This is a genomic window from Serratia sp. HMSC15F11, from assembly GCF_001808215.1.
GTDB classification, from domain to species: domain Bacteria; phylum Pseudomonadota; class Gammaproteobacteria; order Enterobacterales; family Enterobacteriaceae; genus Serratia; species Serratia nevei.
In genome coordinates this window covers 1-55,023 of record NZ_KV792450.1, presented here as the reverse complement: position 1 = coordinate 55,023, position 55,023 = coordinate 1, and the positions used below count along the sequence as shown (strand labels likewise).

Sequence of the window (55,023 nt, the reverse complement as noted above, 5' to 3'; positions counted from 1 at the left end):
GTTTTATCCAAATAAATGACCATTTTGTTGAATGCATGCATCTCGGTACTCAGGTTAATCCAGATTGACATCATCTGCGGAGGCAGCTTCATCGTAGGTTTAAAATCTTTTTCCTCTCTATGTTCCTGAGTGTTTGTATTTGGGCTGTTATAAATGGCCTCATAATAATGCGTGCCGGTCTGTGCCTTTTCCTCTGTCGACGACTGATGGTTCTGTACATATATTTGGGTGCGAATCAATGGCATACTCACCATCAACAGAACGACGGAGAACAACGTGACTATGCCGGTAATCAATAGCGCTGATTTATTTTCTTTTGCAACATAATATTGAATGAGTACATAGAATAAACTGGTAATGACAGGGATGAAGATATTTATTCTTCCCCCTAACAACATCAGTAGGCTTAAGTATGCGCAACTGAAAATAAGATATCCGTATTTTCTCGATTCAGTAACGTAAATGGTATTGAAAATGATAAAGAAAGTGGGAAGGACCATCAGCGTCATCAAATAATTGCTGATTACTTTGGGCATAATGTTCGCGCGAATATTGTCGTCAAATAAAGGAATGCCGCCAATTTTATGGATAGCATACCAATAAATAAACACTTCGGTCACGATGCAGATGACATTGGACCAGAAGAGGGTACGCGCGGCGATTCCAGAGCGAACGTTTGTTTCACGATTAAGCGTGATGCGTCCTCGTCGCAGCACAAAGGTGGCAACCACCATGTAAAAACAGGCGATAACGGCGAACAAAGCCATCCATGTTGAGTGACTGAAATCGTCTTGCTCAATCAGTGTCAATTTCGCCTGGCTGCAACCAATCATGAATAAGAACATACTCATGAAGATCGAAGCCGGATTGTAAATATTTTTGAAGAAATAGGTGAAGAAGACAAAGTTTGCAACCGCAGCAATGGCAAAGCTTTTACTTACCCCATTCACGGGAAGCAAAATAATGCATATCAGGCAAACAATACCGAAACCGGCGAGTGGTAAGTGCCTCAGTATTCCATTATTACCCATTTTTATTCTCCCTCACCTGTTTTCCCAGCCGTGGCAGTTGTTTCATGCATGTTTTATTTACGCCTCTGCGTTCTGCGTCAAAAAACCAACCCCATTTATTGAAATACGTAATTGCCGATCGAATGTGGTAGCCCATTAACTTCAGGTTCTTGTATGAGCCTTTGGCAAAGGCATGTGTCACCGTCGCTTCGGAACAAAACATAGGTTTTTCATATTGAAGCACTTTACGGCAGAGGTCGACATCTTCAAGATACATAAAGTAACGTGAATCAAAACCCTGTAATTGCTGCAACAAACGCGACTCTACGAACATAAAGCAGCCGGAAATTGTCGGTGCAAAGAAGTTCTTGTTGTAATCGGCATCTTGCAACTCATAGTTCTCATCGAGATACTTGGATAAAAAAGGAATGAATCTGCGCAAGAACAGATGAGCGGGAGTCGGCAATAAACGGCAGACGCGCTGAGCTTCGCCGTTCGGGTAAACAATCTTGGGCGCGATGAATCGGTGATTGCCGCTTTCCGCAAAGTTATACAAATTTTTCACCGTGCCTGCACTAAACTCGATATCTGGATTGCAGATAATAAAATATTTGCATTTGCTCAGATACTTACTCATGGCTTGATTGTGTCCATGGCCATAACCGCCATTGAAATCCGACTTGATATAAGCAATTCTCGGATTGTTTAACTGGCTCGCCCATTCGCTACCTGCATTGTCAACTAACACGATGGTTTCTACCAGCGGCTCGGCTAACAGAGAGTCGATAGTGGGTTGAATGTCCTCTTGCTTGTGTTGGTACAGTACTATGGACGCGACAACGGGCACTTTATGTTCAACTGCACTCATTTTGAGCTAATTCCGTCTTTAACCGCACGGCACCAGGTTGCCAGATGCGTTTTTTTATTCGGTTGCGTAGCAATCAACAATACTTGATGGATGGCATTAAAAACGTTTTCACGTACTTTTATCAATGGTGGGATGTGTTTCATCCTTGCCAGCAACAGCCCGTTGCGCAATCGGTAGTATCTGCGGAAAGCCGAGTGCACCGGCACATGCCAAGCCAGTACTTTGATTGCCTTGTCACCGATAGCGTGCGACATCTTGGCCGAGGTCGCCGCATAAACTTTGTAACCTTTGGCGATGGCGCGCAGGCACCATTCGGTATCCACGTAGTCAATGAACAACGACTCATCCATATCCCCCACATCACTCAAGACCGCGACGGGGATCAATGAGCCAGAAGAGATGATCATGCTGACTTCAAAAGGCGCGTCTTGGAATTGCGGGCGTACTTTGCTGCGCCAGCCTAGTTTGTTCACGCGGATCAATGGATAGTGGAAACCGTAGCGCGAATCGGTAAAGATCGGACCTATAGCCGCGAGCCTCTCGGTGGCTGAGATCTGGGCATAATCTTTGAGCAACCCGGTCATAAAGTGTTCGTCAATGTGGCTGTCTTGATCGAAAAAAACGATCAGTTGGGCACAATGTTTCTCGCGAGCGTACTCAATGCCGATATTCTGCGCTTTGGCGATACCGACGTTTTCCGGCAAACGCACGACGGTGGCGAGCTCGGAAAGCGATTCGACGGCGGATGCTTCTAGTGAACCATTATCAACGAGAACGCTGGAAACCTGTTGACGCTTAAGTTCTTTGATTAAGGTAGTGAGGTTACCCAATTCCGGATGATAAGAGACTATTACTGCTGCGATTTTCTGACTGTTAACATGCTCATCGACGGTCGCAGGAGTATGGTTAATGGCTTGATGCTCGGACACTACATTCTCCAATTCAATACAATATCAATGCTGGCATGTCCTCGCCCCTTGGACAGAAGCGCATTGCATTAATTAAGCCGTCAATTTTAGCAGTCATGGGAAATCGCGCAATCAGGAAAACCTAAATTGTCGATAAATCTTACTTTTATGGTGTAAGGTATTAATACATTGAAATAAAAGGGTTAACTGAATTTTATTGGATAATCCAGAGAGGAGTTGGGGGGATTCTCTCATAAAGTGGTGAAGAAGCGTTCCCGCGGTTTGTCTATCGCACCAATCACTACCCACCCGGCTCAATCCTGAGTTAACATGTGTGCCACATCACAAAACCTGCTGGCCGACGTTGCCAGCAGGGTCATCCTCAGACAGGAGTTCCTAAATGTCCAAGCAACAAATCGGCGTTGTCGGCATGGCGGTAATGGGCCGCAACCTCGCGCTGAACATCGAGAGCCGTGGTTACACCGTTTCCATTTTCAACCGTTCTGGCGACAAAACTGACGAAGTGATCGCTGAGAACCCGGGCAAGAATCTGGCGCCGTATTACACCGTTGAAGAGTTTGTTGAATCGCTGGAAAAACCGCGCCGCATCCTGCTGATGGTGAAAGCGGGCGAAGCAACGGATAAAACCATTGCCTCGCTGACTCCGCACCTGGACAAGGGCGATATCCTGATCGACGGCGGCAACACCTACTATCAGGACACCATCCGTCGTAATCGCGAACTGTCCGACCAGGGCTTCAACTTCATCGGCACCGGTGTTTCCGGCGGTGAAGAGGGCGCGCTGAAAGGGCCTTCCATCATGCCTGGCGGCCAGAAAGAAGCGTACGAGCTGGTGGCGCCAATCCTGGAGAAAATCGCGGCGGTCGCGGAAGGCGAGCCTTGCGTAACCTACATCGGCGCAGACGGTGCCGGCCACTATGTGAAGATGGTGCACAACGGCATCGAATACGGCGACATGCAGCTGATTGCTGAAGCCTATTCTCTGCTGAAGCAGGCGCTGAATCTGAGCAACGAACAGCTGGCCGAAACCTTCGCCGAGTGGAACAAGGGCGAGCTGAACAGCTACCTGATCGACATCACCAAAGACATCTTCACCAAGAAAGACGAAGAGGGTAAATACCTGGTCGATGTGATCCTGGACGAAGCTGCCAACAAAGGCACCGGCAAGTGGACCAGCCAGAGCTCGCTGGATCTGGGCGAACCGCTGTCGCTGATCACCGAGTCAGTGTTCGCACGCTACCTGTCCTCGCTGAAAGACCAGCGCGTTGCTGCCTCTAAAGTGCTGACCGGCCCGAAAGTGGCGCCGTTCACCGGCGACAAGGCCGAGTTCATCGAGAAAGTGCGTCGCGCGCTGTATCTGGGCAAGATCGTGTCCTACGCGCAGGGCTTCTCTCAGCTGAAAGCCGCTTCTAAAGAAAACAACTGGGATCTGCACTACGGCGAAATCGCCAAAATCTTCCGCGCCGGCTGCATCATCCGCGCTCAATTCCTGCAGAAGATCACCGACGCTTATGCGGCGGACGCCGATATCGCCAACCTGTTGCTGGCGCCATACTTCAAGCAAATCGCCGACGAATACCAGCAGGCGCTGCGTGACGTGGTGGCTTATGCCGTGCAGAACGGTATCCCTACGCCAACCTTCTCCGCCGCGATCGCCTACTATGACAGCTACCGCTCCGCGGTGCTGCCGGCGAACCTGATCCAGGCGCAGCGCGACTACTTCGGCGCGCACACCTACAAACGCATCGACAAGGAAGGCGTGTTCCATACCGAATGGATGGAGTAATCCCTTCTCGTTTCTGAAAAGCCGCCGCCAGGCGGCTTTTTTTTTGCCAAAACATCGAAAAATAGCATAACGCCTTCTCTACGCTGGGATGCACGATCCCTTACCCCTAATCTGGCACTATTCTTAATTTTTATTTTTTAATAATAAGAGCTGTATCGTATTATTGGGGTTGATGAAAGTATTTTTTTTGATTGAACTTGCCGAAATACTTATTTTTGCTAAGATAATTCCTAGTCGTGTTTTATCGCTTTTTTAGCCCATTCCAGCCGTGCTTTTGCTAATCGCTTTTGCTTTGATTTATTTGGTTTTTTTGTCTTTTTGATTGTTTGTAAATATGAGGGCGCTCGGGGTGGCGTTTTAAACATAGGTCGCTAAATTTTTATGGGGCTATTAAGTCCATAATGGGGTCTGATTTTCATTGTAAGGGATAAGGAAAATCTTAATTTTCGGCAATCTGCTAGCAATAGGTATTGGGGTACTTAGCCTGATTACTATGCGCAATGCATCTCTTTCTGGGGTAATCCTGGTTTATGGTGAACTTAATCCCTGTCATTCTGGCCGGTGGGAACGGCAGCCGCCTATGGCCTTTATCAAGAGAAGCATTCCCCAAGCAATTTCTTACGCTTGACGGTAGCAAGCATAGCCTGCTGCAGCAAACGCTGTTGCGCTTAGATGGGTTACAAGGGGTTAAGATCGCGGCACCGATTGTCATTTGCAATGAAGAGCACCGTTTTTTGGTGGCGGAACAACTGCAAGAGATCGATTGTTTGAACTCGCGCATCATTTTGGAGCCAGCCGGGCGTAATACGGCACCCGCGGTCGCTTTGGCTGCTCAGCATGTTCTACAAAACGAACCGGATGGTATGTTGTTGGTGTTGGCTGCCGATCACCTGATTACCCAATTGGGCGCTTTTCATGATGCATTGAACAAGGCTATCGAGTTTTCACTGTGCGACCGTCTGGTGACTTTTGGTATCATTCCCCAGCACCCCGAAACGGGCTACGGATACATCAAGCGTGGAACGCCGCTCTCCTCTTACTGTTTTAACGTCGAGCGTTTTGTCGAGAAACCGGGCTATCAGAAAGCGCAAGCATACCTAGAAAGTGGCGATTACTGCTGGAATAGCGGCATGTTTATGTTTACAGCTAAGAAGTATTTGTGTGAACTGAACCGATTTCGTCCGGATATTTTTCAAAAGTCACTTTTTGCGATGCAAACCAGTCGACTTGAACTCAACTTCATCCACATTGACGAAGAAACGTTTCTCCGTTGCCCCTGTGAGTCTATCGATTATGCAGTGATGGAGAATACTGCTGATGCAGTTGTGATGCCGGGTGATATAGGTTGGAGTGATGTTGGCTCTTGCGGAACTCTATGGGATTTGACCGAAAAAGATGCTCAAGGTAATGTCCATCGTGGCAATGTTATCGCGATTAACTCATTGAATAACTATGTTTCCTCAGGTAATAAACTGGTCGCCACGCTAGGAATAAACAACCTGGTTATAATACAAACTGACGATGCGCTATTGGTTGCTGCTCGTGAAGCAGTGCAAGACGTCAAACAGCTGGTAGGTGAGCTGAAGGCGCGAAAACTGCCGTTTTGATACGTGTGTAAAAATTTCGGGCATGAACCCATACCAAAGATTCCCACATCAGCGAGATAGTGATAAATGTAAGGAAGGCCGTACCAGTAATTGCGACCCCATCGCATTAAGCTCCAGGAAGGCAACAGAGCGTAAAGGTACACATAACAGAAGAATGTGACATGACTGAGTTGACTTGTTTTAAGGCTTACGACATTCGTGGCCAATTGGGGAATGAGCTGAATGATGAAATCGCTTATCGAATTGGCAGGGCCTTTGGTGAATATTTGCATCCTAAAGCCGTAGTTTTGGGCAGTGATGCCCGTTTGAGCAGTGAAAGCCTTAAACAATCCTTGGCTAAAGGCTTGCGGGACGTTGGAGCCAACGTGATTGACATCGGAGTGAGTGGGGCTGAGGAACTCTATTTTGCTACCGCTTTTTTGGCCGCCGATGGTGGTATAGAAGTCACGGGCAGCCATAATCCTGAAGATTACAACGGCATGAAATTGGTGTGCAAAGATGCACGGCCGATCAGCAGTGACTCAGGGCTTCAGGAAATCAAGGCGTTAGCGGAAAAAGAAACGTTTACGCACGCTGAGCATTCTCGCGGTAGCTATCGACAAACCGATACTCTGGACAGTTATGTCGACCATATTTTATCTTTTGTTGACTTGGCGCATTTCAAACCGCTGAAGCTGTTGGTGAACTCGGGGCATGGTACTGCCGGGCGGGTCATAGACGCTATTGAACTCCGTTTTCAGCAGCATAAGGTACCGTTGGAATTCATCAAGATTCAACATGAGCCCGATGGCAATTTTCCGCGAGGGGTTCCTAATCCGCTTTTACCCGAGCGCCGTCAAGACACGATGGAGGCGATATTGCACCATGGCGCGGATATGGGGATCGCCTTCGATGGCGATGCGGATCGCTGTTTTCTGTTTGATAGTAAAGGCCATTTTATCGAAGGCTACTATATAGTCGGTTTGTTGGCTGAGGCGTTTCTAGCCAAGCGGACAGGAGAGAAGGTCGTTCACGATCCGCGATTGAGTTGGAATACCGTTGAGATCGTTGAGAAAGCTGGCGGTATTCCTGTGATGTCGAAAACCGGGCACGCTTTCATCAAAGAACGAATGCGAGCTGAAGATGCGATCTATGGTGGCGAGATGAGTGCCCACCACTATTTCCGCGACTTCTATTACTGTGATAGCGGTATGATCCCCTGGTTAATGGTCGCCGAGATCATGTCTCTGAAAGATCGCTCGTTGGAACAGTTGGTTGCGGAACGTATCCGCGCCTATCCTTCTTCCGGTGAGATTAACATCGTCCGAGTTCCTGCGACACCCGCACTCGATATGATCGAGCGCCATTATCGAGATCAGGCCTTAGAGGTTGATAAGACGGATGGGATCAGCATGATCTTTACCGACTGGCGGTTCAATTTGCGAGCGTCAAACACGGAACCTTTGCTCCGTCTCAACGTTGAATCGCGGGGTAACCGCGACTTAATGGAGCGAAAAACAGAGGAAATTCTCGCGCTAGTAAACAGCCGAATATAAGGCTTCCCATTATCAGGGAAGCCTGTGTGCATTATTTCTGATGCCGCTCGCGCAGCCGGCCGATCACCGCGCTCAGATCCAGCTCCTGGTCCTGCAGCAGCACCAGCAGGTGATAGATCAGGTCAGAAGCTTCGTTGGTCAGCTCTTCGCGATCGTTGACCGTGGCGGCCAGCGCGGTTTCCACGCCTTCCTCCCCGACCTTCTGCGCGATGCGCTTGGTGCCGCTGGCGTACAGGCTGGCGGTGTACGAGCTGTCCGGGCTGGCGTGCTTGCGCTCCGCCAACAGCTGCTCCAGCTGATAGAGGAACGTCCAGTCGCTGGCGGCCGGGTGGAAGCAACTGCTGTTGCCGAGGTGGCAGGTCGGGCCGATCGGGTTGGCCAATACCAGCAGCGTGTCGTTATCGCAGTCCGGCGTGATGCTGACCACCTTGAGGAAGTGGCCGGAGCTTTCACCCTTGGTCCACAGGCGCTGCTTGGTGCGCGAGAAGAAGGTGACGTTGCCGCTCTGCTCGGTGGTCGCCAGCGCTTCCGGCGTCATATAACCCAGCATCAGCACTTCGCCGGAAACGGCGTGCTGCACGATGGCCGGCATCAGGCCGTCGGTTTTTTCCCAGTCCAGCTGGTTGCTCTGTTGTTCTGTCAGCACACGCGAATCTCCACGCCTTGTTCAACCAGGAACCTTTTCAGTTCGCCGATATTGATGATTTGTTTGTGGAATACCGATGCCGCCAGGGCGCCATCGACGTCCGCATCGCGGAACGCTTCCAGGAAGTGCTCCATGGTGCCCGCGCCGCCGGAGGCGATCAGCGGCACCTTGCAGGCCTCGCGCACCCGGCGCAGCTGCTGCAGATCGTAACCGTTGCGCACGCCGTCCTGGTTCATCATGTTCAGCACGATCTCACCGGCGCCGCGGCGCTGCACTTCCTGTACCCAGTCGAGGGTTTCCCACTGGGTGATGCGGGTGCGGCTCTCATCGCCGGTATATTGGTTGACGTGATACTTGCCGGTTTCACTGTCGAACCAGGTGTCGATGCCTACCACGATGCACTGCACGCCAAAGCGCTCCGCCAGGCGGCTAATCAGCTCAGGATCGGCCAGCGCCGGCGAGTTGATTGAAATCTTGTCGGCGCCGAAAGACAGGATCTGGCTGGCGTCCTCGGCGCTTTTAATGCCGCCGGCGACGCAGAACGGAATATCAATCACCTCCGCCACGCGCGATACCCAGCTTTTGTCCACCACCCGGCCGTCGCTCGAGGCGGTAATATCGTAAAACACCAGCTCGTCCGCACCTTCTTGCGCATAGCGCTGTGCCAGCGGCACGATGTCGCCGATGATTTCGTGGTTGCGGAACTGCACGCCTTTCACCACTTGCCCGTCTTTAACATCCAGGCACGGGATTATCCGTTTTGCCAGCATGCGATCGCCTCCTCAACGCTAAATTTACCTTCCAGCAGGGCGCGCCCCACGATCACGCCGGCAACGCCGCTGCCGCGCAGCTGGGCGATGTCGTCCAGATTGCCGATGCCGCCTGAGGCCTGGAAGGCCACTTGCGGATAGCGGCGGCCGATCGCCTGATACAGCGCCACGTTGGAACCGGCCAGCGTGCCGTCGCGCGAAATGTCGGTGCACAGCACGTGCTTCAGCCCGTAGGGCAGGAACTGCTCTACCACCTGTTCCAGCGTGGCGTCGGAGTCTTCCTGCCAGCCGCTGATGGCCACGCGCTTCACGCCCTGCGCGTCGATGCGCACATCCAACGCCAGCACCAGCGCGTCGGCGCCATAGCGTTCGAACCAGCTTTGCACCAACTGCGGCTGTTTCACCGCGGTGGAGCCGATCACCACGCGCGTGGCGCCGGCCTCCAGCAGGGCGCTGACGTCTTGCTCGTTGCGGATGCCGCCGCCGACCTGCACCGGCACGTTAACCCCCGCCAACAGCTTGCGCAGCAGCGGGATCTGGCGCGCGGCCGGATCTTTGGCGCCGGTCAGATCGACCAGGTGCAGCACCTGGGCGCCCTGTTGTTGATAGTCCTGCAGGCGCAGCAGCGGATCGTTGCCGTAGTCGCGCTGTTGGCCGTAATCGCCCTGATGCAAACGCACCACGTTGCCGTCGATCAAATCCAAAGCCGGAATAATCATGCTGCCTACATCTCCAGAAAGTTTTTCAACAGTTGCGCGCCGGCCGCTCCAGATCGTTCTGGATGAAACTGCACGCCGAAGAAGTTGTCTTTTTGCACGGCGGCGGTGAAGGGCTCGCCGTAGTTCGCCTGAGCGATGGTGCTGGGGCATATCGGCATCGCATAGCTGTGAACGAAATAGAAGTAGGCGCCGTCATCGATGCCGCGGAACAGATGGTGGCCCGCCTGCGCGGATACTTGGTTCCAACCCATGTGCGGCAGCGGCAGGCCGAAGTCGGTCATCTGCTTTACCGGCGTATCGATGAGGCCGAGCGTCGTTATGCCGCCGTTCTCTTCGCTGCTGGCCGCCAGCAGCTGCATACCGAGGCAGATGCCCAGCACCGGCTGAGTGCAGGCCCTGATCAGTTCGATCAGATCGCGTTCGCGCAGCTGATCCATCGCCGCCTGCGCGGTGCCGACGCCCGGCAGGAACAGCTTGTCGGCGCGCAGCACGATCTCCGGATCGCGGCTCACTTCCGGCTGATAGCCCAGGCGCCGCACCGCATAGGTGACGGAGGCCAGGTTGGCGCAGCCGGTATCCAAAATCACCACGTTCATCACAGCACTCCTTTCGAGCTCGGCAGGGTATTGCCCTCGACGCGGATCGCCTGGCGCAGCGTGCGGCCAAACACTTTGAACAGGCTTTCGACCCGGTGGTGGTCGTTTTTGCCTTTGGTCTTCAGGTGCAGCGTGCAACCCATGGTGTAGGAGAGCGAGCGGAAGAAGTGCTCGACCATTTCGGTGCTAAGATCGCCGACGCGCTGATAGTTGAACTCGGCCTTGTACTCCAGGTGCGGGCGGCCGGAGATATCCAGCGCGCAGCGCGCCAGACACTCGTCCATCGGCAGCACGAAGCCGAAGCGGGCAATGCCGCGCTTGTCGCCCAGCGCCTTGTTCAACGCTTCGCCCAGCGCCAGGCCGGTGTCCTCTACGGTGTGGTGATCGTCGATATACAGGTCGCCTTTGACGTCGATCTCCATGCGGAAGCCACCGTGGGTGGCGATCTGATCCAGCATGTGGTCGAAGAAGCCGACGCCGGTTTTGATTTTGCTGCCGCCTTCGCGATCCAGCCAGACGTTGACATCGATCTGCGTCTCTTTGGTCACGCGGTTAACCCGCGCATGACGGTCGCGCAGGGTCAGCTGGCGCACGATCTCTTTCCAGCCCAGCACGCCGCGCTGGTAGCGCAGCCCCTGAATGCCCATGTTTTCCGCCAGCTGCACGTCGGTCGGCCGATCGCCGATCACGTAGCTGTGGGCGGTATCGAGCACGCCGGGTTCGAGGTAACCCTTCACCAGCGCGGTCTTCGGCTTGCGGCAGTCGCAGTTGTCCGCCGGCAGGTGCGGGCAGATCAACACATCGGCGAACTGAATGCCCTGCGAGCTGAGGATCTGCATCATCAGATTGTGCGGCGGATCGAAGGTTTCCTGCGGGAAACTGGCGGTGCCGAGCCCATCCTGATTGGTGATCATCACCAGCTGATACCCCGCCTGTTGCAGCGCCAGCAGGGAAGGGATCACGTCCGGCTCGAGCGCCAGCTTGTCCAGGCGGTCAACCTGGAAATCTTCCGGTGGCTCGGCGATCAGCGTGCCGTCACGATCGATAAAGAGGATTTTTTGGCTCACATTGGCTCCTGGCGAGTCTGGTTGGCGCCGGGCAGGGTGGACAAGGCGTCCACCACGCGTTGACATTCGTCGCGGGTGCCTATAGTGATGCGCAGGCAGCCGGACAACCCGGGCTGTTTGTTTTGGTCTCGTAAGATAATGCCCTGATCCCACAAGCTTTTAAACACATTACTTGAGGCGGTGAAGCGGGCCAGCAGGTAATTGCTGTCGCTGGCGAAAACCTGCTCGACGCAGGCGCATTTCTCCAGCTGTTGCTGCAGCCAGCTGCGGGTGGCGGCGATGTCGGTGACGCGCTGGCGCATGGTGCGGATACCTTCTTCGCTCAGCGCCTGCGCGGCGATATCCGCCACCGGCGTCGAGAGCGGGTAAGGCGCGATCACCTTCAGCAGCAGGGCGATCAGATCTTCGTTGGCGAGCGTAAAGCCGCAGCGCAGGCCGGCCAGCGCAAAGGCCTTCGACAGCGTGCGCAGAATAGCCAGGTGCGGATAGTCGCTCAGCCACCCGGCCACCGAGGCCTGCGGGCAAAACTCGATATAGGCTTCGTCCACCGCGACGATCGCTCTGCCTTTGGCCATCTCCAGCAGGCTGCGCAGAGAGTCCGGGTCAATCAGGTTACCGGTCGGGTTGTTCGGGCTGCAGACGTAGATCAGTTTCACGTTGTCCAGGCTGTCCGCGATGGCCGGCAGATCCAGCTGCCAGTCCTCTTTGGCGGCTACGGTGCGGCGCTCCACGCCAAAGGTTTCGGCGCTGACGGCGTACATGCCGTAGGTCGGCGGGCAGAACAGAATGGCGTCTTTGCCCGGCTCGCAGAAGGCGCGGATCAGCAGCTCGATGCCTTCATCGGCGCCGCGGCTGACCAGCACCTGCTCTTTCTTCACCCCGGCATAGGCGGCGTAGCGTTCGATCACCTGCGCCGGCTGGCACTCCGGATAGCGGTTGAAGGTTTGCGCGGTCAACTGGAATTCCGGGGCGATCGGGTATTCGTTGGCGTTCAGCCATACGTCGCCCTTGCCGCCGAGGCGGCGCGCCGATTGATAAGGGGTCAGCTCGCGAACGTTGGCGCGCGCCAGTTTTTCGATGCTCATGCTTGCTCCTTCAGGGCGGCGACGCGCAGGGTCACGGCGTTCTTGTGGGCGATCAGCTGCTCGGCGGCAGCCAGCGTCTCGATGGTGGCGGCCAGGTTGCTGAAGCCCTGCGGCGTCAGCTCTTGCACCGTCATGCGTTTTTGGAAATCGGCCAGCCCAAGGCTTGAGCAGGTAGCGGTGTAGCCGTAGGTCGGCAGCACGTGGTTGGTGCCGGAGGCGTAATCGCCGGCGGACTCCGGCGACCAGTCGCCGAGGAACACCGAGCCGGCGCTGGTGATGCCGTCCACCAGATCGCGCGCATTGCGGGTCTGAATGATCAGATGCTCCGGGCCGTAACGGTTGCTGATGGCCACGCACTCCGGCAGATCGCGCGCCACGATCAGGCGGCTGCTCGCCAGCGCCTGGCGGGCGGTCTCGGCGCGCGGTAGCTCGGCCAGCTGGCTTTCCACCGCGTCGGCCACCGCCTGCGCCATCGCCGCGTCCGGCGTCAGCAGGATCACCTGCGAATCCGGGCCGTGTTCGGCCTGCGACAGCAGATCGGAAGCGACAAACGCCGGGGTGGCGCCGGCGTCGGCGATCACCAGCACTTCTGAAGGACCGGCCGGCATGTCGATGGCCGCGCCGTCAAGGCGCTGGCTGACCTGCCGCTTGGCTTCGGTCACGAAGGCGTTGCCCGGCCCGAAGATCTTCGCTACGCGCGGCACGCTTTCGGTGCCGAACGCCAGGGCGGCGATCGCTTGCGCGCCCCCGACCTGAAACACTTCCTGCACGCCGCACAGCTGCGCCGCATACAGGATCTCATCGGCGATCGGCGGCGGCGAGCACAGCACTACCCGGCGGCAGCCGGCGATGCGTGCCGGCGTCGCCAGCATCAGCACGGTGGAGAACAGCGGCGCCGATCCGCCGGGAATATACAGGCCCACCGAGTCGATTGGGCGGGTCACCTGCTGGCAGCGCACGCCCGGTTGCGTTTCGACGTCCACCGGCGGCAGTCGCTGCGCGTTGTGGAAGGTTTCCACGTTGGCGACGGCCACCGCCATCGCCTGTTTGATGTCGTCGCCCAACCGCGCGGCGGCGGCGGCGATCTGCTCGGCGCTAACGCGCAGCGCCGAGACTTCCGCCTTGTCGAAACGGGCGCTGTAGTCGCGTAACGCCCGATCGCCGTTGGCCTTCACGTTGTCGAGGATCTCGTTCACCGTGCGGGTGATGCTGTCGGAAGCGGCGATCGCCGGACGCATCAGCAGCTTGGCCTGGCGTTCGGCGCTGCACGTCGCCCAATCGATCGGCGTGTTGAAGGTCGACATGGCGTTACTCCATCATCTTTTCAATCGGCAGCACCAGAATCGAGCTGGCGCCGAGCGCTTTCAGTTTTTCCATGGTTTCCCAGAACAGGGTTTCGCTGCTGACCATGTGCATCGCCACGCGGTTCTGCGCGCCGGCCAGCGGCAGAATGGTCGGGCGTTCGGCGCCCGGCAGCAGCGCGACGATCTCGTCCAGCTTCTCGCTCGGCGCGTGCAGCATGATGTATTTGGATTCACGCGCCTGGATCACGCCCTGAATGCGGGTCATCAGGCGGTCGATCAGCTGCTGCTTGGCTTCCGGCATTTCGCCGTCGCGCTGAATCAGGCAGGCCTTGGAGCGGTAGATCACTTCCACTTCGCGCAGGCCGTTGGCCTCCAGCGTGGCGCCGGTAGAGACCAGATCGCAGATGGCGTCGGCCAGGCCGGCGCGCGGCGCCACTTCCACCGAGCCGTTCAGCAGGCAAGATTTAAAGCGCACGCCCTGCTTGTCGAGGTATTGCTTCAGCAGGTGCGGGTAAGACGTGGCGATGCGGGCGTCCTGCAGGCTTTGCGGGCCGGTATATTCGGCGTCGAGCGGGGTGGCCAGCGACAGGCGGCAGCCGCCGAAATCGAGGCGGCGCAGGGTGAAGTAGCGCGGGTCTTCGCCCTGAGCGCGGCGGCTGAGCAGCTCTTCTTCCAGCACGTTTTCGCCGATGATGCCCAGATCGACCACGCCGTCCATCACCAGGCCCGGAATGTCGTCGTCGCGCACGCGCAGGATATCGATCGGCATGTTTTCCGCGAAGGCGATCAGGCGCTGCTGCTGCAGGTTGATCTTGATGCCGCAGCGCGCCAGCAGCTCCTGGGATTCATCGCTCAGGCGGCCCGACTTCTGCATTGCGATCCGTAAACGTGTCTTGTCCAGCATGGTAACCTCTGTTTAATCTGTAATTTTATGAATTTATTGTAAAAACTATTCTTTTCTGTCTGTCCGGAGCCAAAAAAAAACCCTCGGAAGAAATCTTCCGAGGGCTCTCTCTTGCGTTCTGCGCGCCACTGGAAGATTAACAAACCGTCTTCCAGCACTCATCGCCTGAAAGACTAGTCAGGGTGATGGTGATGATGGTGGTTGAACTGAACGCGTGTCATGGTGTTTTTCTCTAATCAAAAGCCGGTAAAAACCGTATGCCAATTAAGCTAAACTATCCGCTGTCCACCGCGCAACCCTTTTTTAACGTCATAAATTTAATTTATTGAAACAGGTTAGGTTATTAGCCGCAGACGGCTTTACCTAACCTTAAGCCGGGCAGATTGTATCGCTGTGCGCAGTGGCGTAGCCTTAGGGGTAGGGCGCTGCGATCTTCAGGAGAGGAAGAGGATGAAAAAGGTAGCCATTATTGGTTTGGGTTGGCTGGGCATGCCGTTGGCGTTAGCGCTGATGGGCCGCGGGTATGACGTGGTCGGCAGCAAAACCACGCCGGACGGCGTCGAGGCCGCGCGCATGAGCGGCATCGAATGCTATCAACTGGAGCTGACGCCGGAGCTGGTGTGCGATCCGGACGATCTGGAATCGCTGCTGCGCGTGGATGCGCTGGTGGTGACGTTGCCCGCACGCCGCACCGTCGAAGGCAGCGAGAACTATTTCAATGCGGTGCGCATGCTGGTGGACAGCGCGATGGCCTTCGGCGTGCCGCGGGTAATCTTTACCAGTTCCACCTCGGTGTACGGCGAAACCGCCGGCACGTTGCGCGAAGAGTCGCCGCTGCGGCCGGTCTCGCCGTCGGGCCGGGTGCTGGCCGAGCTGGAGCGCTGGCTGCATGAATTGCCGAACACCTCGGTGGACATTCTGCGGCTGGCGGGGCTGGTGGGCGTCGATCGTCACCCCGGCCGCTTCCTGGCGGGCAAGCTCGATGTGAAGGGGGGGGCGCAGGGGGTGAATCTGGTGCACCAGGACGACGTCATCGCCGCCATCCAGCTGTTGCTGAAGCTGCCGAAGGGCGGTCACGTGTACAACCTGTGCGCGCCGCGTCATCCGGCCAAACGCGAATTTTATCCGGCGCTGGCCGAGCAGCTGCACCTGGAGCCGCCGCAGTTCGCCGACGAAGCGGAGCAGGATGAGCGGCTGGTGGACGGCAACCGCATCTGCAACGAGCTGGGTTTTGAGTACCAGTATCCCGATCCGGCGCGCATGCCGGTCAGTTAAGGCAGCATACGTCGTTTAAAGCGGGAAAAGGTGGCTCGTCACAAAGTCGACGAACAGCCTGATTTTGGCAGACAGGTGGCGGCCCGACGGCCAGAGGACATGAAAAACCATGTTCTCGCGGTCGTATTCATCCAGAACCGTCACCAGGCTGCCTTGTTCCAGCTGTCTGCGCACGGCGATCTCCGGCAAATAAGCGATGCCGAGCCCTTGTTCCGCGAAGCACACCTGCGGATCGAGGGTATTTGTCACCATGCTGGCCGGCCGTTCGGGGAGCATCTCCGTCTTGTCCCCCAGCGGCCAGACATCCAGTTTGCCGGAGCTGGGAAAGCGATAATGCAAACGGGCATGGCTTGTCAGATCCTCGGGCTTGCTCGGCATACCCGCTTTGTTGAAATAGCCCGGCGCGCCAACGAAAACCTTGCGGCAGGTGCCCAACCGGCGGGCAACCAGCCGTGAATCGCTCGGGGTTCCGCTGCGGATAACGGCATCGAAACCTTCCTCAATCACGTCAACCAACCGATCCGAATAATCAATATCCAGCTCGATCTCAGGATAGCGGCGCTTGAAGTCCCCCAGTTTTGGCATGAAAAGCGTGCCCAGCGACGGGAGACTGATGCGCAGCTTACCCTGGGGCGTTCCCCGCGTTTGCAACAGTTCGGCTTCCGCGTCTTTCACCTCGCTCAAAATGCGTCGGCACCTTTCCAGGAACAAGGCGCCTTCCGGCGTCAGGTTGACCGTGCGGGTGGAGCGGTGAAACAACCGCACGCTGAGCCGTTCCTCCAGCCGGGCGATGGTTTTGCTGACCGCCGACGCGGAGATCCCCAGCTGTTGCCCGGCCGCCGTGAAGCTGCGGCTTTCACTGACCCGCACGAAAACGTCGAGAGAACCCAAGCTTTCCATAGGCTTCCATTCTATTGATGACCTTTACGTCATGAGTGTTGTTCACTTTAGCCTGTTTTTCTTTTATCGGCGAGTGGGCAGCATGATGCAAACGTCATCCGCAATGGGCGGAAACATCTTTGAATGGGGAGTGATTGATGAATCAAACGACGATATCTGCGCCTGCCGGGAGCAGCGAACGGTTGCCGCTGGGGAGCCTGCTGGCGTTGGCGATGGCCGCTTTCATCACGCTGTTGACCGAGATCATGCCGGCGGGCGTGCTTTCTTCGATCGCGGGCGATTTGAAGGTGTCTGAAAGCCTGGCGGGGCAGTTCATCACCGCCTATGCGGTGGGGGCGTTGGTCGCCGCCATTCCGCTCACCGCATTGACGCAGGGCATGCGGCGCCGCCCCTTGCTCTTGAGTGCGATCTGCGGTTTTGCCATCGTCAACCTCGTCACGGCGCTGTCGCATGATTACCACGTCTCATTGGCGACGCGTTTCTTCGCCGGCGTTTTCGGCGGCATCGTTTGGTCCTTGCTGGCCGGTTACGCCGTGCGCATGTCACCGGCCCATCTTGGCGGCCGCGCTATTGCGATCTCCGGCGCCGGCGCCACCCTGGCGCTGGTGCTCGGCGTACCGCTCGGCACGTTGCTTGGCCGAGCCATCGGCTGGCAGGGCGCCTTTGGCCTGATGACGTTGATGGCGGTGATGCTCGTGGTGTGGATCATCGCCATCGTGCCGGATTTCCCCGGCCAGGCTAAGGCGCATCGCCCGTCTCTGAGCGGCGTATTCTTGCAATGCGGGATCCGCGCCGTGCTGTTCGTGGTGTTCACCTTCATCGTTGCCCACAACATTCTGTATATCTACCTGGAGCCTTTCCTCACGCCGTCGGGGTTATCCGAGCGGGTCGATATCGTGCTGTTTATCTTTGGGCTGGGGGCGATTGCCGGATTGGGCGTCGCCGGGATGCTGGTCGATCGGCGAGTCCAATCTCTTACGGTGATGAGCATCGTCATCTTTGCCCTCGCCGCCGTGTTGCTGGCAAGTGGGGGAAGGATAGCCCCGATGGTCTATCTCTCCGTCGCATTGTGGGGCGTGGCTTTCGGTGGCTTTGCCACCCTCACGCAGACGGCATTGTCACGCCTTTCCGGCCGCGCGGCCGACGTGGCGCAGTCCATGTATACGACGGGCTGGAATACCGCCGTGGCCGCCGGTGGCGCGATCGGCGGCATGCTGCTCGACAAGGGCGGAGCGGCCTCTTTTGCCTGGGCCATCATCGGGCTCCTCATCCTGTCTTTAACCGGCACGCTGTTTGCCATGAATCGGGCGCTGGCCTCTCAGCGATGAGGTGATTGGCGTCAAATCCTCCAGCAGCGCGTTCAACGCCTCGTCGGGCTGGACAGGGCGGCTGACCAGGCTGAGCGTGGCGCGGTAAGAGAGCGCCGCGCCGCCCAGCTGCCGCAGCAGCCCCTGTTCCACCCAGCGCGCCGCGTAGTGGGTGGGCAGGTAGCCGAGACAGGAGCCGCTCAGCACCAGATGGGCGACGCTTTCCATATGATGGGCTACCGCAGCCAGGTGAGGCGGCGCGATCGGGCACAGCTGCTGCGCCAGCAGGTAGCCGCGCTTGACCCAGCGCGCGTTTTCAATCTGCTCGCGATCCGGTTCTTCCACCGCGAACAGCGGGTGATCCGCACTGCAGTAGATCGCCTGCGTCTCCTCCAGCCATGGCTGATAACGCAACGCCTCCAACTGTTGGCCGAAGTAGCCGATGCCCAGATCGAGCTGCCGGTGCAGCAGCCCCTGCTCAATCTCGTTCGGTGAACAGATGCGGCACTGCAATTGCACGTCCTGATGTCGGCGCTGGAAGTGTTTGATGGCCTGGCTGAACGGGTTGCCCGGCAGCGAAACCAGATTATCCACCAGACCGATCTGCAGATCGCCGGTCAGCAGGCCGTTCAGCGACTGGCTGACCCGGGTGAAGTCGCGGGCGGCGTTGAACAGCGAGCGGCAGGCGATCAGCATGCGTTCGCCCTTGGGCGTCAGCCGGAAGCCGGAGCGGCCGCGTTGGCACAGGCGAAAACCCAGCCGGGTTTCCAGCGAGGCCAGGTGGGTGCTGATGGTGGATTGGTTCATCAGCAGCGTTTCCTGCGCGGCGCTGACGCCCTGGGCTTCTGCCACCGCGACGAACACCCGCAGCCGTTTCAGATCGATATCGCTTAGGTTGATGAGCATTCCCCCTCCGCAGAACGTCGGCCGGTTAACCCATTTTTAACATCGAAGAAATAGGGGCGGCGCTGAAGATATGGCCTTCTTTATGGCATGAGGTGGAAATAAAAATCAATACTTCAATAAGTTAGTTGCATCGCGTTTTTCGATGTTTACATGCAAAAGCGGGAATGGTAGCCGGGATGGCCAACGGGGTAGTCTGCGAATGTTGCTCAAATGTTTCAATTCATCGCAGATCAAGACAAGGAAACGCCATGCTGAACCAACCCCAAAGCGGTAACGACATGCCGCGCTTTGCCGGTATTCCCACCATGATGCGCCTGCCCGCAGCCGATCAGGCGCACGGTCTGGATGCCGCCTTTGTCGGCATTCCGCTGGATATCGGTACCTCCAACCGCAGCGGCACCCGCTATGGCCCGCGCCAGATCCGCCAGGAGTCGGTGATGATCCGCCCTTACAACATGGGCACCGGCTCCGCCCCGTTCGAACGGCTGCAGGTGGCCGATCTGGGGGATGTCGCCATCAACCCTTACAGCCTGGCGGACAGCGTGCAGCGCATCGAGGCGGCTTACCACGAGATCCTGGCGCACGGCTGCATGCCGTTGACGCTCGGCGGCGACCACACGCTGACGCTGCCGGTGCTGCGCGCCGTCGCCCGTCGGCATGGCCCGGTCGGGCTGATCCACGTCGATGCGCATTCCGACACCAACGAGGAGATGTTCGGCGAACAGCTGGCGCACGGCACCACCTTCCGCCGCGCGTTCGAGGAGGGGCTGCTGGCACCCGAAAAAGTGGTGCAGATTGGCCTGCGCGGCAGCGGCTATGCGGCGGACGACTTCGACTGGTCACGCCGCCAGGGCTTCCGCGTGGTGCCGGCCGAGGCCTGCTGGCACCGATCGCTGACGCCGCTGATGACGGAGATCCGCGAACAGATGGGCGATGCGCCGGTTTACCTCAGCTTCGATATCGACGGACTGGATCCGGCCTTCGCACCGGGCACCGGCACGCCGGAAGTCGGCGGGCTGTCGGTCTGGCAGGGGCTGGAAATCGTGCGCGGCTGCCATGGGCTGAACCTGGTGGGCGGCGACGTGGTGGAGGTGTCGCCACCTTACGATCGCTCCGGCAACACGGCGCTGCTGGCCGCCAACCTGCTGTTTGAAATGTTGTGCGTGCTGCCGGCCCGCTGAGGCCGGTGCGCTGACCCTACCGGCGGAGCGGTTGCGTCGGGGCCCCTGATAACAATAACAACGGAGTGGAGGTACCCATGAATCTCGATCTGCTGGTCGTGGTGTTTTACTTTCTGGTGATAGGCGCGGTGGGGTGGATGGGCATTCGCCGCGCCAATTCCAAAGAGGCGTATCTGGTCGCCGGGCGCAATCTGGGGCCGGGGCTGTATTTGGGCACGCTGTCGGCGGTGGTGCTCGGCGGCGCGTCGACCATCGGCAGCGTCAAACTCGGCTATACCTACGGCATCTCCGGCGTCTGGCTGTGCGGCGCGCTCGGGCTGGGCATCGTGGTGCTGAGCCTGGTGCTGGCCAAGCCGCTGCTCAAGCTGAAGCTGTATACCGTCAGCCAGGTGCTGTCGCGGCGCTATCACCCGGCCGCGCGGGTCACCAGCGGCGCGATCATGCTGGCGTATGACCTGATGGTGGCGGTGACCTCGATCATCGCCATCGGCAGCGTGATGCAGGTGATGTTCGGCCTGTCGTTCAGCGCGTCTATCCTGCTCGGCGGCGGGTTGGTGGTGCTGTATTCGACGCTGGGGGGGATGTGGTCGCTGACGCTGACCGACATCATTCAGTTCATCATCATGACCGTTGGCATGATGCTGGTGCTGATGCCGATGAGCATCGTCAAGGCCGGCGGCTGGGACGCCTTCACCAGCCTGCTGCCCGCCGGTTACTACCAGCTGTCGTCGATCGGGTTGGACACCATTCTGGTGTTCTTCCTGATCTACTTCTTCGGCATTCTGATCGGCCAGGACATCTGGCAGCGGGTGTTTACCGCCCGCAGCGCCAATGTGGCGCGCTTCGCTGGGCTGGGGGCGGGCGTCTATTGCGTGCTGTACGGCGTGACCGGTGCGCTGATCGGCATGGCCGGCAAGATCGTGCTGCCGTCGCTCAGCAACACCGACGGCGCCTTTGCCGCCATTGCGCAGGCGGTGTTGCCGGTTGGCGTCAGCGGGCTGGTGGCCGCCGCGGCGTTGGCGGCGCTGATGTCCACCGCCAGCGCCTGCCTGCTGGCCTCTTCCACCATCGCGCTGGAGGACGTATTGCCGGCTATCCGGCGCAAACCTTCCGGCGGGTTGGCGGCCGGGCGCGTCACCACGCTTTTCATGGGCGCAGTCATGCTGGGGCTGGCGTTTGTGGTACGCGACGTGCTGGCGGCGCTGACGCTGGCCTATAACCTGCTGGTGGGCGGCATGCTGATCCCGCTGGTGGGGGCGATCTTCTGGCCGCGCGCCACCAGCGCCGGCGCCATTGCCAGCATGCTGACCGGCAGCCTGTGCGTGGTGGGGCTGATGGCCTGGCACGGCATCGACGCCAACAGCCCAATCTACGGCGGCCTGCTGGGCGGCGGCGTCGCCTTCGTGTTGGGCAGCCTGTTGAGCCGCCCGGCAGCGCAGCTGCAACCGCAAACCGAGCGCTGAGACGACGAGGCTAATGACCGCGACGAGGTGGAACATGAACAATCGCAATGTGGCGTCACGCCCAAAAATTGAAGTGCGCTCGATAGACTATGTGCCCCGTCACGAGCGGCATGGCAAGGTTTGGCATCAGGCGCCGTTTTGGTTCACCGGCAATTTCGTTTTGACGACGATGGTGGTCGGTTTCACCGGCCCGGCGCTGGGGCTGGGTGCGCTTTATTCGATGCTGGCCATTGCCGCCGGCGTAGGGTTCGGCACGTTCTTCATGGCGTGCCATGCCAACCAAGGGCCGCGCATGGGGCTGCCGCAGATGATCCAGTCGCGGGCCCAATTCGGCCTGCGTGGGGCCATCGTTCCCTTTGCCGCCGTGGTGTTTGTTTACATCGGCTTCAACGTGTTCAACGTTATTCTCGCGACCGATGCGATCAACACGGTGTTGCCGGGCCACCGTCTGCCCTGGTATGCGTTGCTGATCGCGGTGGCCGTGCTGTTGGCGATCGTCGGCCACGATATGCTGCATGCGGTGCAGCGCTGGCTGACCTATGTGATGATGGCGGTGTTCGGCGTGCTGACGATCGGCGCCGTGTTGTCGCTGCGGATGGACGCCGCCGTCGGCGCCGGGCATTTCTCGTGGGCGGCCTTTTTGATTCAGCTGTCGGCCGCCGCCGGCTACCAGATCAGCTACGCGGTGTACGTCTCCGACTATTCGCGCTATTTGCCGCAGGAAACGCCGTCTGCCAAGGTGATCTTTTGGACTTATCTGGGGGCGGCCGGATCGGCGCTTTGGCTGATGTCGCTGGGCGCATTTCTGGCTTCAGCCTTACCGGCCCCCGATGCGATCGGCAGCGTACAGGCGGTGGGTAATGCCGTTTACCCGGGGTTTGGCACGCTGGCCGTGCTGATCGCCGTCCCCTCGCTGGTCGGCATCATGGCGGTCAACTGTTATGGCGCAATGCTGACCAGCCTCAGCGCGATTGATGCGTTCCGTAAAGTGACGCCGACGTTGCGATTACGCATGTTCGGCATTGGCGTCGTCGCCCTGACGGTGTTTGCGGTGGCGTTGGCTATCCCGGCAAGCTATCTCGCCAGCTTCAATACCTTCGTGCTGCTGATGCTGTATTTCCTGGTGCCCTGGACGGCGGTGAATCTGATGGACTTTTACGTGGTGCGCGGTGGGCATTACGCGATCGGTGAAATCTTCAACCCGGCGGGGATCTACGGCCGCTGGGGGCGCTCCGGCCTGACGGCCTACGCGAGCGGCCTGCTGGCGATGGTGCCGTTCATGACGTTGGGCTTTTACACCGGCCCCTTTGCTGTTTTACTGGGCGGCGCGGATATCGCTTTTCTGGTCGGCCTGCTGGTGGCCGGGAGCGTGTATGTCGTGATGTGCCGGAAGCTCGATCTTGAAGCCGAACGGCGGGTGGCGTTGTGCTGCGAGGGTTTATTGGAAGGAGGACGGGAGTGAAGGAAAAAATCAGCGTCGCATGCTGCCAGTTAGCGTTGCGGGTCGGGGAAGCGGAACACAATCGGGCGCTGTCCGCCCAGGCGATCCGGCGGGCGGCGCAGCGCGGCGCCAACGTCATCGTGCTGCCGGAGCTGGTGAACAGCGGCTACGTGCTGCGCGATAAGGCGGAGGCGCGGGCGTTGGCCGAGGCCGAAGACGGGCCGAGCCTCAGCCTGTGGGGAGCTTTGGCGCGCGAGTTGGATGTGGCGATCGTCGCCGGTTTCTGCGAGCGCCTGCCCGATGGCGAGGTGGCCAACAGTGCGGCATTGATCGATGCGCAGGGGGTGAGGGCGATTTATCGCAAAGCGCATCTGTGGCACGAAGAGAGCACTATTTTTACCGCCGGCGATCGGCCGCCGCCGGTCATCGAGACCCGCTTCGGCCGGTTGGCGGTGATGATCTGTTACGATCTCGAATTCCCGGAGTGGGTGCGGCTGCCTGCGTTGGCCGGTGCTCAGCTGCTGTGTGCGCCGGTCAACTGGCCGCTGGCACCGCGCCCGCAGGGCGAACGGCCGGCGGAGATGGTGAAGGCGCAGGCCAACGCCGCCGTCAATCGGCTGTTCATCGCGGTGTGCGATCGTTGCGAAACGGAGCGCGGCGTTGCGTGGATCGGCGGATCGGCGATCGTCGACGCCGACGGTTACCCGTTGACGCAGAGTTTGGCGGGCGAAGGCATGGTGCTGGCATCGATGGATATCGGCGCAGCCGATGACAAGCACATCGGCCGCCACAATCACGTGCATCGCGATCGGCGGCCGATGCTGTATTGAAGCGGCGGGGCGGGCTGCCCCGCAGGGGGCTTTTTCCGGCGGAAACAGCCACCGTTTTGGCGCTTACAGCCAGCCCGATTTCTTCAGCTTCTGATACAGGAAAATGCAGCCGACGGCGGTCACCCCCAGCGTGGCGTGGTAGGCCCACGGGAACTTCAGCTCCGGCATGTCGGCGAAGTTCATCCCGTACAGGCTGAAGACCACCGTCGGGATGGCCAAGATTGCCCCCCAACCCGCCAGCCGTTTCACCACTTCGTTTTGTTTGACCGTCACCAGCGCCAGGTTGACGTGCATGGCGTTGGTCAGCATTTCGCGCATGTCGTCGATATTGCTGACCACCTGATGGGCGTGATCTTGCACGTCGCGCACGTAGGCGCGCAGCTCTTTCGGGATCACCTCTTCGTGCAGGCGGATCAGCTGGTTGCAGATTTCATCCATCGGCAGCGCGGCGTTGCGCAGCGCCAGCAGATGGCGGCGCAGGGTATAGACGTTCTCGATCGCCGCCTGATCGAACTCTGACTGAAACATGTTGGCTTCAATGTTCTCGATGGTGCTCTCGAAGCGCGCCACCACGCTGCGGTAGTTATCCACCACGAAGTCCAACACTGAATAGAGGGCGAAGCCCGGCCCGCGGCACATCTGCTTGTGGTTCTCTTCCGCCTTGGCGCGGATCGGCGCGTAACTGGGCGAAGCGCCGTGGCGCACCGTCACCAGAAAGTTTTTGCCGACGAAGAAGTGGGTTTCGCCGTATTCGATTTCGTCGTGCTCGCCCCACTGCGCGGTTTTCACCACGATGAACAGCGAGTCGCCGTAGGTCTCCAGCTTCGGCCGCTGGTGCGCGCACAGCGCGTCTTCGATCGCCAAATCGTGCAGCCCGAACTCCTCCTGCACCTTGCGCATAAACGCCGGCTCAGGCTGCCTTAATCCCAGCCAGATGAAGGTGTCGGGCTGTTTGACCACCTCGCTGATATCGTCGATGGTCACTTCGCCCAGCCGTTGGCCGGCTTTGTACGCCACACAGTTCACCACCATGCTTTTGCTGTCCATCCGTCCATCCATTAATCAGTCAGCGTTTTGGTAAGTAAATAACACTCATGTTCTACCGGATACTCTTTCAGCGTCATTTGCAGCTGATAGCCGAGCTTTTCGTAGAACGGCCGCGCCTGAAAGCTGAAGGTATCCAGGCGGGCGTAGCGGCAGCCGCGCGCCTGCGCCTCGTGCTCGGCGGCGCGCATCAGCCGGCCGCCGAGGCCGCTGCCGCGCTGGGTATCCGCCACCCATAGCCACTCGACGCTCAGCCAGTTGCCCCAGGTTTCGGCGGTCAAACCGCCGATCACCGCGCCGGCTTCGTCGCGCGCATAGACGCTGAGCGGCTTGCGGTGGCTGGCGTCGATATGCGGCAGGTTGTAAGCGCGCAGGCCTTGCCTGATCGCATCGAGGGTTTGTTCGTCGATCGCGTCGGTAACGGTAATGTCCATTTTTCCTCCTGGGTAATGGATTAACTTAAGCACATGGCGGCTAAAAGGCAACCCGTTGAAATGTAATGCAAACGACCGCGGCCGCTGAGTGGGCTACACTAAACGGGTTATTTTATCTTCAGGAGGACGCCATGCCCCGATTGACTCTGCTGGCCGGTTTGCTGCTGTGCAGCGGCCTGGCGCACGCCGCGCCGACAGTCAGCCAACTGCAGGACGGCTTGGAACACCCGTGGTCGCTGGCCTTTTTGCCGGCGGAACAAGGTTTGCTTATCACCGAGCGGCCCGGCCGGCTGCGGCTGTGGCAGCAGGGCAAAGGCCTGTCGCCGCCGATCGCCGGCGTGCCGCAGGTTTACGCCGAGGGGCAGGGCGGACTGCTGGAGGTGTTACCGGCCCCCGACTTCGCCGCCAGCCGCCGGGTGTATCTCAGCTTCGCCGAAACGGGCGAGGGCGGCAAAGCCGGTACGGCGGTCGGCTACGGCCGTTTGAGCGACGACGGCGCGCGGCTGGAAAACTTCAAGGTGATCTTCCGCCAGCTGCCCAAGCTGTCGGTCGGCAATCACTTCGGTGGCAAGCTGGCGTTCGACCGGCAGGGCTACCTGTTTATCGCGCTGGGCGAAAACAACCAGCGGCCGACGGCGCAGGAGACCGACAAGCTGCAGGGCAAGCTGGTGCGGCTGACCGCCGAAGGCGCGGTGCCGCCGGACAATCCCTGGGTCGGCCAGGCCGGCAAACGGCCGGAAGTTTGGTCCTACGGCCACCGCAATCCGCAAGGGCTGGCGATGAACCCGTGGAGCGGTGCGATCTGGGAACACGAGCACGGCCCGCGCGGCGGCGATGAGCTCAACATCCCGCAGCCGGGTAAAAACTACGGCTGGCCGCTGGCCACCTACGGCATCAATTATTCCGGCCAGCCGATCCCGGAGGCCCGGGGGGAACGGGTGCCCGGCACCGAACAGCCGCTGCACTATTGGCGGGTTTCGCCCGGCCTCAGCGGCATGGCGTTTTATGACGGGCAGCGCTTCCCCGCCTGGAGGCACTCGCTGTTCATCGGCGCGCTGGCGCAAAAGGAGCTGATTCGCCTGACGCTGGAAGGCGACAAGGTGGTGGCGGAGGAGCGGTTGCTGGGCGATCGCGGCGAGCGCATTCGCGAGGTACGCAGCGGGCCGGATGGCTACCTGTATCTGCTGACGGACGAGCGGGACGGCAAGCTGCTGAAAGTCGGGGCGTCGTAACGCCCCGCAGCGATCAGGTGAGTTCGCTCATCACGCCGCGCTGGTAGGCCGGGCGAGCGCGCAGCTGCTGATACCAGCGCTCCATGTTCGGCCGCGAGCGGCGGGCGCTCGGCATCTCGAACCAGGCGTAGGCGAAGCTGCCGAGCGGAATATCGCCGAAGCCGAACGCGTCGCCGGAGAGGTAAGGCTGATGCGCCAGCGCCTGTTCAATGACGTCGAAGTGTTTTTCCAGCGTGGCGATCGCCGCTTCGATTTTCGCCATGTCGCGCAGCTCTGGCGCGGTGCGGATCAGGCCCCAAAAGACGATGGTGAAGGCCGGAACGATGGTCGAGGTGGTCCAGTCCATCCATTTCTCGGCGGCGGCGCGCGCCTGCAGATCTTGCGGATAGAACGTCGCATCGCCGAATTTCGCCGCCAGGTAGCGCACGATGGTGTTGGACTCCCACAGCACGAAGTCATCGTCCTGCAGCAACGGCACCAGGCCGTTCGGGTTCAGCGCGCGGTAACTCTCTTCGTTAACCTTGCCGAACGCGCCGCCGGCGTTGATGTGGGTATAGCTCAGTCCCAGTTCGGCGGCGCACCACAGCACCTTCCTGACGTTGTTCGAATTCTCACGACCCCAAATGGTCAGCATGGGATAACTCCGTTAGCGGATTAAAGAGCCTTAATACCTACGCCACAATGCGCTTTTTGTCACACCGCAGGGCACTTTTTGCCTGCCGCTCAGCGCTCCCAGCGGCACACTTCCCAGCCGTGCTCCGCCGCCAGCGCGCTCAACTCGCTGTCGGGGTTGATCACCGTAGCGCTGTCGACGAATTGCAGCATCGCCTTATCGTTGAGGGAGTCGCTGTAGCCGTGGCTGTGTTCGAATTTCAGGTGCGGATGCTGCGCCAGCCAGTGTTGCAGGCGGATCACCTTGCCCTGTTGGTAGGTCATGGTGCCGTAGGTGTTGCCGGTGAAGCGGCCGTCGCTGATTTCCACGCCGATCGCCAGCGCATCGTCGGCGCCGAGCTGTTCGGCGATCGGCGCCACCAGGTGCTCGCCGGTGGCGGAGATCACCAGGATGCAGTCGCCGCGCTCGCGGTGCCACTGCAGGCGTTCACGGGCGGCGGGGGAGACGCGCGGCAGGATATCGCGGCGAATGTAGCGTTGCACCCAGCCGGCCACGGTTTGCACGCTCAGGCCGGTCAGCGGCGCCAGCGTGGCCTGCATGTAGTCCTCCATCGACAGCTTACCCTGATAATAGAGCTGCATCAGCTGCTGCTCCTGCAGTTCCAGCTCCGCCGGCGCGAAGCCCTGGCCGACCAGCCAGCGGATCCACAGGCTGGCGCTGTCATCGTCAATCAGGGTTTCATCCAGGTCGAATAAGGCTAAATCCATCAGTATTTCTCCGGCAGGCAGGGTATGAGGTCGTTTACAGGATAGCGGATAGCGCCCATCGCCAGCCAGCGGCGTCGGCGAAATTGCGCAGAGCATAAGAAACATTGATGACGGTTTTGCGACAGTTTGTTGAACGTTTGCATAACTTAGAACGCAACAATATTGGCCGCCCCGGCGAGCGCGGTGATAACTATGAGGCAAACGCAGCCACCCGCCGGGGAGAGACAATGTTGATTATTCGCCTGTACGGCAGCCCGATCGCGATCGGGGAAGAAGAGGAACCGCATGATGACGCACCTGACGACGCTGAAGACGCTGCCGCTGCTGGATCTTTCGCAGCTTGACGGCGATGCGCGCCGGCGGCGCGCCTTTCTTGACGATTTGCGCGCGGCGGCCCGCGACGTCGGTTTTTTCTATCTGCGCGGGCACGGCGTGGACGGCGTGTTGAATGTGCGGCTGCAGCAGGGCGCGCGGCAATTTTTCGCGCTGCCGGAGGCCGACAAATTGGCGGTGCAGATGGTGCATTCGCCGCACTTTCGCGGTTACAACCGGGCGGCGGCGGAGCTGACGCGTGGCCAGCCGGACTGGCGCGAGCAGTTCGATATCGGCGCCGAACGCCCGGCGCTGACGCTGTCTGACGACACCCCGCGCTGGGCGCGCCTGCAGGGGCCAAACCAGTGGCCGGCGGCGCTGCCGACGCTGAAACCGCTGCTGCTGCAGTGGCAACAGGCGATGACCGCCATGTCGCTGCGGCTGCTGCGCGCTTTCGCTTTGGCGCTGTCGCTGCCGGAGCAGGCTTTCGATCGCTTGTACGGCGAGAAGCCCAACGAACACATCAAACTGATTCGCTACCCGGGGCGGGACGCTACCGGCAGCGCGCAGGGCGTCGGCGCGCACAAGGACTCCGGCTTTCTCAGCTTCCTGCTGCAGGACGAGCAAAAAGGGCTGCAGGTGGAGGTGAGCGAAGGGCGGTGGATTGACGCCCAGCCGCGTGAAGACACCTTCGTGGTGAACATCGGCGAGCTGCTGGAACTGGCGACCAATGGCTACCTGCGCGCCACGGTGCACCGGGTGGAAACGCCGCCGGCGGGGCGCGACAGGCTGTCGATCGCCTTCTTCCTCGGCGCGCGCTTGGACGCGGTGGTGCCGTTGTATCAACTGCCGCCGCCGCTGGCGGCGCAGGCGCGCGGCCCGGCCAGCGATCCGCTCAACCCGCTGCTGCGCGACGTGGGGTATAACTACCTGAAAGGCCGCATCCGTTCCCACCCCGATGTGGCACAGCGCTTTTATCGGGACGTCATCGGCGTCTGAACATCAGGCACAAAAAAGCCCGGCGCGCCGGCCGGGCTGATGGCGATTGATTCGGGCGATTATTCCGCCAGCGCCTGCTGCAGATCGGCAATCAGATCTTCCACATCCTCAATCCCCACCGACAGGCGCACCAGCTGCGGCGTGATGCCGGTTGTCAGGCGCTGTTCCAGCGGAATGGAGGCGTGCGTCATGCTGAACGGCTGGCTGATCAGGCTTTCCACGCCGCCCAGGCTTTCCGCCAGGGTGAACAGGCGCGAGCGCTGGATGACCCGGCGCGCATAGGCGTCGTCGCCTTTCAACCGCACCGAGATCATGCCGCCGAAGCGCGTCATCTGGCGCGCCGCCAGTTCATGCTGCGGGTGGCTCTGCAGGCCGGGATAGTAGACGTTTTCCACCTGTGGCTGGCTTTCCAGCCACTGTGCGATGCGCAGCGCGCTGTCGCTGTGGCGCTGCATGCGCAGGGCCAGGGTGCGGATGCCGCGCAGCGTCAGGAAGCTGCTGAACGGATCGAGAATGCCGCCGACCGCGTTTTGCAGGAAACCGAGCTGCTCCGCCAGCGCCGGGTTATCCCCCACCGCCGCGACGCCGGCCACCACGTCGGAGTGGCCGTTGAGGTATTTGGTGGCGGAGTGCACCACCACGTCAAAGCCCAGATCCAGCGGACGCTGCAGATACGGCGAAGCGAAGGTATTGTCCGCCACGCTGATAAGCTGATGCTTTTTGGCGATCGCGGCGATGGCGCTCAGATCCGCCAGTTTCAGCAAGGGGTTGGTCGGGGTTTCCACCCAGATCATTTTGGTATCCGGCTCGATCGCCTGTTCCAGCCCGGCGAGATCCGCCGGTGACACGTAGGTGACGCGCAGGCCGGCGGTGCGGCTGCGCACCTTTTCCAGCAGGCGATAGGTGCCGCCGTACAGGTCGTCCACCGCGATCAGGTGGCTGTCCTTATCGAGCAGCTCCAGCACCGTGGAACAGGCCGCCAGGCCGGAGGCGAAGGCGTAGCCGCGGCTGCCGCCTTCCAGTTCGGCGATGGCGCTTTCCAGCGCGGTGCGCGTTGGGTTGGCGCTGCGGGAGTATTCGTAGCCGGTATGCTCGCCCGGCGCCGGTTGGGCGTAGGTGGAGGTGGCGTAAATTGCCGGCATCACGGCGCCGGTGGCATCCGGGGTGTAACCGGCGTGAACGGTCAACGTATCAAACTTGGCCATAATGGGTCCTTATTAACGTAATTTTTGGCGCCAGGCGTTAAGCACGTCTGTGCGGGTAATCAGGCCGAGGAAGCGCTCGCCGTCGAGCACCACCGCGACGTGGCCATGGTTGAAGGTGGCCTGCAATTCTTCGTAGCCGGCTTCTTTTTGCAGCGTATGGACCCGCTTGGTCATTGCGCTACTGGCCGGCAGGCTGAAGTGGGCGGCGTCGGCCTGGACGGCGTTCAGCAGATCCCACTCATCGATCAGGCCGACCACCCGATCGCCTTCCAGCACCGGCAGCTGCGAGATGTCGTACAGCCGCATGCGGGCGTGCACGATCGCCAGCGTGTCGTCCGGCGCGGCAGAAACGGCCGCACCTTCGTCGTGGCGGTAAGCGATCAGATCGCGCAGATCGCCGTGCTGCGGTTTGCTCAGGAGACCCTGTTCCAGCATCCAGTGATCGTTATACATTTTAGACAGGTATTTGTTGCCGCTATCGCAGACAAAGGTCACTACCCGCTTGGGTTCGGTCTGTGCGCGGCAGTAACGCAGTGCGGCGGCCAGCAGGGTGCCGGTGGACGAGCCCGCCAGCACGCCTTCCTTGCGCAGCAGATCGCGCGCGGTGGTGAAGGCTTCTGCGTCGCCGATGCGGTAAGCGTTGCGGACCTGGTCAAAGTCGCTGAGCGGCGGGACGAAGTCTTCGCCGATGCCTTCCACCAGCCAGCTGCCCGCTTCGCCGATATGGCCGTTATCGAGATAGTCCGCCAGGATAGAGCCGGCAGGGTCGGCCAGCACGAATTCGGTCTGCGGCGAAACGTCGGCGAAGTAGCGGCTCAGCCCGCCCAGCGTGCCGCCGGAGCCGACGCCAACCACGATAGCGTCCACGTCATGCTCCATCTGCCGCCACAGCTCGGGGGCGGTAGTGGTGGTATGGGCCGCCGGATTGGCCGGGTTGTTGAACTGATCGATATAAAAGGCGCCGGGGATCTCCCCGGCCAGGCGTTGGGCGTAATCCTGATAGTAAGCGGGATGCCCCTTGCCGACGTCCGAGCGGGTCAACAGCACTTCCACGCCCAGCGCGCGCAGGTGGAAGATCTTCTCGCGGCTCATCTTGTCCGGCACCACCAGCAGCAGCTTATAGCCTTTCAGCGCCGCCACCAGCGCCAACCCCAGGCCGGTATTGCCGGCGGTGGCTTCGATGATGGTGCCACCCGGCTGCAGCTTGCCGTCGCGCTCGGCCTGTTCGATCATCGACAGCGCCACGCGGTCTTTGATCGAACCGCCGGGGTTTTGATTCTCCAGCTTGACGAACAGCCGGCACGGGCCGGTATCGAACTGGGTCAGTTCCAGCATCGGGGTATTGCCAATCATCTCGATGACGGAATGGGGGATCGCCATGACTTATCTCCAGGATTATTCGGTATAAAAGTCGTTATATGGATGATAGCGCTGATGATAAGCGCTTTAAAAAGAACAAATAACGGCTATATATGCCATTATGGAATATATTAATCTTTTTTAGCCGTATAGATGCGCAGATGTTTAGCGGTGCAGATGCTTGGCCGTGTAGCCGTGGGTGGATGCAAAAATGCGCGTCGCGATGCTTTTTTGAACGATAAGCGGGGCCTGCGTACAGTTATGTAAAAATGCTGAAAATTCACGCTAAACCCTGCAAAAATAAGATAAATCACATAAACTCACAGCATGGGCATTTTCGGTGCGTTGCGTTACCCGCTATGGGCGCCGCACGGGGTTGCGGCCGGCACGCGCGCACCGGGCCACTCTCGCTGGTTGGCTTAAAACGTGAACATGTTTGAAAGTTAACGCTATTTCAATGGTTTGAATGGACACTCTGGCGACGTCATGATGAAAAAAAACTTATCCACTTCCCTGAAAAAACTGACCTTCAGCGTAGGCATCCTGTTGCTGGCCGCCCCGGCCGTGCACGCGGCCGAGCCGCCGGCGCCGCCGCAGGTAGACGCCAAGGCCTACATTCTGATGGATTACAACAGCGGCAAGGTGCTGACCGAAGGCAATGCCGACACCCGTCTCGATCCCGCCAGCCTGACCAAGATCATGTCCAGCTACGTAATCGGCCAGGCGATCAAGGCCGGCAAGATCAAGCCGGAAGACCTGGTCACCGTCGGCAAAGACGCCTGGGCGCCCGGTAACCCGGCGCTGCGCGGTTCTTCGCTGATGTTCATCAAGCCGGGCGATCAGGTGCCGGTGCTGGAGCTGAATAAGGGCATCGTGATCCAGTCGGGTAACGACGCCAGCATCGCGCTGGCGGACTACGTGGCGGGCAGCCAGGATTCGTTCGTCGGCCTGATGAACAACTACGCCAAATCCCTGGGCCTGCAGAATACCCACTTCCTGACGGTGCACGGTCTGGATGCGGAAGGGCAGTACAGCACGGCGCGCGACATGGCGCTGCTGAGCCAGGCGCTGATCCGCGACGTGCCGGACGAATACGCGCTGCATAAAGAAAAAGAGTTCACCTTTAACAAGATCCGCCAGATTAACCGCAACCGCCTGCTGTGGAGCAGCAACCTGAACGTCGACGGCATCAAGACCGGTTACACCAGCGGCGCCGGCCATAACCTGGTGGCGTCGGCCACCGACGGCCCGATGCGTCTGATCTCGGTAGTGCTGGGCGCGCCGAGCGATCGCGTGCGCTTCAGCGAAAGCGAAAAGCTGCTGACCTGGGGCTTCCGCTTCTATGAAACCGCGACGCCGATCAAGGCCGATAAGCCGTTCGTCACCCAGAAAGTGTGGTTCGGCGACGTCAGCGAAGTGCCGCTCGGCGTGGCGAAAGACGCCTCGGTCACCATTCCGAAAGGGCAGATGAAAAACCTGAAGGCCAGCTACAAGCTGACCCAGCCGACGCTGGAAGCGCCGCTGGCGAAAAATCAGGTGGTCGGCACCATCGATTTCCAACTGGACGGCAAGACCATCGAACAGCACCCGCTGGTGGTGATGCAAGAGGTGAAAGAGGGCAACTTCTTCAGCCGCATCTGGGATATGGTGATGATGAAGCTGAGCCAGTGGTTTGGCGGGATCTTTGGCTGAATATTCTGTTCAGCCTCATCTAATGATAAGGGCGCCATTCGGCGCCCTTGGTTTATCAGTTGCAGGCCACGACCTTGATCGCCAGCCCACCTTGTGAGGTTTCGCGGTATTTGGCGTTCATGTCTTTGCCGGTTTCGTACATGGTTTCGATCACCTTATCCAGACAAACTCGCGGTTCGCTGGTGCGGCGCATCGCCATGCGTGCGGCGTTGACCGCCTTGACGGCGGAAATGGCGTTGCGTTCGATGCAGGGCACCTGAACCTGGCCGGCGAGCGGATCGCAGGTCAGCCCCAAATGGTGCTCCATGGCGATCTCCGCCGCGATGCACACCTGCGCCGGGCTGCCGCCCAGCAGCTCGGTCAACCCGGCCGCCGCCATCGAACAGGCTACGCCCACTTCCCCCTGACAACCCACTTCGGCACCGGAGATCGAGGCGTTCATCTTGTACAGCGCGCCAATCACCCCGGACGCCAGGAAGTAGCGGGTGTAGGAGTTGGCGTTTACCGGACGGATGAACTTGTCGTAGTAAGCCAACACCGCAGGGATGATGCCGCAGGCGCCGTTGGTCGGCGCGGTGACCACGCGGCCACCGGCGGCGTTCTCTTCGTTGACCGCCAGCGCGAACATGTTGATCCAATCGACCACGTTCATCGGGTCGATATTGTTCTTGTCGCCGGTCACCAGAATGCGGCGCAGCGCGGCGGCGCGGCGCGGCACTTTCATCGGGCCGGGCAGCAAGCCTTCGGTGTTGATGCCGCGTTCGATACCGGCGCTCATCACCTGCCAGACGTCGGCGAAGTGCGCGTCGATATCCGCCTTGCTGCGCAGCGCCAGCTCGTTCTGCATCACCAGGCCGGACAACGACAGCCCGGTGTCTTTGCAATGCTGCTGCAGATCGTGCGCCGATTTGAACGGGTAGGGCACCGGCGTGGCGCCCTCGGCGGATTGGCCGAAGTGCTCTTCGTCGACGATGAAACCGCCACCGATCGAGTAATAGGTTTTGCTGTGCAGCAGGCGCTCACCGGCGAAGGCGCGGATACGCATGCCGTTTTCGTGCAGTGGCAGGTTGTCGCTGTGGAAGTTCATGCCGCCGTGCAGCGGGAAATCCACCTCGTGATGGCCGTTGGCCAGCGGCAGGCGGCCGCGCTGTTCGACGTCGCGGATAAAGCCCGGAATGCTGTCGATGTCCACGTCGTGCGGCAGGTTGCCGGCCAGGCCCATGATGATGGCGATATCGGTGTGGTGACCTTTACCGGTCAACGACAGCGAACCGTACACGTCGACCACCACGCGGGTGGTGTCCTGCAGCTGCTGGTGGGCGATCAGATCGTCGACGAACTGTTTGCCGGCTTTCATCGGGCCAACGGTGTGGGAGCTGGATGGGCCGATGCCAATCTTGAAAATATCGAAAACGCTGACCATGGTCTCGCCTCCTTCTTCAGGTTTCAGGCGGTGAATACGGGAAATGGGGGAGTGCGGGAGGGCCGGCGCGCAGCGGCGCCGGCCGGACGTGATTAGCCGAGCAGGCTGAACACGATAGCAGAGATGGCAATCAGACCCATCACAACCACGAACACATTGCTGATGTGGCCGCTGTACTTACGCATGGCAGGTACTTTACGGATGGCATACATCGGCATCAGGAACAGCAGCATGGCGATGATTGGGCCACCCAGGGTTTCGATCATGCCCAGGATGCTTGGGTTCAGGGTGGCGACGATCCAGGTGGTCACCAGCATGAAGATAGCGGTCATGCGGTTCAGCTTGGCGGTGCTGACGGTTTTGCCGCGGCTCTTCATCGACTTGGCAACCAGGCCGTTGAAGCCTTCACGTGCGCCCAGGTAGTGGCCCAGGAACGATTTGGTGATGGCGACGAAGGCGATAACCGGCGCGATGTACGCGATCATCGGGTTGTTAAAGTGGTTAGCCAGGTAAGACAGAATCGAGATGTTCTGCGCCTTGGCTTCCGCCAGGTTTTCCGGCGTCAGGCTCAGCACGCAGCTGAACACGAAGAACATCACGGTCAGCACCATCATGATGTGTGCATAAGCCAGAATGCGGGAGCATTTCTTCTCGGCGTCTGCGCCGTACTCTTCGCGTTTGGCGACGGCGAAGGCGGAGATGATCGGCGAGTGGTTGAAGGAGAAAACCATTACCGGGATCGCCAGCCACAGGGTCATGATCAGGCCGTGGCCCATGCCGGTACCGCTGCCGGACAGCGACACGTTTTCGAAGATGGCGCCGGTCCAGTTAGGGATCAGATACACCGCCAGCAGCATCAGCACCGCGACGAACGGGAAGACCAGGATGCTCATGGTTTTCACGATGGCCTGCTCACCGAAGCGCACGATGGTCATCAGGCCGACGATCAGGATCAGCGACAGGATGGCGCGCGGTGGCGACGTCATGCCCAACTGGTGGGTAATGAAGCTGTCGACGGTGTTGGTGATCGCCACGCTGTAAACCAGCAGAATCGGGTAGATGGCGAAGAAGTACAGCAGAGTAATCAGCTTACCGGCGGTGATGCCGAAGTGCTCTTCTACCACGGCGGTGATGTCTTCACCGGGATTTTTGCCGGACAGAACGAAACGGCACAGGCCGCGGTGGGCAAAGAAGGTCATCGGGAAAGCGATGATGGCCATGATGATCAGAGGAATCAAACCGCCGATGCCGGCGTTGATTGGCAAGAACAGGACGCCTGCGCCGATGGCGGTGCCGTACAGGCCCAACATCCACATGGTATCCGTTTTACGCCAGGTACTGCTGGAGCCCGAGGCCGCAGAGGCAATTGTGCCGGTCTGTGTAGTGTCCATAAATATCTCCGAAGTGAACACGAATTTAAAATTAAAAGGCAAAACTTAAGGTTAAACCGTCAAACGTCTTATTCAGGCAACGCTTGCGGTAAGAATCAGGTGTTGCTTGCGGGGATGTTTTGGCGTCCCCCTGGTTGTTTATTGCGTTCATTACCAAGGCACAGCGCCGGGTAATTCACTAAAGACTTTTCACCATCATGGGCGATAAAAGTCGTTACCGCTGCCGACAGGTCTTTGCCTGTCGATTTTTGTTGGCGGCAAGATAACGATTTACAGTAGAAACAACCGTGATCCTGCTCTCAAATGCGCAATATGTGCAGTTATCCGCTTTTTTATCGATTTTTCGCGCATTTGTTGCACATTTGTGTAAGATTTTGTGCTGAGAACGCTCTCATAAAGATTTCTGCGATTATGCGGTTTGTACAATAATTGGCCGGATAAAGCGCTGTGCTCAGCAGCAAGCCGAGCAATATATTTTATGCGTGGTTTTGGATCTAGCGAAAAACCCGGATTAAGCAGTTTTAGTGACGTAGATCACATTGTATTTTTAAGTAAAATTCAATTCATCTGTTTGTTTTTAATGGTTTTTAATTAAAAACACCGCTAATAACGAAGGGAAATTACTTACGTGGTTAGCGGATAAAAATGCGTAACCATTCATCATATAAATAACAGATAACTAACAGGTATTGGCGAGATTTGCTGCAATCGCTTAAACCGCCGTTTATTTAAACATCCCGGCCTTTGGCGTGATTTATCATATAAAAGCCATAAATAGTCGTTAATTCACCCAACCGACAGCGTGTTTAGCCTGCGAGAAAATAATCACTCGGGTGACCTGTTGCATTTTATTAACCTGATGTTGCGTGCGGATAAGCGAAAAACGCGAATCGATTGCGCATTATTTGTTCATTTTCGGGCGGGGAAAGAAGGGGATTGCAGCGGTGCGCCGCCGGTTTCGACGGCGCAGAAGGCGGATTAATAGCGGGTAGCGATGGCGTTGTCGTTGAAGAACGCCATGAAGTCGGCGTCCGGCTGGCGGTCGCTGATCACCCGATCGAACTGCGTCAGGGGGCCGATGCAGGCCGGTTTGGTTTTGCCGAACTTGCTGTGGTCTGCCACCAGGATCTTTTGCTGCGCCATCGCCATGGCGCGATGCTTCATCTCCAGCTCGTCGAAGTTGAAGCAGGTGGCGCCGTGCTGCAGGCTGAGGCCGGCGGCGGAGATAAAGGCGATGTTCGGGCAGATGTGATCGAGCTCGTTACGGCCGCTGACGCTGGAAAAGATGTAGTTGTTCGGCTTGAACTCACCGCCGCACAGGACCACCTTGCAGTTCGGTTTGTCCTGCAGCGCCAGGAAGGTGTTCAGCGAATGACAGACAGCGGTGAAGGTCAGCTCGTCGGCGATGGCGTCGATGATCGCCGGGGTAGTGGTGCCGCAGTCGAAAAACACCGTGTCGTTTTCATTGATCAAGGGGGCCGCCAGCAGGCCGATGCGCCGTTTCTCCATCACCTGCTTGGCTTTTTGATCGGAAACGAAGTAGTTGGTCACGCCGTTGCTGCGCGGATCGGTCACCACATAGCCGCCGAGCAGTACCACCGCCGCCGGTTCGGCGCTCAGATCGCGGCGAATGGTCATCTCCGAGACCCCCAGCAGCGCGGCGGCTTCTTTCAGGTGGATCTTGTCAGCGCGTTTTAACGCCTGAACTAGCCGGTTGATACGTTCTTCGCGCCGCGTTTCCATAGGTCCGTCTTCCCACAGGTAGTAGAGGTAAAAGGGCGTGCCGGCGTGTCCGGCGCTAAACACAACAATGCGGGGCAATATCGGGCCGCCTTGGCCGCCCGTATTGTCCCGCATCGGAGTGGATTGGCTGTGCCCGTCAGGGCATGCCGACGATCAGTAGCTGCCCGCCGCCGGCTGAGCGCCGGAAACGATGGCGACGCCGGAGCTGGTGCCGATACGCGTGGCGCCGGCGTTGATCATCTTCTCGGCGGTGGCGCGATCGCGCACGGCGCCGGAAGCTTTCACGCCCATTTCGCTGCCCACGGTCTCGCGCATCAGTTTGACGTGCTCTTCCCGAGCGCCGCCGGTGCTGAAGCCGGTGGAGGTTTTCACGAAGGCCACATCGAGTTCGCGACACATTTCACAAACCTGGACGATCTGTGCATCGCTGAGCAGGCAGGTTTCCAATATTACCTTCAACGGGATCGCCGCGCAAACCTCGCGCACGGCGGCGATGTCGGCTTTCACTTCGTCCAGCAGGCCGCTTTTCAACCAGCCGACGTTGATCACCATATCGATCTCTTGCGCGCCGGCGGCGATTGCCGCTTTGGCTTCAAAGGCTTTGGCGACGGTCAGGCCGGCGCCCAGCGGGAAACCGATCACCGAGCAGACTTTCACGGTGCTTTCTTGCAGCAGCTGGGCTGCCAGCGGCACGTAGCCGGAGTTGACGCATACCGCATAGAAGTTGTGCTGCTGCGCTTCTTCGCACAGTTTGGCGATCTGCAGTTCGGTGGCGTCCATCGCCAGCAGGGTGTGGTCAACATAGCTGGCGTAATCGATGGTTTCGGTGGTCATCGCGATTCCTTAGTGAGGTTAAGACAGTAAGCGGGATGGGTAATGTGAGAATAATAACATTTAGATGCCGATAAACCTAGTGATGTTTAAAAAATGTCGATTCGATCGTCGCTATCAGGCTGTTATAGGTATAACTTAAAGGCGTTTCATTTGTTATTTAAATAACATTTCAGGGCTCGCGGCCTGCGCGGGCGCAACGTCGAGGGAAAAAAGATGAAGATCAACATCGATCTGGCTCCTGAAGCTTTCGGGGCGCATCGGCAGGAACTGTTCCGCAATGCGGATTTCGCGGTGAGCACGCATCGCTGCACAGAACGCGGGCCGATGCTGACGTTGGCAAATCATCGTGGCGCACTGACGGTTTTGCCGTATCAGGGCCTCGCGATCTGGGACGCCGAGTTTGACGGTTATTCGCTGAAGTCGGGCCGCCGCAGCGTAAAGGGCGCCGGAAGAAAGCGCGCTGGCGATGCCGCGTTCTGTCCTGCCTGGCCGAATCAGGACGGTGAGCCGCTGCAGATGCAACGCGTGTGGCTCCAACTGGCGGGCGATGAGCTGTCGTTGCACGGCGAGGGGGAGCGGGCGGGGGGGCGTTGGCGCATCGGCCCGGCGCTGCGTCTGGCGGCGCAGAGCGCGCAGTTCGCCATTGAGATGCAGGTCACCAACCTGGCCGAGCGGCCGCAGCCGCTGCAGTATGTGTGCCGCCTCAATTACGATTGCATTCCCGATGCGGTATTCCGCCAGAATCTGCCGGCGCCGGCGCTGTTGGGGGATGCGCTCGGGCGGGAGCTGCTGTGCTCCGACGATCTGTCGCGCTACGTGGATCAGGCCGAGTTCTTTATGCTGGCGCCGCAAGGCCGGCGCTATGTGACGCGCTTCGCCACCGGGCAATTCAACTATGGTCTTCGACGCATCGCCGTTCAGGGCAACCGGCGGCTGCTGGCTTTTATCCAGCCGGCGAACTGTCGCCCGAATGCGCCGGAAGGAGAGGCAGAGGTGATGCTGGGAGCGGGAAAAACGCGGGCGTTTTGCGTGACCACCGGCGTGGTGTGAAATAACGGGGCGGTAACGCCCCGGTCATGTTGTGCGGTTACTCTTTCACCCAGCCACGGCGAATGGCGAAGGCGAACAGGAAACGATACAGGCGCGACAGCTTGTCGGCGATGGCATCGCCGAACAGATTCCACACCAGCTGGGCGAACAGGCAGCCGACCAGGCCGAGCAGGAAACCGCCGACCATATCCAGCGGCCAGTGCACGCCGAGGTAAACGCGTGACCAGGCGATGCCGACGGCGACGATCATCAGCAGCACGCCGGACCAGACCCGGTGCCAGAACAGGAACGCCAGCGCAAAGGTAAAGATGGCGGTGCCGTGATCGCTCGGGAACGAGCTGTCCGGCGCATGTGCCAGGAAGGTATAGCCAACGCCGGCGACGAACGGGCGCTCATGCGGCAGCAGCGCGCCGATGGTGGCGGCGGCGAGCATGGCGAACAGCAGCGCGATAGTGGTTTTCGCCACCACCTGGCGCTGCGATGCCAGCTGGCTTTGCGGCCCCCACAGCCACAGGCCGACGATCAGCAGCGGCACGATGATGATCAGATCGCGCGCCAAAAAGGTGGCGAAATCGATCATCCACTCGGGAGACGCCGGGGTCGCATTGATCCAGGCGAAAAGAAAATGGTTCAACTGTTCCATAACCGTTACCTCGTCTTGCGGCGCCAATAGCCGCTAACCGTCCAATAAATAGCCAACTGGCTTAACCAAACCCACCAACCCGCCCACAGGTTATGGGTAAGAAAATGGGCGCCGCGCATGATCTGGCCAAAGCCCATCACCATGCCGAGCGCAATGCCGCCGCACCAGCACCACCAGGCCAGGCGCGGACGCTGCGGATAAAACAGGAAAAACAACGCCATGACCGCGAAACCGCTCGAGGCGTGCCCGCCGGGGAAGCAGCGGCCGGGGCCCGGCAGCGCCGGTACCGCGCCGAACAGCGGGAAGGACATCGCCTTGCCGCCGTACTCGATCAGATCCCACGGGCAGGAGTGCGCGCTGGTGGCCTTGAGAATGCCTACCACCAACGGGCCGATCCCGATCAACAGCATGGTCACGATCAGGCGCGCGCTGCGGCGATAGATGCCCCAAAACAGCGTCAGTACCGCCCCGACGATCACTATTTGCTTCAGCAGGCGGTGGTTGATCAGATCCAGCCAATAATTGTTTTGCCACGGGAAATGCCCGCTGGCGGGATCGTACCAAGAGTTGCTGATCGCCCAGTCCAGCTGTTCGTTGCGGGAGAGCCACAGGAATACCAGGCCGCTGATCAGCAGGCCAAAAACCTGCCAACGGTAAAAGGATGCCGGCAGGGAGTAAAGGGCGGTTGTCTTAATTTGCGGTGTCGTTGAGGATTGATTTAATGACGATTCTGGATTCACGCGCAGGCTCGGTGACAGGATTGAATAACGCCACTGTAATAATTCTGTCTTAAGAAAACCTTAGTCCACCGGTAAGAAAACCCTGTCCGACGCTACCGCCTTCGGCTAAGGTAATCGTTTGCTTTTTTTCGGGATGAGAGGGTGATGATGAAGAATAAAGCGCGTGTCTTACTGTTGGCGGCCGCCGGTGCGGCCTTTTCTCCGCTGTGCTTTGGCCAACCGGCGGCCGCTGGGCCTATCGTGGTGCAGGGCGCCATGCCGGTGGAGGCGGAACGTTTCGCCCAGCGGTTGGTGAACCCGCGCGAGGAGCAGATCGGTGGCTGGCGCTTTTGGCACGGCACCGTAGACGGCTACCCGGTGGTGGTGTCGGAGACGCTGAAGGGCATGTCCAACGCTGCGGCGGCCACGGCGATTGCCGCCACGCAGTTTCACCCGGTGGCGATCATTAACCAGGGTACCGCCGGCGGCCATGACCCGGCACTGAAAGTGTATGACATCGTGCTGGGCAAATATTCGGTCAATCTCGGCGCGTTCAAAACGCCGGCCAAGGCGTTGGGGGAAGGCAGCGACTCGCGGCAGTGGCAGCCGATGGATCTGTTGGCTTCCAAGGGCAGCGCCGGCGAGGACAAAAAGGCGCACAGCCTGCGTCAGTTTCCCGCCGACCCCAACCTGCTGGCGATTGCGCAAAGCGTTAAGAGCGATTACCGACAGGGCAAGGTCGTGGAAGGGGTGATCGGCTCGGCCGACGTGTGGAACAGCGAGCTGGACCGTATTCGTTATTTCCACGACCGCTACCGGACGTCGGTCGAAGAGATGGAGACCGCCTCCGCCGCGCAGATCGCCGCCGAATTCAAGGTGCCGTTTGTCGGCATTCGCGTGTTGTCCAACAACATCACCAACCAAGGCAAGTACGATCCGCAAACCGGGCTGGCATGCCAGGATTATGTCTATCAGGTGGTGAAGGCCTATATCGCTAACCTGAAGAAACACTGAGTCATTGCTCCGGTTAATTGACGATATTAGGCGATTGTCACTACTGATAGCCTATTGTAAAGAAGATTAAACCTGTGGCGAGCTTGGCGGTAGTGTATTAGTTTATAGGCGGATTATTTGACAAAGTGTAGGGATAAAACATGAACAAGGCATCCGTTGTATTTTCCGGCCTGCTGATGGCCGTTTCCGCCGGCGCCATGGCGGCTACCTCTGGCGATGATGCGGATATCAGCAAACAGCCGCTGGAAAAGGTCGCGCCTTACCCGAAAGCCGAGAAGGGCATGAATCGCCAGGTGATCTACCTGCCGAAGCAAGAGCATGAAGAGAACTACAAGGTGGAACTGCTGATCGGCAAGGTGCTGGAAGTGGACTGCAACCGCCACATGATCGGCGGTACGCTGGAGACTAAAACCCTCTCCGGTTGGGGCTATGATTACCTGGTGCTGGAGAAGCTGTCCGAACCAGCCTCGACCATGATGGCCTGCCCGGACAACACCAAGACCAAGCAATTCATCGCCGCTAATCTGGGCGACGCCGCGATGCAGCGCTACAACAGCCGCCTGCCGATCGTGGTGTATGCGCCGAAAGACGCGGAAGTAAAATACCGCATCTGGAAAGCCGAAGATACCGTAAGCCAGGCCGAGCAGAAGTAATCGCCGCCTGATGCCACTCCGCTTGCCCTGCGCGGCAGGCGGAGACTTTTCCCCGTTACGCCTTCCCTTCGCTCGCCAACACCGCCCGTTCGGTTTCTTCGCCCATGGCGACCAGCCAGGCCAATACCGTTGAGAATATCGCATCGTCCTGGCCGTCGGCCTGGGTCATCAGCACATAATCCGTCCCGTCAGGCGCAAAGCCATATGGCGCCACCAGCGCGCCGTTGACGATATCATCCGCCACCAGCGCCAACGGGCCGATGCCGATACCGGCACCGGCGACCGCCGCCTGCAGGCTGAGATAGAAATGTTCGAAACGCAGCTCGTTGCCCGGCCGGATCTCGATGCCGCTGTGGGCGCACCAGTCGCGCCAGGCGTGCGGGCGCGTCTCGGTGTGGAGCAGGGTGCCGCGCAGTTCACGCCCCGTCGCGGCATGTTCCCGGCGGCAAACCGGGCCGACCCGTTCTTTGAGGAACGGGCGGGCGACCACGTCGTCGGCGATCGGGAAATCGTTGCGGCGAATCGCCAGATCGATGCCTTCACGCGAGAAGGCGACGGCGCCGCCGGCGGAGACCAGCTGCAAATCGCGTTCTTTCCCCACCGCCTGCTGCAAACCGGCCAGACGCGGGATCAGCCAGCGGATCAGAAAGGTCGGCTCGCAGGAGATCACCAACGGGCGATTCTGATGATGCCGACAGGCGCGGTCGATCGCCGACTGCAGGTTGTCCAGCCCCCGGCCGATCTCGCTCGCCAGCTCTTGCGCCTGCGGCGTCGGATGCACCATGCGGCTGGTGCGTTGAAACAGCGCGAATCCCAGGGTCTGCTCGAATTCGCGCACCGCGCGGCTGACGGCGCCGTCGGTGACGTTGAGAGATTTGGCGGCTTTCGACACGCTGCCGTACCGCACCGTAGCTTCGAAAGCTCGCAATACCGCCAGGTTAGGCAATCTTCGTTGACGCACTGCACCCCCTTTTGATTGAGTTTTTTTCAATCATCGATACTACGCAAATCGTTTTTTATTGCCAGCCAAATCAGCCAAAGTGTGCATCACTTTCCACTTACGGGTAACTGCGATGATTGCCATTCTCGCCGATGATCTTACCAGCGCGCTCGACGGTGCGGCTCCGTTCGCCGCACGCGGACTGAATGCCTGCGTCATGCTGCGCCTGCCCGATGCCGCGTTGCAGGGCGCTGAGATCGTCGCCTTCGATTTAGATTCCCGCTTCGTTTCGCCGGAGCAGGCGGAGCAGCGTTTTCGTCATGCCGCCGCCTGCGTGAAGCGGGCGCGCCTCATCTACAAAACGGTGGATTCCACGCTGCGCGGCAATCTGGGGCCGGAAACGCGCGGGGCGCTGACGGGCAGCGGGCGCCGTCTCGCCATCGTCGCGCCGGCCTTCCCGGATGCCGGCCGCACCACGGTGGATGGCCGGCAATACGTCGACGGCGTCGCGCTGGAGCAGACCGCCTTTGCGCGCGATCCGAAGAACCCGATCGTCACCGGCTACGTCATGGAGCGCATGGCGGGGCTGGAGCAGACGCGCTTTCAGGTATTCGACGCCGCAGACAACGGCGAGTTGGATGAGGTCGTGAGGCGGATCGGCATTGCCGAACCGGTGGTGTGGGTGGGATCGCCGGGCCTGGCGGCGGCGCTGTCGCGTGCGTTGTCCCCCGGGGATAACGCGCCGCCCGCTCAACCACCGCTGAGAGCCCGCAAGGTGCTGGTGGCGATTGGCAGCCTGCATCCGGCGAATGCCGCCCAGCTGGCAAGCCTGCGGCAGGCGGGCGCGGTTCTGGTCACGCTGCCTGAAGCGGCCGATCCCGAGGCGGTAGCGCAAGAGGTGCGCGCGGCGTTTGCGCGTGCCGATGTGGTTTGCCTGATATCGCCCCGGGCGCGAGCGGCCGTGGCGGATCATGCCGCTGCGCTGGGCGCGGTCGTCAGCCGTTGCACGGAAGCTTTCGACGGGTTGGTGGCGACCGGCGGGGATACCGCGCGGCGCATCGTCGACGCTATGGCGGCCGGCTCATTGACGCTGTTCGGTGAGGTGGAACCCGGCGTGCCTTTCGGGTTGTTGAATCTGCCGGGCCGCAGGCTGCCGTTCGCCACCAAGGCGGGCGGTTTTGGCCGGGCTGCCACGTTGTTGAACTGCGTAACCCGGTTGCGCGCTGACCGAGAAGGAGAAGAACGATGACCCTTTCCACTTTGCCGCTGGCGATAACCATGGGCGATCCCGCCGGCATCGGGCCGGAGATCATTGCCAAACTGGCGGCCACAGAGCGGTTGAGCACGCCTTATGTGGTGATTGGCGATGCCGGTGCCCTGGCGCGCGCGGCGGCCAGTCTGGGGCTGACGCTGCCTATCCGCGAGCTGCCCGCCTCGCTGGCGGGATGGGACGAAGCCTGGCGGCGGGGGGAGACCGCCGTCTATTCCGCCGGCGTTGCGCTGCCGGCGGACTTGCCTCTCGGCAGGCTCGATAAGCGCGCGGGCGCGGCGTCTTATGCCTGGGTGGTTGCCGCCATCGATCTGGCGTTGGCGGGGCGCATCGCCGGCATCGTCACCGCACCGCTGAACAAGGAAGCGATGCGCCTGGCGGGGATCGATTATCCGGGGCACACCGAGATCCTGGCGGCGCGCTCGGGCACCCAGGACTTCGCCATGATGCTGGCCAACGACGAGCTGCGGGTGATCCTGGTTTCCATTCACGTTTCGCTGCGGGACGCCATCGACGCGGCGACCGTGGAAAACGAGCTGCGCGCGTTTCATCTGGCGCAAACGGCCTGTCGGGCGCTGGGCATAGCGAAACCGCGCATTGCGGTGGCCGGCCTGAATCCGCACGCCGGGGAGAATGGCCTGTTCGGCCGCGAAGATCTTGATGTCATCGTGCCCGCCATCGCCCTGGCGCGGGAACAGGGGTTGGACGTCAGCGGCCCCTGGCCGGGCGATACCGTTTTCATGCGTGCCCGGCGCGGGGAGTTCGACATTGTGGTCGCCCAATATCACGACCAGGGCCTGATCCCGGTGAAATATCTCGGGGTGGATCACGGCGTTAACGTCACCGTCGGCCTGCCGTTTATCCGCACCTCGGTCGACCACGGTACGGCGTTCGATATCGCGGGCAGCGGACGGGCGGAACACGCCAGCCTGCTGTACGCCTTCCGGCAGGCGGAAAAAATGCTGCGCGCCCAATAACTCACATCACCTGAAGACAATGACAATAAGGAAACACCATGCACACACCCGAGTTTATTTTCATGCTGACGCGCAACGACAGTACGGTGCCCGATGCGCAAGCGCGGCTACCAGAAGTGCTGGCTGCCGGCGTGAAGCATATCGGCTTTAAGGATATTGGTCTGCCGCTGGATCAACTCAAACTGTTGGCGCGGGCAATTCACGCCGGCGGCGCCACCGCTTATCTGGAAGTGGTTAGCCTGGATGAGGACAGCGAGATGAATTCGGCGCGCGCGGCGCTGGCGTTGGGCGTTGATGTATTGATGGGGGGAACGCGGCCGGAAAGCGTGCTGCCGATCATTCGTCAGTCTGGCCTGCGCTACTATCCGTTCGCCGGCCGCATCAGCGGCCACCCCAGCGTGCTGGAAGGTGACATTGACGATATTGTCGCCAGCGCCCGCCAGCGCGCCGCTTTACCGGGCGTGACAGGGCTGGATCTGCTGGCCTACCGCTTCGCCGGTGACGTGCCGACATTGATTCGTCGGGTGTGCGATGCGGTCGACAAACCGGTTTATATCGCCGGGTCCATCGACCGGGAAGATCGCATCGCCGCCGTGGTGACGGGCAATGCGGTTGGCTTCACCGTCGGTACCGCGGCGCTGGACGGCGTGTTTCCCGCCGACAAGCCGGGGCTGACGGCGCAAATCAACGCCGTGAAATGCCTGATTGGCAATGTGATCCGCAAACTGTAACGCGTCTCCATCCGGTTCTTTCCACGGCGATGGGATGGTTATCTCATTCGTTGAAGAGTTAATTTGCATGGCTTCTCTTTTTTAATGCTCTTGCGAGCAGGCACGCCCTTGGGCGCTCGCCGACGTTTACCCGGCAAAATAGCGTAATTGCCGCCAGGTTCAATATATAGAGGGAGTGAAAAATGAGTAAAGGGTTAGGGAGTGCCGTTGTGGCGCTGAGCCTGTTGTTAACCGGCTGCGATACTTTCAGCCTGCTGCGCGATCAAAAGATCGCCGACGCCTTTCACGTCGGCGCCGACAAGCGCTCGGTCAGCCGGGATTTCGGCGCGCCGATCGCCACTCGGCCGACGCTGAACGGCCAGGGCGTGTGCCACGACTACAACCACCGCTTGCCGAACGGCACCGTGACGCCGTTCTACGTCGGCTTCAGAAACAGCGACGGCAAAGTGGTGGCCTTTGGCCCCACCACCTGCGGGGAAGCGCAGGCCAACGGCAACCTGAACAGTGATGAACCTATCAAACAGCGGTTCTAGACGGGCATTGCTGCGCCGGCCTGGGGCCGGCGCAGCAAAAGCAGCCCAGCAACGTCGGGTGTGCCATTTTTCTTTTTCTCTATATCCCTTCTGATTTTCCGCCAGGCTTTTATCTGAGATTTATTTTCCTATGGCGTTTGCCAGACGCCGCTGCCGAAAAACGCCATGCATGGATTTCCTCCACCGAGCGTTACGGTGTGAACAGCAAGACAACAAAGCAATCTTTGCTGAATTATGCTAGTTTTTCGAACATTCACGGACATGCAGTGACTTGCAAGATAAGGATATCCAATGCGTTATCGTTCGCTAAATCTCGGCGAGGTGACAAGGAAAGGGGCCGGAACGCCGCCCCAGGGAAGCGACGTATGGGCTGGTGCCGTATGAAGCTGCTCTCTCTTTTCTGAACACACGGCGCCGGAAAGTTTCTCCCGGATACTCACCCCGACACAAGCGTGCCATGAGCTGGAACGGCATTATCTGTTCGGCGGCGCAGCCGGCATATCGATAAGCAGCCGGTATTCCATAACCCGTAATACTCAATCCGGTATTGGCGTCACCGGTTATCGTGAGGACGCGGCTGTGAAGCGCAGCGTGTTCGATGATCTCAATCGGGGCGGTTTGCTGGCGATTGATGAGGGAATGGGCGCCTGGACGCCGACCAAATACGCGTTTTACATCGACGCGGAAGGCCGATTACAGCGCTATCCCGGTAGCTCTCTTCCTGCCTTTTATCCTACTGGGCGCGTGATCGCCCGCTATGAAGAAATGGTCAACCGCTATGCTCATCGGGCAAAACCGACGGTGCTGCCGGCGAGGCAGAATACGACCCGGAATCCCCCTCTGCAGCAAGCCATCGCTACCGCAGTGGCGACCGTTGCCGCCACGGTGCAGGCCATCCGTCCGATGACCAAGGCGGAACGCTGGCAAGAACGCCAGTACCTGATAGGGCGAGGCAACCGCAGCATTTACCCGGATGCGCGCATGGCGGCACAGCGATTGGCGGAGAACAACGTCGCGGTCGAAAAGGCGAAGCTGGCTGAGAATGTTTACAAGACCACTAATCCGCTCAAGGACACGATAGACATCCCTGAAGGCTGGAAGGACATCAGTAACAATGATGGGGCGCTGGGCCGGCTTGGTTTGAGCAGTAACATGCTTTATGACAAACCAATGAATCCTGACTTTTTAGCCCGAGTTTATCAGCCAGACGAAAGTGTCTTTGGTAAGGCGATGAATCCGACGTTGGTGTTCCGTGGATCGCGTGCGCCCGAGTTCCCGGAGGGAATAAGCAAGGCTGCCCAGAAAGCGTTACTGAATGGCGATTTGTCAGGCATTAAAAACCTGAGTGACTGGTCAAACAACGGTGCTCAGGGAATAGGGCTTAATTCTGAATACTACAAAAAAGCGGTTGGTATTGGCGATAAAATTTCAAAGGTATCCAATATCGACGTTGCAGGTCACTCATTAGGCGGTGGCATGGCGTCTGCTGCCTCCATGGCCAGCGGCAAGCCGGCTTGGACGTTTAATGCCGCTGGATTGCATGCGGGAACCGTAGAAAAATACGGCGGTTCGATTATAGGCAGTACCGATAATATTCAGGCGTATCGCGTGAAAGGGGAGCTGTTGACCAAGCTGCAGGAGGTTGATTTGTGGGAGGATGCTAAAGACCTCAAATTTTATCCGCCCGCAGTGGTGGCGAAAGAACGGTTGTCCATGTTGGCGCCTGACGCCGTGGGAGTAAAACACACGCTTTCCGGTGGAACAGGTTCACTGCTGGATAAGCACGGTATAGACCAGGCGATACAGTGCATTGAAAATGAAAAAGACGATGACATTGCCACAATCAAGGGAAGAATATGAAAAAGCTTATTCTCATTATCACGATGGTAGTGTCTACGCTCATCATGCAAGGGTGCAAACAAGGTATGGATTTACAACCGCAGGATTATTTTGACGGTCAGCAATTGGACATTGCCAAAGCCATCTATGATGGTGATAGGCCGCAGTTGGATAAACTGTTGTCATCAGTAAACAAAGAGATCTTAAATCGTCCAGCTAAGGAAGAAATGACCTTATTGTTCTGGGCAATAAACAATGCCATCTATGATAAAACCACACCTGAAAGGCTGAAAATTATCACTGATTTGGTAAAAGCCGGCGCAGATCCTTTACAGCCTCAACCCAACACGCCAGGTAGCCCCGCTGAGTTTGTTATGAAGGCGGATAAAGGCATCTGGATACAGGCTATGTTAGAGGGCGGACTTTCTCCAAATGTTAGGGATAAGGTTCATAATCAACCCATTATATTTAATAGCATCTTTGCAAAAAACACAGAAACATTAGAGGTCATGTTGGAGCATGGTGCTGATATAAATATAAGAAATTCACTGGGTGATACGTTACTCATCGATGCTTTAGACTATCACTCCTATGACCACGTCATTCTTCTATTAGAAAAAGGCGCCGATAGCGATATAAGAGGCAACTCGGGTTGGACGATGGGCAATCAGCTGCAACGGCTGATTAATAGGAGTCAGGACGGCAGTGAGGCGAAAGAGTCTCTTGAACGCATCAGAGACGAGCTAATTAAGCGTGGCGGGAAATGGCCGCCTGCTCCTGTCAGTAAATAAGCCGTTCTCAGTATCCCAAGGGTGCAGAGGGATACTGAGACGGTAATAAAGCAAAGTTGGGCCGTGGTTATGTTAAAAATGGAGATGGCATGAGGCACAGCGCTCTTATCATTATCATGTTGCTGTCGATGCTCATGATGCAGGGATGCGAACAAGGTAGGGATCTACAGCCACAGGATTACTTTGAAGGAAAGCAGCTGGACATCGCCAACATCATCTACGAGGGTGACAGGCAAAAGCTGGATAAGGTTTTACCGACGGTAAGCAAAGAAACGTTAAATCGGCCGGCCAAGGCGGAGATGACGTTGCTATTCTGGGCGATAAATAACGCTATCTTTGACAAGAACACGCCAGAGCGGCTCAAGATCATTACAGATTTGGTCAAGGCGGGGGCAGATCCATTACAACCTCAACCTAACACGCCAGGTAGCCCCGCTGAGTTTGTTATGAAGGCGGACAAAGGCGTCTGGATACAGGCCATGCTGGAAGGTGGCCTTTCTCCAAACGCCAGAGATAAGATTCATAATCAACCTATTATTTTTGAAAGTTTTGAAGCGAAGAATACCGAAACATTAAAGGTGCTGATTGCGTACAAAGCTGATGTTAATATCAAAGGGGCTATGAACAGAACGCCATTAATTAATGCGTTGTATAATAGTTGCCCAGAACACATTGAGGTTCTTTTGGCTCATGGCGCTAACCCCTTAGCCAAAGATGATTTTAATGACAGCTTCCTCTCTCTGATTTCTGCGGAAATAGCCAAAGGGGATAAGAGCAATGCGTACATAAAAAAGCTAATTAAAATTAAAGAAAAAATCAAACAGGTGGATTAGATAGCCTCGACTTTCATGGGGGACAATGCTGGCACTTCCCCCAGTGCAGTACCAGGACGTGATGACATACAGGAAGATGATGGGATGTGCCACCAAAGAGCACTCAGCCGGTGGTGACGAGAGTGGTGCTGTTAAGTATCGTTTGTGACGCCATCTATTTGAACAGCGGCGCCGCCAAAAACCGGTTTGACTGCAAGCACCTGAACAAAGGCGGTGCGGCGGGCTATATCGCCAAATACATTGCAAAAAACATCGACGGCTACGCGCTGGACGGCGAACGCGATCATGAAACCGGCGAGCTGTTGACTGATACGGCCGCCGCCGTCACAGCGTGGGCGTCAACGTGGCGAATCCCTCAATTCCACTTTATCGGCCTACCGTCGCGCGGCGCATGGCGCGAGTGCCGCAAGATCCGCTCTGTCAGTCTGGCCGATGAGTTTGACGAAACCGTTGAGGCGGTGCGCGCTGCTGCTGATGCAGGTGATTTTGCCGCTTACATTCTGGCACAGGGTGGCCCTAACGTTGCCCGTGACGATCAGACTGTGCGTGTTGTAGCCCGCCGGGTTGCCGACGAGCGCAACGCCTATGACGAAGAAGTGCAGAAAAATTGCGGGGATTTTTGCCCCGCACATCGGCGCCGATCGCGTTTATGAAACCCGCACCACGCAATGGCGCATCGTCGCTAAAGCCGTTGCCGTTGAGCCTTTGACTTTGAAAAGCGCCTCCGGCGCGCCTCGGAGTCCTGTCAATAACTGTGGGTTGGTCGGCAGCGGTGGTGCCGAAAATACGCAGGATGGCGAGCCTGTAGAGGCTGTGGCGGTGATGGAACACCATCCAGACACCCCAATTGACTGGGATGACATGACCGTTGCACGGTCTGTTATGGCGCGTTTACGGGCAGATGCCCCGCAGATAAACAGGCAACAGAGAGGAATTGACCCATATAAGCGTATAGAGCCTGCTGCATCGGCCAGATTGACCACTGCCGAGCGCGATCGTGTAACTAAAATTTACTCAGAGCTGGCACTACACGGCATCGAGCCGACGCGCTGGGAACTTGAGGCACTGGCGCGCGGCGCTAAAGTCAAATTTGGTGATATTTCAATGCACTATCCAGCAGTTAGCGATTGGGCGGGCTTCCAATAATTTCTTGCGCAATTAAATCTGATAAGCATATACTGTATATGCGTACAGTAATTAAGCATCGGAGGGAAAGGGTGCAAGCAGTGGATGAAGTGGTTGTTTTAGAAAGAATTGAACTCATCGCCCGTCTGGGGGTTTGTTATGAGAGCCAAGCGAAAGACAAAGACATTGCACTGATATGGATTTCAGAACTTGCGGGGGAGATGAAAAGCAGCATTGCCCCTGAAAAAGCAGAGGTGATCAGGCAGCTTGCCGCGATCTCTTAATCCATAGGTGACGTATGAGACGAGATTTAAACTTAGCCGGGGCGTTTATGGAGGCGCTGAACTTCAACGAGAACGGCAAAGGCCGCCGCATAAAGACCGTTGATTTCATTCACGCCGCAAACCGGCTCGGCACGCACATTACGTCTGAGAGCGTAATTGCATTTGACTTGATTACCCATTTGCATTTTACTTTGCGACCGTTTGAAAATTGTTTGGCCGCCGCCAACAAATCCTGACTGTAGACCCAAAGGTGAAATAATTTCGTATAATGGTCTGATGTGTGCCAAGTACATGAATTTACCGTTGCCGCTTCATGGGCTTAATTCGTGAGCAATAACCTAGCGCCCCGTGTCCCCGACTGAATGAAAACGATTGTTATCAAACATTCGATAGACGGTCATCAGCACAATATCAACGATGCAACTCTTTGGATTGATGTGAGATAGATCATGCATGCCAAACTAAACAAGTACCTTCAAATGGCTTTTAACAATGCCAACGGCAATGAGGCCGCGCAGGCATTGAAAATGCTGGCCATTACGATGCAGGAGCAGGGTGTAAACCCGGCCAGCTTACTCCAAATGAAGAACGACTCGGCCAGCAGCGCGCTGGTAGTGGAATTACGTCGTGAACTTTCCGTTCTGAAAACAGATTACAACGGCATGGTAGACCGTTATAACACTGTTGTACGTGCCTATAAGGCCCGTGGTGAGAAGATTGCAGCTCTAGAGTCGTTGTCCGAAAATGGCACCGCAGAGACGCAGGAGGGCCCTGAGCAGCAACATGAGGGATCTATTGCTGATCAAATCCGTAAAATGAAGAATGTCACGGCGGATCTGGCTAATCACCCGAAAGCAAAAGCCACGAGACGCCTGTCTGGTGACTTGGCTGCGCAGAATGAGCAGTTTAAAGGAAGTTGGAACTATCAGGAACCTAGTCAGAACAGTAAGTATGGTGATGCACACTATAGCTATAACTACGGCGACACCCTGCATATTTGGATCAGTAAATCGGAAACTAGCGACGGGTTTTCCGTGTCTGTCGTGACGATTGGCCCGCGTGGCGGCCGAAAGGACCCTAGTTATCACTCTTTTAAAGATGAGGCCGCACTGATGGACTGGTTACTGAAAAAGTGGGGGGTGTTGAAGTGAAACACCTAGCCCAGGATATAATGTGGCATAGAGATATCTCGAGATTACAGAAGCAGTCCCTATGACGTAAGCCGCATTGTCACTTGTATACCAGAAGAATGTCCGCTCCTCGCTACCTGTTAACAAAGTACGTGACTTGCCTTATTGTTTATCTGATATGCCCAAAGGAATGTAAGTACCCAACTGAAGAGGCGAATTGTTACATCAAGCACCAGTCCGGCCACGTTTTCAGGCTGATTGACGAGGGGCGTTATCAGCACAATACATATCTTTTTGTCTGCTGATAGCCCATGCATGCATTGAGTGCATGAAATCGCATGACGATCCAGTGTTGTTTTTACCCCCGCAGCTCCAGCATTGGCGCGGATCGCGCCGGATCATGCAACTGCATGAAAAGCGATACATGAAGCGGGCAGGCGAGGCGGGGATAGCATTGCGCGCAAGCCGTGTTGAACCCCTCCCAAAAGAGCCGCCAGCGTCCCGTCATGGCGATTTATCGCAATACTTGCATGAGAATGGGGTTTGATGTCGTGGCGCCATGATGGCGCTCTCAGGCGCTTACAGCGCACTGCATAACATTGCTAATCAATGACACCAAAAAACGACACCATAATATTCTTGCAATGGTGTCATAAAGTGATACTATAAACCCCATGAACAAACGACACCAAAAAACGCTGTCAGATGTGTTTGCCCGGCCTGTCAACGGTTCTATAAAGTGGTCTGATATTGAGGCGCTTTTTACCGCATTAGGGGCGGAGATTCACGAAAGGGAAGGTTCTAGGATCGCGGTGCTGTTGAAAGGTGAAAAAAGAGTCTTTCACCGGCCACACCCCAGACCTACCACTGACAAGGGGGCGGTTAACTCTATTCGGATCTGGTTGGATAGCTTAGGAATAAAACCATGATGAATAACACACTGAAAATTGACGGCCATACGGCCGTCATCAACTTCGACCCTGAAATTGAAATGTTCCGGGGCGAGTTTGTCGGGCTGAACGGTGGCGCCGACTTCTACGCCTACAGCGTGGACGAGCTGAAGAAAGAAGGCGCGATCTCACTCGCGGTCTTTCTCGATGAGTGCCATAAAGACGGCATCGAGCCTTACAAGTCGTACAGCGGCAAAGTAACCACCCGCCTGTCGCCGGAACGCCATCAGGCGTTAGCCATTGCCGCTCAGGCCACCGGGCAGTCGATTAATGAACTGCTGAATGAAGGTGTTGATCTGGTTATCGAAAAGCATTCCTGATCCAGCGCCAACAAAAAGGTTCATCGCGCTTTAGCGTGAACCAA

General features: G+C 58.4%; 55 protein-coding genes, 1 pseudogene and 1 other annotated feature (1 of these 57 only partly in view). Of the genes and pseudogenes, 28 read left to right on the top strand and 28 right to left on the bottom strand.

The window, feature by feature from the left end:
- The 3 genes in view from HMPREF3138_RS10765 to HMPREF3138_RS10755 are tightly spaced (each overlapping or abutting the next) and all read right to left on the bottom strand, a layout consistent with a single transcriptional unit that may run on beyond the window.
- On the bottom strand, window positions 1–1,031 hold the 5' portion of the coding sequence (locus HMPREF3138_RS10765; protein WP_038881072.1) for an O-antigen polymerase. Its footprint begins 436 nt before the window's first position; the window shows 1,031 of its 1,467 coding nt (coding positions 1–1,031); the start codon lies at window positions 1,029–1,031; its stop codon lies off the left edge, out of view.
- Entirely contained in the window at window positions 1,024–1,878 is an 855-nt protein-coding gene (locus HMPREF3138_RS10760; protein WP_038881074.1) for a glycosyltransferase, read from the bottom strand. The genes HMPREF3138_RS10765 and HMPREF3138_RS10760 overlap by 8 nt, the downstream gene beginning before the upstream one ends.
- Window positions 1,875–2,807 (bottom strand): glycosyltransferase family 2 protein, encoded by a 933-nt coding sequence (locus HMPREF3138_RS10755; protein WP_049193286.1) that lies wholly within the window; start codon window positions 2,805–2,807, stop codon window positions 1,875–1,877. The genes HMPREF3138_RS10760 and HMPREF3138_RS10755 overlap by 4 nt, the downstream gene beginning before the upstream one ends.
- Before the next feature lie 379 nt (window positions 2,808–3,186).
- On the opposite strand from HMPREF3138_RS10755, the gene gndA reads away from it, so the two are divergent.
- From gndA to HMPREF3138_RS10740, 3 genes are all read left to right on the top strand, one after another.
- Window positions 3,187–4,593 (top strand): NADP-dependent phosphogluconate dehydrogenase, encoded by a 1,407-nt coding sequence (gndA, locus tag HMPREF3138_RS10750; protein ID WP_004938815.1) that lies wholly within the window; start codon window positions 3,187–3,189, stop codon window positions 4,591–4,593.
- Between the two features lie 530 nt (window positions 4,594–5,123).
- Window positions 5,124–6,200 carry a mannose-1-phosphate guanylyltransferase/mannose-6-phosphate isomerase gene (locus tag HMPREF3138_RS10745; RefSeq protein ID WP_070559042.1) on the top strand — a complete coding sequence of 359 codons (1,077 nt, stop codon included), beginning with the start codon at window positions 5,124–5,126 and terminating at the stop codon, window positions 6,198–6,200.
- A 161-nt stretch (window positions 6,201–6,361) separates the two neighbouring features.
- Window positions 6,362–7,735, top strand: coding sequence for a phosphohexomutase domain-containing protein (locus HMPREF3138_RS10740; RefSeq protein ID WP_038881077.1), 1,374 nt, complete (start codon window positions 6,362–6,364; stop codon window positions 7,733–7,735).
- 31 nt (window positions 7,736–7,766) lie between these two features.
- Here the strand turns inward: HMPREF3138_RS10740 and hisIE are convergent, their stop codons facing one another.
- The 9 genes from hisIE to hisL form a co-directional block, all read right to left on the bottom strand.
- On the bottom strand, window positions 7,767–8,381 hold the full coding sequence (hisIE, locus tag HMPREF3138_RS10735) for a bifunctional phosphoribosyl-AMP cyclohydrolase/phosphoribosyl-ATP diphosphatase HisIE (RefSeq protein WP_038881080.1): 615 nt from the start codon (window positions 8,379–8,381) through the stop codon (window positions 7,767–7,769).
- Window positions 8,375–9,151, bottom strand: coding sequence for an imidazole glycerol phosphate synthase subunit HisF (hisF, locus tag HMPREF3138_RS10730; protein ID WP_033637764.1), 777 nt, complete (start codon window positions 9,149–9,151; stop codon window positions 8,375–8,377). Before hisF ends, hisIE begins: the two co-directional genes overlap by 7 nt.
- Window positions 9,133–9,870 (bottom strand): 1-(5-phosphoribosyl)-5-[(5-phosphoribosylamino)methylideneamino]imidazole-4-carboxamide isomerase, encoded by a 738-nt coding sequence (gene hisA / locus HMPREF3138_RS10725; RefSeq protein ID WP_038881083.1) that lies wholly within the window; start codon window positions 9,868–9,870, stop codon window positions 9,133–9,135. Before hisA ends, hisF begins: the two co-directional genes overlap by 19 nt.
- A gap of 5 nt (window positions 9,871–9,875) precedes the next feature.
- On the bottom strand, window positions 9,876–10,466 hold the full coding sequence (gene hisH, locus HMPREF3138_RS10720) for an imidazole glycerol phosphate synthase subunit HisH (RefSeq protein ID WP_021504315.1): 591 nt from the start codon (window positions 10,464–10,466) through the stop codon (window positions 9,876–9,878).
- Window positions 10,466–11,533 carry a bifunctional histidinol-phosphatase/imidazoleglycerol-phosphate dehydratase HisB gene (gene hisB, locus HMPREF3138_RS10715; RefSeq protein WP_015377254.1) on the bottom strand — a complete coding sequence of 356 codons (1,068 nt, stop codon included), beginning with the start codon at window positions 11,531–11,533 and terminating at the stop codon, window positions 10,466–10,468. The genes hisH and hisB overlap by 1 nt, the downstream gene beginning before the upstream one ends.
- Window positions 11,530–12,618: a histidinol-phosphate transaminase gene (gene hisC / locus HMPREF3138_RS10710; protein ID WP_038881088.1), complete on the bottom strand. Its 1,089-nt coding sequence runs from the start codon at window positions 12,616–12,618 to the stop codon at window positions 11,530–11,532. Before hisC ends, hisB begins: the two co-directional genes overlap by 4 nt.
- On the bottom strand, window positions 12,615–13,922 hold the full coding sequence (hisD, locus tag HMPREF3138_RS10705; RefSeq protein ID WP_038881091.1) for a histidinol dehydrogenase: 1,308 nt from the start codon (window positions 13,920–13,922) through the stop codon (window positions 12,615–12,617). The genes hisC and hisD overlap by 4 nt, the downstream gene beginning before the upstream one ends.
- Before the next feature lie 4 nt (window positions 13,923–13,926).
- Entirely contained in the window at window positions 13,927–14,826 is a 900-nt protein-coding gene (gene hisG / locus HMPREF3138_RS10700; RefSeq protein ID WP_004938793.1) for an ATP phosphoribosyltransferase, read from the bottom strand.
- A 71-nt stretch (window positions 14,827–14,897) separates the two neighbouring features.
- Window positions 14,898–15,024: a sequence feature (His leader region), on the bottom strand.
- A complete protein-coding gene (gene hisL, locus HMPREF3138_RS26315; RefSeq protein ID WP_100396937.1) occupies window positions 15,000–15,047 on the bottom strand; it encodes a his operon leader peptide in 48 nt (15 codons plus the stop codon). Its footprint overlaps the feature before it by 25 nt.
- Window positions 15,048–15,276: 229 nt before the next feature.
- On the opposite strand from hisL, the gene HMPREF3138_RS10695 reads away from it, so the two are divergent.
- Window positions 15,277–16,101, top strand: a complete 825-nt coding sequence (locus HMPREF3138_RS10695; protein WP_038881095.1) for an SDR family oxidoreductase — start codon at window positions 15,277–15,279, stop codon at window positions 16,099–16,101.
- A 15-nt stretch (window positions 16,102–16,116) separates the two neighbouring features.
- Here HMPREF3138_RS10695 and HMPREF3138_RS10690 read toward each other — a convergent pair whose 3' ends face one another.
- Window positions 16,117–17,001: a LysR family transcriptional regulator gene (locus HMPREF3138_RS10690; RefSeq protein WP_038881098.1), complete on the bottom strand. Its 885-nt coding sequence runs from the start codon at window positions 16,999–17,001 to the stop codon at window positions 16,117–16,119.
- 137 nt (window positions 17,002–17,138) lie between these two features.
- On the opposite strand from HMPREF3138_RS10690, the gene HMPREF3138_RS10685 reads away from it, so the two are divergent.
- Complete coding sequence (locus HMPREF3138_RS10685) at window positions 17,139–18,329, top strand: MFS transporter (protein ID WP_038881101.1); 1,191 nt, start codon at window positions 17,139–17,141, stop codon at window positions 18,327–18,329.
- Here HMPREF3138_RS10685 and HMPREF3138_RS10680 read toward each other — a convergent pair.
- Window positions 18,279–19,214 carry a LysR family transcriptional regulator gene (locus tag HMPREF3138_RS10680; RefSeq protein WP_049193289.1) on the bottom strand — a complete coding sequence of 312 codons (936 nt, stop codon included), beginning with the start codon at window positions 19,212–19,214 and terminating at the stop codon, window positions 18,279–18,281. The two genes, HMPREF3138_RS10685 and HMPREF3138_RS10680, sit on opposite strands and share 51 nt — an antisense overlap.
- Window positions 19,215–19,462: 248 nt before the next feature.
- Here HMPREF3138_RS10680 and speB point away from each other — a divergent pair, with 248 nt between their 5' ends.
- The 4 genes from speB to HMPREF3138_RS10660 all read left to right on the top strand — a co-directional run bounded on the left by speB (window position 19,463) and on the right by HMPREF3138_RS10660 (window position 24,129).
- Window positions 19,463–20,395 (top strand): agmatinase, encoded by a 933-nt coding sequence (gene speB, locus HMPREF3138_RS10675; protein WP_038881104.1) that lies wholly within the window; start codon window positions 19,463–19,465, stop codon window positions 20,393–20,395.
- A gap of 77 nt (window positions 20,396–20,472) precedes the next feature.
- Window positions 20,473–21,858 carry a sodium:solute symporter family protein gene (locus HMPREF3138_RS10670; protein ID WP_038881106.1) on the top strand — a complete coding sequence of 462 codons (1,386 nt, stop codon included), beginning with the start codon at window positions 20,473–20,475 and terminating at the stop codon, window positions 21,856–21,858.
- 34 nt (window positions 21,859–21,892) lie between these two features.
- Window positions 21,893–23,320 carry a purine-cytosine permease family protein gene (locus tag HMPREF3138_RS10665; RefSeq protein WP_038881109.1) on the top strand — a complete coding sequence of 476 codons (1,428 nt, stop codon included), beginning with the start codon at window positions 21,893–21,895 and terminating at the stop codon, window positions 23,318–23,320.
- The gene (locus HMPREF3138_RS10660) at window positions 23,317–24,129 is read left to right on the top strand and encodes a nitrilase-related carbon-nitrogen hydrolase (RefSeq protein ID WP_038881112.1); all 813 of its coding nucleotides are present in this window, start codon (window positions 23,317–23,319) and stop codon (window positions 24,127–24,129) included. The genes HMPREF3138_RS10665 and HMPREF3138_RS10660 overlap by 4 nt, the downstream gene beginning before the upstream one ends.
- 63 nt (window positions 24,130–24,192) lie before the next feature.
- Here HMPREF3138_RS10660 and HMPREF3138_RS10655 read toward each other — a convergent pair whose 3' ends face one another.
- Window positions 24,193–25,176, bottom strand: a complete 984-nt coding sequence (locus HMPREF3138_RS10655; RefSeq protein ID WP_033642493.1) for a magnesium and cobalt transport protein CorA — start codon at window positions 25,174–25,176, stop codon at window positions 24,193–24,195.
- An 11-nt stretch (window positions 25,177–25,187) separates the two neighbouring features.
- Entirely contained in the window at window positions 25,188–25,607 is a 420-nt protein-coding gene (locus tag HMPREF3138_RS10650; protein ID WP_033642494.1) for a GNAT family N-acetyltransferase, read from the bottom strand.
- A gap of 131 nt (window positions 25,608–25,738) precedes the next feature.
- Here HMPREF3138_RS10650 and HMPREF3138_RS10645 point away from each other — a divergent pair, with 131 nt between their 5' ends.
- Window positions 25,739–26,839, top strand: a complete 1,101-nt coding sequence (locus HMPREF3138_RS10645; RefSeq protein WP_038881116.1) for a PQQ-dependent sugar dehydrogenase — start codon at window positions 25,739–25,741, stop codon at window positions 26,837–26,839.
- Between the two features lie 13 nt (window positions 26,840–26,852).
- Here the strand turns inward: HMPREF3138_RS10645 and HMPREF3138_RS10640 are convergent, their stop codons facing one another.
- Both HMPREF3138_RS10640 and HMPREF3138_RS10635 read right to left on the bottom strand, forming a co-directional pair.
- Window positions 26,853–27,473, bottom strand: a complete 621-nt coding sequence (locus HMPREF3138_RS10640; RefSeq protein WP_038881118.1) for a glutathione S-transferase family protein — start codon at window positions 27,471–27,473, stop codon at window positions 26,853–26,855.
- 89 nt (window positions 27,474–27,562) lie between these two features.
- A complete protein-coding gene (locus HMPREF3138_RS10635; protein ID WP_070559039.1) occupies window positions 27,563–28,219 on the bottom strand; it encodes an HAD family hydrolase in 657 nt (218 codons plus the stop codon).
- Window positions 28,220–28,326: 107 nt separating this feature from the next.
- Here HMPREF3138_RS10635 and HMPREF3138_RS25470 point away from each other — a divergent pair, with 107 nt between their 5' ends.
- On the top strand, window positions 28,327–28,563 hold the full coding sequence (locus HMPREF3138_RS25470; RefSeq protein WP_071605323.1) for a hypothetical protein: 237 nt from the start codon (window positions 28,327–28,329) through the stop codon (window positions 28,561–28,563).
- Entirely contained in the window at window positions 28,508–29,530 is a 1,023-nt protein-coding gene (locus HMPREF3138_RS10630) for an isopenicillin N synthase family dioxygenase (RefSeq protein ID WP_038881206.1), read from the top strand. Before HMPREF3138_RS25470 ends, HMPREF3138_RS10630 begins: the two co-directional genes overlap by 56 nt.
- Window positions 29,531–29,589: 59 nt before the next feature.
- Here the strand turns inward: HMPREF3138_RS10630 and HMPREF3138_RS10625 are convergent, their stop codons facing one another.
- Together HMPREF3138_RS10625 and HMPREF3138_RS10620 are read right to left on the bottom strand one after the other, a co-directional pair.
- Window positions 29,590–30,735: a trans-sulfuration enzyme family protein gene (locus HMPREF3138_RS10625; RefSeq protein WP_038881121.1), complete on the bottom strand. Its 1,146-nt coding sequence runs from the start codon at window positions 30,733–30,735 to the stop codon at window positions 29,590–29,592.
- 12 nt (window positions 30,736–30,747) lie between these two features.
- Window positions 30,748–32,115: a pyridoxal-phosphate dependent enzyme gene (locus tag HMPREF3138_RS10620; RefSeq protein WP_038881124.1), complete on the bottom strand. Its 1,368-nt coding sequence runs from the start codon at window positions 32,113–32,115 to the stop codon at window positions 30,748–30,750.
- Window positions 32,116–32,580: 465 nt separating this feature from the next.
- On the opposite strand from HMPREF3138_RS10620, the gene HMPREF3138_RS10615 reads away from it, so the two are divergent.
- Window positions 32,581–33,786, top strand: a complete 1,206-nt coding sequence (locus HMPREF3138_RS10615) for a serine hydrolase (protein ID WP_038881127.1) — start codon at window positions 32,581–32,583, stop codon at window positions 33,784–33,786.
- Window positions 33,787–33,841: 55 nt separating this feature from the next.
- Here HMPREF3138_RS10615 and HMPREF3138_RS10610 read toward each other — a convergent pair whose 3' ends face one another.
- From HMPREF3138_RS10610 to deoC, 4 genes are all read right to left on the bottom strand, one after another.
- Window positions 33,842–35,209 (bottom strand): L-serine ammonia-lyase, encoded by a 1,368-nt coding sequence (locus HMPREF3138_RS10610; RefSeq protein WP_025302221.1) that lies wholly within the window; start codon window positions 35,207–35,209, stop codon window positions 33,842–33,844.
- Between the two features lie 92 nt (window positions 35,210–35,301).
- Window positions 35,302–36,600: an HAAAP family serine/threonine permease gene (locus tag HMPREF3138_RS10605; protein ID WP_038881129.1), complete on the bottom strand. Its 1,299-nt coding sequence runs from the start codon at window positions 36,598–36,600 to the stop codon at window positions 35,302–35,304.
- A 978-nt stretch (window positions 36,601–37,578) separates the two neighbouring features.
- Complete coding sequence (deoR, locus tag HMPREF3138_RS10600; protein ID WP_038881131.1) at window positions 37,579–38,343, bottom strand: DNA-binding transcriptional repressor DeoR; 765 nt, start codon at window positions 38,341–38,343, stop codon at window positions 37,579–37,581.
- 153 nt (window positions 38,344–38,496) lie between these two features.
- On the bottom strand, window positions 38,497–39,177 hold the full coding sequence (gene deoC, locus HMPREF3138_RS10595; RefSeq protein ID WP_038881133.1) for a deoxyribose-phosphate aldolase: 681 nt from the start codon (window positions 39,175–39,177) through the stop codon (window positions 38,497–38,499).
- 213 nt (window positions 39,178–39,390) lie between these two features.
- Here deoC and HMPREF3138_RS10590 point away from each other — a divergent pair, with 213 nt between their 5' ends.
- The gene (locus HMPREF3138_RS10590; protein WP_038881136.1) at window positions 39,391–40,227 is read left to right on the top strand and encodes an aldose epimerase family protein; all 837 of its coding nucleotides are present in this window, start codon (window positions 39,391–39,393) and stop codon (window positions 40,225–40,227) included.
- Window positions 40,228–40,264: 37 nt separating this feature from the next.
- On the opposite strand, the gene ybjG is transcribed toward HMPREF3138_RS10590, so the two are convergent.
- Together ybjG and HMPREF3138_RS10580 are read right to left on the bottom strand one after the other, a co-directional pair.
- Window positions 40,265–40,870 carry an undecaprenyl-diphosphate phosphatase gene (gene ybjG / locus HMPREF3138_RS10585; protein ID WP_038881139.1) on the bottom strand — a complete coding sequence of 202 codons (606 nt, stop codon included), beginning with the start codon at window positions 40,868–40,870 and terminating at the stop codon, window positions 40,265–40,267.
- A 5-nt stretch (window positions 40,871–40,875) separates the two neighbouring features.
- Entirely contained in the window at window positions 40,876–41,610 is a 735-nt protein-coding gene (locus HMPREF3138_RS10580) for a phosphatase PAP2 family protein (protein WP_038881142.1), read from the bottom strand.
- A gap of 147 nt (window positions 41,611–41,757) precedes the next feature.
- On the opposite strand from HMPREF3138_RS10580, the gene HMPREF3138_RS10575 reads away from it, so the two are divergent.
- Together HMPREF3138_RS10575 and eco are read left to right on the top strand one after the other, a co-directional pair.
- Window positions 41,758–42,603: a 5'-methylthioadenosine/S-adenosylhomocysteine nucleosidase gene (locus HMPREF3138_RS10575; RefSeq protein ID WP_038881209.1), complete on the top strand. Its 846-nt coding sequence runs from the start codon at window positions 41,758–41,760 to the stop codon at window positions 42,601–42,603.
- 140 nt (window positions 42,604–42,743) lie between these two features.
- Window positions 42,744–43,256, top strand: a complete 513-nt coding sequence (gene eco / locus HMPREF3138_RS10570; protein WP_038881146.1) for a serine protease inhibitor ecotin — start codon at window positions 42,744–42,746, stop codon at window positions 43,254–43,256.
- 55 nt (window positions 43,257–43,311) lie between these two features.
- Here the strand turns inward: eco and HMPREF3138_RS10565 are convergent, their stop codons facing one another.
- On the bottom strand, window positions 43,312–44,217 hold the full coding sequence (locus tag HMPREF3138_RS10565) for a LysR family transcriptional regulator (RefSeq protein ID WP_050572064.1): 906 nt from the start codon (window positions 44,215–44,217) through the stop codon (window positions 43,312–43,314).
- A 112-nt stretch (window positions 44,218–44,329) separates the two neighbouring features.
- On the opposite strand from HMPREF3138_RS10565, the gene HMPREF3138_RS10560 reads away from it, so the two are divergent.
- The 9 genes and pseudogenes from HMPREF3138_RS10560 (at window position 44,330) to HMPREF3138_RS10520 (ending at window position 52,579) form a co-directional block, all read left to right on the top strand.
- The gene (locus tag HMPREF3138_RS10560; protein ID WP_038881149.1) at window positions 44,330–45,445 is read left to right on the top strand and encodes a four-carbon acid sugar kinase family protein; all 1,116 of its coding nucleotides are present in this window, start codon (window positions 44,330–44,332) and stop codon (window positions 45,443–45,445) included.
- A complete protein-coding gene (pdxA, locus tag HMPREF3138_RS10555; protein WP_038881152.1) occupies window positions 45,442–46,443 on the top strand; it encodes a 4-hydroxythreonine-4-phosphate dehydrogenase PdxA in 1,002 nt (333 codons plus the stop codon). Before HMPREF3138_RS10560 ends, pdxA begins: the two co-directional genes overlap by 4 nt.
- A gap of 38 nt (window positions 46,444–46,481) precedes the next feature.
- Window positions 46,482–47,174, top strand: coding sequence for a beta/alpha barrel domain-containing protein (locus HMPREF3138_RS10550; RefSeq protein WP_038881156.1), 693 nt, complete (start codon window positions 46,482–46,484; stop codon window positions 47,172–47,174).
- A 182-nt stretch (window positions 47,175–47,356) separates the two neighbouring features.
- Window positions 47,357–47,707 carry a hypothetical protein gene (locus HMPREF3138_RS10545; RefSeq protein ID WP_134267038.1) on the top strand — a complete coding sequence of 117 codons (351 nt, stop codon included), beginning with the start codon at window positions 47,357–47,359 and terminating at the stop codon, window positions 47,705–47,707.
- A 579-nt stretch (window positions 47,708–48,286) separates the two neighbouring features.
- Window positions 48,287–49,567: a Tle-like phospholipase domain-containing protein gene (locus tag HMPREF3138_RS10540; protein WP_223294899.1), complete on the top strand. Its 1,281-nt coding sequence runs from the start codon at window positions 48,287–48,289 to the stop codon at window positions 49,565–49,567.
- The gene (locus HMPREF3138_RS10535) at window positions 49,564–50,337 is read left to right on the top strand and encodes an ankyrin repeat domain-containing protein (RefSeq protein WP_038881165.1); all 774 of its coding nucleotides are present in this window, start codon (window positions 49,564–49,566) and stop codon (window positions 50,335–50,337) included. Before HMPREF3138_RS10540 ends, HMPREF3138_RS10535 begins: the two co-directional genes overlap by 4 nt.
- A gap of 89 nt (window positions 50,338–50,426) precedes the next feature.
- Window positions 50,427–51,170, top strand: coding sequence for an ankyrin repeat domain-containing protein (locus tag HMPREF3138_RS10530; RefSeq protein ID WP_038881168.1), 744 nt, complete (start codon window positions 50,427–50,429; stop codon window positions 51,168–51,170).
- Window positions 51,171–51,337: 167 nt separating this feature from the next.
- Window positions 51,338–52,316 (top strand): annotated as a pseudogene (locus HMPREF3138_RS10525) (replication endonuclease); the annotation flags it as partial.
- 80 nt (window positions 52,317–52,396) lie between these two features.
- Window positions 52,397–52,579 carry a hypothetical protein gene (locus HMPREF3138_RS10520; RefSeq protein WP_230201374.1) on the top strand — a complete coding sequence of 61 codons (183 nt, stop codon included), beginning with the start codon at window positions 52,397–52,399 and terminating at the stop codon, window positions 52,577–52,579.
- 32 nt (window positions 52,580–52,611) lie between these two features.
- Here the strand turns inward: HMPREF3138_RS10520 and HMPREF3138_RS26310 are convergent, their stop codons facing one another.
- On the bottom strand, window positions 52,612–52,872 hold the full coding sequence (locus HMPREF3138_RS26310; RefSeq protein WP_139145145.1) for a hypothetical protein: 261 nt from the start codon (window positions 52,870–52,872) through the stop codon (window positions 52,612–52,614).
- Window positions 52,873–53,028: 156 nt separating this feature from the next.
- Between HMPREF3138_RS26310 and HMPREF3138_RS10510 the strand changes: the two genes are divergently transcribed.
- The 3 genes from HMPREF3138_RS10510 to HMPREF3138_RS10505 all read left to right on the top strand — a co-directional run bounded on the left by HMPREF3138_RS10510 (window position 53,029) and on the right by HMPREF3138_RS10505 (window position 54,979).
- Entirely contained in the window at window positions 53,029–53,730 is a 702-nt protein-coding gene (locus HMPREF3138_RS10510; protein WP_038881175.1) for a hypothetical protein, read from the top strand.
- Between the two features lie 653 nt (window positions 53,731–54,383).
- Window positions 54,384–54,638, top strand: a complete 255-nt coding sequence (locus tag HMPREF3138_RS25465; RefSeq protein ID WP_071605322.1) for a type II toxin-antitoxin system HicA family toxin — start codon at window positions 54,384–54,386, stop codon at window positions 54,636–54,638.
- Window positions 54,635–54,979: a type II toxin-antitoxin system HicB family antitoxin gene (locus HMPREF3138_RS10505; protein ID WP_223294898.1), complete on the top strand. Its 345-nt coding sequence runs from the start codon at window positions 54,635–54,637 to the stop codon at window positions 54,977–54,979. The genes HMPREF3138_RS25465 and HMPREF3138_RS10505 overlap by 4 nt, the downstream gene beginning before the upstream one ends.
- Window positions 54,980–55,023 lie beyond the last annotated feature (44 nt).

What these genes read in the sequence shown, in the direction of transcription:
- HMPREF3138_RS10760 (WP_038881074.1), bottom strand. Translation starts at nt 1,878, where the DNA reads ATGAGTGCAGTTGAACATAAAGTGCCCGTTGTCGCGTCCATAGTACTG.
- gndA (WP_004938815.1), top strand. Translation starts at nt 3,187, where the DNA reads ATGTCCAAGCAACAAATCGGCGTTGTCGGCATGGCGGTAATGGGCCGC.
- HMPREF3138_RS10745 (WP_070559042.1), top strand. Translation starts at nt 5,124, where the DNA reads ATGGTGAACTTAATCCCTGTCATTCTGGCCGGTGGGAACGGCAGCCGC.
- HMPREF3138_RS10740 (WP_038881077.1), top strand. Translation starts at nt 6,362, where the DNA reads ATGACTGAGTTGACTTGTTTTAAGGCTTACGACATTCGTGGCCAATTG.
- hisF (WP_033637764.1), bottom strand. Translation starts at nt 9,151, where the DNA reads ATGCTGGCAAAACGGATAATCCCGTGCCTGGATGTTAAAGACGGGCAA.
- hisA (WP_038881083.1), bottom strand. Translation starts at nt 9,870, where the DNA reads ATGATTATTCCGGCTTTGGATTTGATCGACGGCAACGTGGTGCGTTTG.
- hisH (WP_021504315.1), bottom strand. Translation starts at nt 10,466, where the DNA reads ATGAACGTGGTGATTTTGGATACCGGCTGCGCCAACCTGGCCTCCGTC.
- hisC (WP_038881088.1), bottom strand. Translation starts at nt 12,618, where the DNA reads ATGAGCATCGAAAAACTGGCGCGCGCCAACGTTCGCGAGCTGACCCCT.
- hisD (WP_038881091.1), bottom strand. Translation starts at nt 13,922, where the DNA reads ATGTCGACCTTCAACACGCCGATCGATTGGGCGACGTGCAGCGCCGAA.
- hisG (WP_004938793.1), bottom strand. Translation starts at nt 14,826, where the DNA reads ATGCTGGACAAGACACGTTTACGGATCGCAATGCAGAAGTCGGGCCGC.
- HMPREF3138_RS10695 (WP_038881095.1), top strand. Translation starts at nt 15,277, where the DNA reads ATGAAAAAGGTAGCCATTATTGGTTTGGGTTGGCTGGGCATGCCGTTG.
- HMPREF3138_RS10690 (WP_038881098.1), bottom strand. Translation starts at nt 17,001, where the DNA reads ATGGAAAGCTTGGGTTCTCTCGACGTTTTCGTGCGGGTCAGTGAAAGC.
- HMPREF3138_RS10685 (WP_038881101.1), top strand. Translation starts at nt 17,139, where the DNA reads ATGAATCAAACGACGATATCTGCGCCTGCCGGGAGCAGCGAACGGTTG.
- HMPREF3138_RS10680 (WP_049193289.1), bottom strand. Translation starts at nt 19,214, where the DNA reads ATGCTCATCAACCTAAGCGATATCGATCTGAAACGGCTGCGGGTGTTC.
- speB (WP_038881104.1), top strand. Translation starts at nt 19,463, where the DNA reads ATGCTGAACCAACCCCAAAGCGGTAACGACATGCCGCGCTTTGCCGGT.
- HMPREF3138_RS10670 (WP_038881106.1), top strand. Translation starts at nt 20,473, where the DNA reads ATGAATCTCGATCTGCTGGTCGTGGTGTTTTACTTTCTGGTGATAGGC.
- HMPREF3138_RS10665 (WP_038881109.1), top strand. Translation starts at nt 21,893, where the DNA reads ATGAACAATCGCAATGTGGCGTCACGCCCAAAAATTGAAGTGCGCTCG.
- HMPREF3138_RS10655 (WP_033642493.1), bottom strand. Translation starts at nt 25,176, where the DNA reads ATGGACAGCAAAAGCATGGTGGTGAACTGTGTGGCGTACAAAGCCGGC.
- HMPREF3138_RS10650 (WP_033642494.1), bottom strand. Translation starts at nt 25,607, where the DNA reads ATGGACATTACCGTTACCGACGCGATCGACGAACAAACCCTCGATGCG.
- HMPREF3138_RS10645 (WP_038881116.1), top strand. Translation starts at nt 25,739, where the DNA reads ATGCCCCGATTGACTCTGCTGGCCGGTTTGCTGCTGTGCAGCGGCCTG.
- HMPREF3138_RS10640 (WP_038881118.1), bottom strand. Translation starts at nt 27,473, where the DNA reads ATGCTGACCATTTGGGGTCGTGAGAATTCGAACAACGTCAGGAAGGTG.
- HMPREF3138_RS10635 (WP_070559039.1), bottom strand. Translation starts at nt 28,219, where the DNA reads ATGGATTTAGCCTTATTCGACCTGGATGAAACCCTGATTGACGATGAC.
- HMPREF3138_RS25470 (WP_071605323.1), top strand. Translation starts at nt 28,327, where the DNA reads ATGACGGTTTTGCGACAGTTTGTTGAACGTTTGCATAACTTAGAACGC.
- HMPREF3138_RS10630 (WP_038881206.1), top strand. Translation starts at nt 28,508, where the DNA reads ATGACGCACCTGACGACGCTGAAGACGCTGCCGCTGCTGGATCTTTCG.
- HMPREF3138_RS10625 (WP_038881121.1), bottom strand. Translation starts at nt 30,735, where the DNA reads ATGGCCAAGTTTGATACGTTGACCGTTCACGCCGGTTACACCCCGGAT.
- HMPREF3138_RS10620 (WP_038881124.1), bottom strand. Translation starts at nt 32,115, where the DNA reads ATGGCGATCCCCCATTCCGTCATCGAGATGATTGGCAATACCCCGATG.
- HMPREF3138_RS10615 (WP_038881127.1), top strand. Translation starts at nt 32,581, where the DNA reads ATGATGAAAAAAAACTTATCCACTTCCCTGAAAAAACTGACCTTCAGC.
- HMPREF3138_RS10610 (WP_025302221.1), bottom strand. Translation starts at nt 35,209, where the DNA reads ATGGTCAGCGTTTTCGATATTTTCAAGATTGGCATCGGCCCATCCAGC.
- HMPREF3138_RS10605 (WP_038881129.1), bottom strand. Translation starts at nt 36,600, where the DNA reads ATGGACACTACACAGACCGGCACAATTGCCTCTGCGGCCTCGGGCTCC.
- deoR (WP_038881131.1), bottom strand. Translation starts at nt 38,343, where the DNA reads ATGGAAACGCGGCGCGAAGAACGTATCAACCGGCTAGTTCAGGCGTTA.
- deoC (WP_038881133.1), bottom strand. Translation starts at nt 39,177, where the DNA reads ATGACCACCGAAACCATCGATTACGCCAGCTATGTTGACCACACCCTG.
- HMPREF3138_RS10590 (WP_038881136.1), top strand. Translation starts at nt 39,391, where the DNA reads ATGAAGATCAACATCGATCTGGCTCCTGAAGCTTTCGGGGCGCATCGG.
- ybjG (WP_038881139.1), bottom strand. Translation starts at nt 40,870, where the DNA reads ATGGAACAGTTGAACCATTTTCTTTTCGCCTGGATCAATGCGACCCCG.
- HMPREF3138_RS10575 (WP_038881209.1), top strand. Translation starts at nt 41,758, where the DNA reads ATGAAGAATAAAGCGCGTGTCTTACTGTTGGCGGCCGCCGGTGCGGCC.
- eco (WP_038881146.1), top strand. Translation starts at nt 42,744, where the DNA reads ATGAACAAGGCATCCGTTGTATTTTCCGGCCTGCTGATGGCCGTTTCC.
- HMPREF3138_RS10560 (WP_038881149.1), top strand. Translation starts at nt 44,330, where the DNA reads ATGATTGCCATTCTCGCCGATGATCTTACCAGCGCGCTCGACGGTGCG.
- pdxA (WP_038881152.1), top strand. Translation starts at nt 45,442, where the DNA reads ATGACCCTTTCCACTTTGCCGCTGGCGATAACCATGGGCGATCCCGCC.
- HMPREF3138_RS10550 (WP_038881156.1), top strand. Translation starts at nt 46,482, where the DNA reads ATGCACACACCCGAGTTTATTTTCATGCTGACGCGCAACGACAGTACG.
- HMPREF3138_RS10545 (WP_134267038.1), top strand. Translation starts at nt 47,357, where the DNA reads ATGAGTAAAGGGTTAGGGAGTGCCGTTGTGGCGCTGAGCCTGTTGTTA.
- HMPREF3138_RS10535 (WP_038881165.1), top strand. Translation starts at nt 49,564, where the DNA reads ATGAAAAAGCTTATTCTCATTATCACGATGGTAGTGTCTACGCTCATC.
- HMPREF3138_RS10530 (WP_038881168.1), top strand. Translation starts at nt 50,427, where the DNA reads ATGAGGCACAGCGCTCTTATCATTATCATGTTGCTGTCGATGCTCATG.
- HMPREF3138_RS26310 (WP_139145145.1), bottom strand. Translation starts at nt 52,872, where the DNA reads ATGTACTTGGCACACATCAGACCATTATACGAAATTATTTCACCTTTG.
- HMPREF3138_RS10510 (WP_038881175.1), top strand. Translation starts at nt 53,029, where the DNA reads ATGCATGCCAAACTAAACAAGTACCTTCAAATGGCTTTTAACAATGCC.
- HMPREF3138_RS25465 (WP_071605322.1), top strand. Translation starts at nt 54,384, where the DNA reads ATGAACAAACGACACCAAAAAACGCTGTCAGATGTGTTTGCCCGGCCT.
- HMPREF3138_RS10505 (WP_223294898.1), top strand. Translation starts at nt 54,635, where the DNA reads ATGATGAATAACACACTGAAAATTGACGGCCATACGGCCGTCATCAAC.